Here is a 56,860-nt window from a genome sequence, read left to right as displayed (position 1 = left end):
GGCACGGATTGCGGATATTCAAATCACCGTAACCCGCAGCGAAACCGAGGCACTGCTACTTGAGCAAACCCTGATCAAGGAGCTTCGCCCGCCCTACAATATTTTATTACGGGATGATAAGTCCTACCCGTTTATCTTCGTCACCGACCGCCACAACTATCCCAGACTTGAATATAAACGCGCACGTCAACGGCGTGACGACGGCCGCTACTTGGGCCCCTATCCTAGCAGCGGCGCGGTACGCGAAAGTCTGTCACTCATGCAGAAAATCTTCCGCATTCGCAACTGCGAAGACAGCGTTTTTGCCCATCGCTCTCGTCCGTGCCTACAGCATCAAATCCAGCGCTGTAGCGCCCCTTGCGTAGACTACATTGCAAAAGAGGATTACCGCCGCGACGTTGAACACGCCGTTATGTGTCTGGAAGGCAAAAGTGAGCACGTAACCCAAGCGCTGACCGAGGCGATGGAAGCCGCCAGCCAAGACCTGGATTTTGAGGAGGCTGCCCGCTTCCGTGACCAGATACAGCAATTACGCCAGCTACAGCAGCGCCAATTTGTCGATAACCAGAACGGCGATGCCGATATTTTCGCGCTCGCCCAACGGCCAGGCGCGCTAGGCGTTTCGGTGTTAAGCGTTCGCGATGGACGCATGCTCGGCGCCCGCCACCATGCGCCCAAAAACGGTCTGGACCTTTCCCCAGAAGCCCTACTGACCGAGGTGGTGAGCCAGTACTATTTTGGCCAACCGCATAACGTGCCCAGTGAAGTCATTACCAGTCATGTGCTGGATGACAGCGACCTGATTGCCGAGGCGCTCACACAGCAAGCGGGCAAGCGTATTCGTGTGACAAGCCAGGTACGCGGGCATCGCGCCCAGTGGCAGCAGCTGGCGATGACCAATGCTGAGCAGCAGTTAGCGTCTCAATTGGCGAACCATACACAGCTCACCCAGCGCTTTGCAGCGCTTCAGAAAGCGCTGGGCCTTGAATCCATGCCCGAACGGCTTGAGTGTTTCGATATCAGCCATAGCCAGGGTGAAGCCACCGTGGCCTCCTGCGTGGTCTTTGACCATCAAGGGCCGCGCAAGAGCGACTATCGCCATTTCCGCATAGAAGGCGTGGCGGCGGGCGATGATTACGCCGCCATGCAGCAAGCGCTGACGCGAAGGCTGAAACGCGTAGAAAGCGGCGAAGCCATCGCTCCGGATATTGTGATTGTCGATGGCGGCAAAGGTCAGCTTAATATGGCCCGCGAGGTGCTCAACCAACTCGGCATTACCACGATCATTTTGCTAGGCGTTGCCAAAGGCACCACACGCAAAGCCGGGCTTGAGACACTTTTTTTGGAAACATCGGATAACCCACTTCCCTTGGACCCCGCTTCCCCTGCTCTGCACTTGATTCAGCATATTCGGGATGAATCGCACCGTTTTGCAATTGCAGGCCACCGAGCCCAGCGCGACAAGGCCAGGCGCACTTCTACGCTGCAAGACATTCCCGGCATTGGCCCTAAACGGCGCCGTGAGTTGTTACGTTTTTTTGGCGGATTGCAAGGTGTGCAGAAAGCGAGCCGCGCCGAGCTGGCAAGAGTCCCAGGCATTAGTGCCGCACTTGCAGAGAGTATTTATTTGGCCCTGAATGGATAAACCACCATTGGGCATAGATGCTAGTCGCTAAGGCGGATAGAATAGCCTTTACTACATTTCGAATTTAATGACTCTCCGGTAAGGATCGCCAGCCGCGATGAATATACCCAACGTACTTACACTGGCAAGAGTTGCCTTTATTCCCTTGCTCGTTGTGCTGTTCTACTTGCCTTTTAACTGGAGCATGCCGCTGGCGGCTGGCCTTTTTGCGCTAGCCTCGATGACCGATTGGCTAGATGGCTATTTGGCCCGCCGCTGGAATCAGTCAACACCCTTTGGCGCTTTCTTAGACCCAGTGGCCGACAAACTAATGGTCGTTGTGGCACTCGCGCTGTTGATTGAGCGCTACGATACACTCATTCTGACCTTGCCTGCGCTTGTCATTATTGGCCGTGAAATTGTGATATCGGCCCTACGCGAATGGATGGCAGAAATGGGCAAGCGGGGCCTGGTCGCGGTTTCCTGGATAGGCAAGCTTAAAACCACGCTCCAGATGGTGGCCCTGCTGATCCTTTTGGCGCTGCCGCCCACACATGAAATCGCCCTGCTGGGTGTGGTAGTGCTGTACGTCGCTGCGGCCTTAACGCTTTGGTCCATGATCCAATATTTAAAGGCTGCCTGGCCGCACCTTAGCCGCTCCATGTAAGCAGTTGATTCCTCGAAGGGGATGTTTGCATCATTGAGGATTGACAACCGCTCAACGATGCGTATAATTCGCCCTCGAGTCGAGCGGGAATAGCTCAGTGGTAGAGCATCGCCTTGCCAAGGCGAGGGTCGAGAGTTCGAATCTCTTTTCCCGCTCCAACTTGGATTGTGCGGCAAGCAGGTTAGGTCGAGAGCTGGAACGCCAGCCCGGTCGAATCTATCTTCCCGCTCCATCGACTCTTTAGGCTGGATGGCAGAGTGGTTATGCAGCGGACTGCAACTCCGTGTACGCCGGTTCGATTCCGACTCCAGCCTCCACTTTTGTGTTAAGTGCAACGATACACCAATTGCACTGCCCGGATGGCGAAATTGGTAGACGCAAGAGACTTAAAATCTCTCGGAGGTAACTCCGTGCCGGTTCAAGTCCGGCTCCGGGCACCATTGCTTTTATCTTCCCTTATGACTTTATTATCTGCGAGATCATTTTGATCGACGCGGATTTTTTTGCGTCTATACATCGTCAACGACTAATGACTACGCTATGCGCTTACCTTTTATGCGCCATAGCGCCAGATAGCAAAAACAAGGAGCGGGCCGCATGAGCACGCCAACAACGGATGTATTAATTATTGGCGGCGGCGTCGCCGGGTTAACCCTCGCCCTGGACATTGCCGACCACCTGTCGGTGACACTGGTAAATCCAGCCCACAATGATAAAGGCGCCAGCCGATGGGCCCAGGGTGGCATTGCAGCGGTGCTCTCCCCCGAAGACAACCTGGAAGCGCATATTCGTGACACACTTGTAGCCGGTGACGGGTTATGTGATGAGCAGGCTGTACGTTTTACCGTTACACACGGCCCGGCGGCCATCCAATGGTTAATTGATCGAGGGGTACACTTTACCCCGGACCCCGCCCCTGACGCTTGCTATCCGTATCACCTGACCCGTGAAGGCGGCCATAACGCCCGGCGTATTATTCATGCTGACGACGCCACGGGACGCGCTGTGGTAGATACCCTGCAAGACAAAGTCGCCGCGCATGCCAATATTACCCTGCGCCGCGATATCACTATTTTAGGGTTACTCCAAAACTGCCACGGGCACTGCACAGGTGCCTATGGCATCGATACAGAGCGACAACGGCAAACACTCACCGCGACTTACACCACGCTAGCCACCGGGGGCGCTAGCGGCCTTTATCGCCATACCACAACCCCTACCCCCGGTAGCGGCGAAGGCATGATGATGGCTGCGGAGCTTGGCGCGCGATTAATGAATCTGGAGTTTCAGCAGTTTCACCCGACCAGCCTGTATGATCCTGACGGCCCCGCGTTTTTAATTAGCGAAGCCGTACGTGGCGAAGGTGGTTACTTGCTCAATGAAGCCGGTGAGCGGTTTATGCCAGCCATTGATCCTCGCGCAGAACTTGCTCCCAGGGACGTTGTTGCGCGAGCCATCGATGCTCAAATTCAGCAAAGCACCCAAGGGCACGTATGGCTGGATATCCGCCACCTTGGTGAAAAAGCCATTCACCACCACTTCCCAACCATTTTGGCACACTGCGCCTCACGCGGGATTGATATCATCCAGCAACCCATCCCCGTCGTCCCCGCCGCCCACTATAGCTGCGGGGGCATTACCACCGATCATCAGGGCGCGACAGGCATACCGGGGCTTTATGCAGTCGGTGAAGCTGCCTGTACCGGCCTACATGGTGCCAACCGCATGGCCAGCAACTCACTATTGGAGTGCCTGGTGTATGCGCGTAGCTGTGCAAGCGCACTTCGAGAACAACATCTCAACGAATGGCACGCGCCGCCCATTACGCCCCTACCACCGTCCGCCCGGTTATTAAGCGTTGAAGAGCAGGACCTACTGGCTCAATGGCGCCACGAGCTACGTACCACGATGAGCCAACAGGTGTCGATTGTACGCAGCAACTCAGGATTGGCTGCCGCCCATGAGCAGTTGGCGTTATTGGATAAGCGTTTGGAACGCTTAGGAGCCGGCCAGTTTCAACCTGAGTACATGCAGTTACGTCAAGCAATCAGGCTGGCTCAACTAACCGTTATCGCTGCATCGAAACGGCATGAATCACGCGGGCTACATTACTCTATGGATTGGCCGTCTCACCTTCCCGCCCCTGCGATTTCTTGTTTAACGCTAGCGGATTTAATGCCCGGCACGGTGGTATAAGCGGCGCAACAAACGGTGATGATGACGAGAGAAACTATCGGGCCACAGCCAGAGCCGCTGTGGCCCCACCCACAAGCCCACCAACCAAGGCCCCAGGTAATCACAGCGAACCACCACTTCATCGCTCAGCTCTCCATAGGGCTTTCGCCAACGGCCATAAATAGCCGTATCACGCTTGCTTAGATAAAGCACGCCATGGACTTGCCTATGCAGAGTACGCCATAGCAAAAGGCTGATGACAAGGGTAATGCCGCTGCCTACCCAAAGCCCCAATACCCAGTAGCTCAACGAACAGAGCCCCATCGCCAAACCCGAGTGAAGCAGGCCTGCCGTTTTAGAGGGTACGATAGGCAGAATTATCGGTGTTTTCTGCATGCTCAACGATCATTTTCACCATATGCTTTAACGCTGGGTCTTCAGGCCATTCACGGTGCATGAGCCAAACAAACAAGTCCTGGTCTTCTTCTTCAATTAGGCGCTGATAAATCAACTGCTCCTCTTCGCTAAGTGTGTCAAAGCGTTTTTCTAAAAACGGGATCAGCAACAGATCAAGCTCCCACATACCGCGACGCGAATGCCAGTAGAGTCGCTTACGTAGCACGGCTGCTGGGGATGTATCGTCGTTCAAGGTCAGCCTCTTTCATTGGTAAAATGAAGCGTCAGTATACCTAAGCTAAAGGGTCGCGCCAGCGCCAAGCTTCGCCTATGCTGTTATTCAGTCTAGTACCTTGTTTTATCTGAATTGTTTAATATCAATTTGCACAGTATGCTGAATTCGAGGTTATCAAGGTCAGCCGCTATTATTAACGGCAGCCTTCACCGTTTACAGGGAGCCAACCGATGACAAAATCTGAACTAATCGAACAAATCGCGATGCGTCAACCGGAGCTATCCGCCAAAGAAGTCGAGACGGCGGTACGTATTATACTGGATGATATGGCGGACGCTCTTTCCAGCGGCGGTCGTGTGGAAATACGTGGCTTTGGCAGTTTCTCACTGCATTTCCGTGAGCCGCGTACTGGCCGTAACCCCAAAACGGGCGATCCGGTCGAGCTGGACGGTAAATATGTACCGCACTTTAAGCCCGGCAAAGAGCTGCGCGAACAGGTAGATGCCAGTCGTGCGCTGGGTTACTAACACAGAGCCCGAAGCCACCATACTTTGATAATCTGTGACTGTGGGATGACGTCGCGCCAAGACTCATACACAATAGGGTCATACTGCGAACGTCACTGACTAGGAAACTCTCATGCGTTGGATTAAAGGGCTGATTCTCGCCATTATTTTGCTGGTTGTTCTACTGGTAGGCATCTTGTTTGCCGTCAACAATCAGCAAACCATTGCCTTGAATCTGATCTGGGTTGAACTCCCCCCCATCACACTCTCGGTATGGCTGCTGGCGACATTAACGTTTGGCGTCATACTCGGCATGCTCGCAATGATGGGGGTATACGTACGGTTGAAAGCACGTCTTGCACGCAGCGAGCGCCATAACAAACAGCAGCGCAAAGAGCTTGATCGTTTACGCACCCAGGAGTTTAAGGAACTAGCGTAAATGCATGATGTCATGCTGCTAGGGCTACTATTGGTAGCGATTGCCATAGGCTTCGGGCTAGGCATTCGATACGCTGCCCAGCACCACCGGCGAGCGCCAACAGCGCCGCCTTCTCAACTGTCGCGCGAATATTTCGTTGGGTTAAATTACCTGCTGAATGAGCAACCCGATGAAGCCATTAACACATTTATCAGTGCACTTGATGTTAATAGCGATACGGTAGATACCCATATCGCGCTGGGTAAGCTCTTTCGCACGCGTGGCGAGGCAGACAAAGCCGTCAGTATTCACCAAAACCTGCTCGCACGCCCGGCCCTATCGCATGGCACCAACGAACGCATCCAGCTTGAGCTTGCGCGCGATTTTATAGCGCTAGGTGTTCATGACCGTGCCCAGAGACTGCTGCACTCGCTGCTTGAGCAATCCACCGACGATGATCGCCGCTATGCGGCCAAGCAGCTACTGGTGGATCTTCTGGAGCGCGAAAAGGAGTGGCAAACCGCTTTAGAGGTGATCCAGCCCCTGCTAAAGCAGCACCCAGGTATGCGGCGCCCAGCGTCACACTGGCTATGCGAGCTGGCCATAGAAGAGATCCAACAATCCAGCCGTGCGCTCGCGAAAAAGCATCTAAAAAAAGCCTTACTGCTGGATGAACGTTGCATTCGCGCCACACTACTGTTGGCGGATCTTGAGATGGATAACGGCCACTATGGCCGCGCGATAGAACGTCTTGACCATATTCCTGAACAGGATGCCGCGCATATCCCAACCATGCTGCCAACCCTTCAGCGGGCCTATGCGCGTAACGACGATATAGCAGGTCTGGAGAAGCACTTATACCGTCTACTGGGCCAGGCACCTTACACCAGCGTTATCGTGACGCTCGGCGAGCTTATTCACCAGCGGGATGGCGTGGATACCGCCATTGAGTTAACCGGAAACTGGCTACGTGATGCGCCGAGCCTTGGCGGGTTGGACTATCTGCTGGATCTGTATGTCGAAAGCCAGAAGCTAAGTGGAAGAACGGCGCCGGACACTCGCTTATCACTGCTTAAATACCACACGGATGCGCTTTTAAAAGATCGTCCACGCCATCAATGCAGGCGCTGTGGTTTTACAAGTGATGCCCTTGCCTGGCAGTGCCCCAGTTGCCGCCGCTGGGGCACTACCAAGCCGATTACCGGTGTAGAGGGCGAGTAGCCACATACATATCGTGCTACTGAAGCTCTGCTTCGATAGCCGCCAGCGCCGCCATGGGGTCAGACGCCTGAGTAACAGGCCGCCCTATCACCAAATGTGTACTCCCTGCCTGCATCGCTTCGCTCGGCGTCATAATACGCTGCTGATCGTTAACGGCGGCAAAACTCGGCCGAATACCGGGCGTTACTTTTAAAAACGACTCACCACACACAGCCTTTAAATGTGCCGCCTCTTGGGCTGAGCATACAACGCCGTGCAGGCCGCTTTGTTGGGTCAACAGCGCCAAGCGCTCCACCTGTTCGGCGGGCGAAACGTTTAACCCCACTTCGTAAAGGTCGCTTTCCTGGAGGCTGGTTAATACGGTAACAGCGATAAGGTGCGTGTCTAAACCTTGACTAACCAAACGCTCGGCGGCTGCCTCCATCATCTTGCGGCCACCGCTGGCGTGCACATTCACCATCCAGACGCCTTGCTCTGCTGCGGCCTGAACAGCCCCCGCCACCGTATTGGGAATATCATGAAACTTGAGGTCAAGGAACACGTCGAACCCGCGCCCATGCAGCGCTTCAAGGATAGCCGGGCCGCTGCGGGTATAAAGCTCTTTACCTACTTTTAAACGACACCGGGCGGGGTCTAGCTGGTCCGCCATGCACAAGGCGGCGTCAAGTGACGGGTAATCAAGCGCGATAATCAACGGGGATTCAGACACAACACTACTCCATACGCATTTTTAAGCATTATATCAGTCCAACACGACCCGCTTGTAAGCTATTTGCTAACCAGTACAAGCGAAAATCCTACAAACAGTGTCGTACATCACTGACAACAATCCAACAGCGAACGCGTTAAGTTAGTCAAGGCACCCGTTAATGCAGTGTTCGTTAGTACAGTGCCCGGTTGTGCTACTTTTCTTTATCGTCAAGAAGGAACAATACGCGTAATGAACATGACATTAAAAAGCTTGTTTGCCGCCCTGTTACTTAGTTTAAGTCTGGGATTATCCAGTAGCGCACTGGCTCAAGCCGTCGCGCCTATCAATGTCAATACCGCCAATGCCGAGCTGTTGAGCGAGCTTCCCGGCATTGGACCAAGCCGCGCTACCGCCATTATCGAAGAGCGTGATACCAATGGAGAATTTGCAAGTATTGATGATTTAACGCGCGTCAGCGGCATCGGCGCAGCAACCGTAGATCGCATGCGCGACCAAATCGCACTCGAAGACTAAGCCTTGCAGTAAGCCCTGCAACATAGCAGGATTACTATTGCCCGGCGGCAGCACAGCAGCTGTTTGCCGGGCAAGTGTTTATCACATACCCAATATTGAAAAGCTCACCTAACGACTCCTCTCTCTTTCGCATTACTGCCCGTGACCTCGTGACTAGGCAAACTTTTAAATCATCCAAAGTGACATGAATTGATCCACCGGCATTGCTTCAAGCGTCGCTTGATTGCCGCAGAGCTGGCTAATCTTTTCGCAGCGAAATGCAGGGAAACGGGTGGCGAGATGGCGCTCAAACTTATCAACCAATAGCGGCATTCCCTCTTCTCGACGACGCTGATGGCCTATCGGATACTCCACTGCAACTTTGTCTGTTGCACTACCATCACGGAAAAAGACCTGTACCGCATTCGCGATAGAGCGCTTTTGCGGGTCGTGGTAAGCCGCTGAATAGTCGCTATCCTCCTCGACCACCATTTTGTCGCGCAGTACATCAATTAGCGGATGAGCCGCATGAAAGCTGTCTTCATAGTGTTCGGCGGTAAGCGAGCCAAAGATAAGCGGCACGGCCGTCATGTATTGCAGGCAGTGATCGCGGTCAGCGGGGTTAGCCAACGCTCCGGTTTTGGAAATTATCCGAATCGCTGAATCATGTGTGGTAATCACAATGCGCTCAATATCAGCCAAGCGCTCTTTTACCTGAGCGTGCAGAAGCACGGACGCTTCGCAGGCGGTTTGGGCATGGAACTCCGCCGGGAAAGCAATTTTGAATAAAATGTTTTCCATAACATAGCACCCAAACTCACGCTGAAAACGCAGGCGCCGCTCTGCTTCAGGTTTAAGGCTCAGGTCTTTATTACTATGGCTAAAGGACACATCGTAAAACCCCCATTGCGGTGCACTGAGCGCGCTGGGGATGCCCATCTCACCGCGTAATGCCATATCTGCCAGACGAACGCCTCGGGAAGTGGCATCGCCAGCCGCCCAGCTTTTGCGCGGCCCGGCATTGGGTGCATGTCGGTAGGTGCGCAGGCTCTGGCCGTCTACCCACGCATGGGAAAGCGCAGCCAGCAACTGCTCGCGCGTAGCGCCCATTAGCTTGGCAACCACCGCCGTCGAAGCCACTTTCACCAACAGTACATGATCCAGCCCCACCCGGTTGAAGCTGTTTTCCAGGGCCAACACTCCCTGAATTTCATGCGCCATGATCATGGCATTCAACACATCACGCATCGTCAGAGGCGCATCCCCCTGGGCAACCCGCTTTTGCGACAGGTGATCGGCAACCGCCAGGATGCCACCCAGGTTGTCAGAGGGATGCCCCCACTCGGCGGCAAGCCAGGTATCGTTATAATCTAGCCAGCGGATAGTTGCGCCGATATCCCAGGCCGCTTTTACCGGGTCAAGGCGTAGCGAAGTGCCCGGCACACGCGCCCCAAATGGAACCTGGGTACCTTCTACCAGCGGGCCAAGATGCTTGGTGCACTCTGGAAAACGCAGCGCCAGAAGCCCACAGCCCAACGTATCCATTAAGCAGTAACGAGCCGTAGACAGTGCCGCCGACGAGGGAGTATCAAAGCTCAGCACATAATCAGCGATTAGCTGTAGCTCATCATCGTATTCTGGCCGCTCGTTTATCTCCGCTGTGACATTCATGGAGTCGCCTCCCGATCAATGCAGTGAGTTAAAAGCTGTCGCCCGGTACGCGTACCGCACCTTCCATTAGCACGCGCGCGCTGCGACTCATAATGGCCTGATCAATCTGCCAGTGCCCGTCAACCAGGTTGGCCTCTGCGCCAACGCGCAAACTGCCCGACGGGTGGCCAAACGTAACGGACTGGCGCTTTCCGCCTCCGGCCGCCAAATTAACCAGCGTACCGTCTATCGCAGCGGCAGCAGCAATTGCCACGGCGGCAGTGCCCATCATGGCGTGATGCAATTTACCCATGGAAAGCGCCCGCACCACCAGATCGATATCACCAGCGTTAACAGCCTGACCGCTTGAGGAAACATAATCAGCTGGCGGCCCAACAAACGCTACCTTGGGCGTATGTTGGCGGCTCGCAGCCTCACTGACATCCCCTATCAACCCCATACGTACAGCGCCATGGGCACGGATAGTCTCAAACATGCTTAATGCTTTACCGTCGCCATTGATGGCGTTTTGCAGCTCGGTACCGCGGTAACCAATATCAGCGGCATTAATAAACACCGTGGGGATACCTGCATTGATAAGGGTAGCTTTCAGAATACCCACACCCGGCACATTCAGGTCATCCACCAGGTTGCCGGTGGGAAAAATCGCCCCCTCGCCGTCAGCCGGGTCCATAAAAGCCACGGGAATCTCGGCGGCGGGAAAGGTCACGCCATCCAACTCGAAATCGCCGGTCTCCTGAACCTCCCCATTCACGATGGGCACCTGCGATACGATAGTTTTCTGGATATTGACCTGCCAGATTCTCACCTCGACCACACCGTTTTCAGGCAGACGTGCCGGATCAACCAGCCCGTTCGCTACGGCAAATGGGCCTACCGCCGCCGAAAGATTGCCGCAGTTGCCGCTCCAATCCACGTAGGGCTTATCGATGGATACTTGGCCAAACACATAATCCACATCGTGATCAGCCGAGTGGCTTTTGGAAAGAATGACCGTTTTACTGGTGCTTGAGGTCGCGCCGCCCATACCGTCAATCTGTTTTTCGTACGGGTCGGGGCTTCCAATCACACGCAGCAGCAGCTTGTCACGCGCCTCTCCCGCCACCTGAGCAGCCTGGGGTAAATCGCTTAATTTAAAAAACACGCCTTTGCTGGTGCCGCCACGCATATAGGTGGCGGGGATTTTTATTTGCGGCACATGGCGGGCGTTGGCGACATCAGTCATCTTGTTCACTCCGAAAAATAACCCGGCACTTACGCAGCCGTTGACTCGAGGAAGTCCTGGGCAAAGCGCTGCAGCACACCACCGGCGGCGTAAATTGATACTTCCTCGGCGGTATCCAGGCGGCATTTGACCGCTACGCGCTCGCTGCCCCCGTTTTGACGATGGATCACCAGCGTAAGCATCGCGCCTGGCGATACAGCCCCTTCAACATCAAAGGTTTCGGTGCCATCCAAGCCTAATGTCGTGCGCGTGGTTCCCGGCTCAAACTCTAGCGGCATTACGCCCATGCCAATCAGGTTAGTGCGATGAATACGCTCAAACCCTTCAGCAGCAATGGCTTCCACACCCGCGAGCGCCACCCCTTTGGCAGCCCAGTCTCTTGATGAGCCTTGGCCATAATCGGCGCCAGCAATAATGATCAGCGGCTGCTTACGCGCCATGTAGGTTTCGATAGCTTCCCACATGCGGGTCACTTCACCTTCTGGCTCGACCCGCGCCAGCGACCCCTGAATGACGTTGCCTTCTTCATCGCGGACCATTTCGTTAAACAGCTTGGGATTGGCAAAGGTAGCGCGCTGGGCGGTGAGGTGATCGCCGCGATGAGTCGCGTAGGAGTTGAAGTCCTCCTCCGGCAGGCCCATTTTCGCCAAATACTCACCCGCCGCGCTGTTAAGCTGAATGGCGTTGGAAGGCGATAGGTGATCGGTGGTGATATTGTCCGGCAAGATTGCCAGCGGGCGCATGCCTTTCAAGGTACGCTCTTTCGCCATATTGCCCTCCCAGTAAGGTGGGCGACGAATGTAGGTACTCTGGGGGCGCCAGTCATATAGCGGATTAACCTGGGCACGCGCGCTTTTATCAATATCGAACATGGGGATATAGGTCTGGCGGAACTGCTCGGGCTTCACCGAGGATTTCACAATAGCGTCGATCTCTTCATCCGCTGGCCAGATATCCTTCAAGGCAACGGGATTCCCCGCCTGGTCGATCCCCAGCACGTCTTTTTCAATATCAAAGCGAATAGTGCCTGCAATGGCGTAAGCAACCACTAATGGCGGCGAGGCCAAAAAGGCCTGCTGGGCGTAGGGGTGAATCCGCCCATCAAAGTTGCGGTTACCGGAAAGCACTGCCGTGGCGTAAAGGTCCCGGTCGATAATTTCCTGCTGAATAACAGGGTCAAGCGCACCCGACATGCCGTTACAGGTGGTGCACGCATAAGCCACCACGCCAAACCCCAGATCCTCCAGCTCATTCATCAAACCGGCTTCTTCCAGATACATCTTGACCGTTTTTGAACCAGGCGCCAGGGATGACTTTACCCAGGGTTTACGCAACAAGCCGAGCCGGTTGGCGTTGCGCGCAATTAACCCAGCCGCCACCATATTGCGCGGGTTGGACGTATTGGTGCAGCTGGTAATGGCGGCGATAATAACGGCGCCATCAGGCATTTTGCCCGCTTTCTCTTCTTCGCGCGCAGCATCGAGCCCTACCGCAATACCGCGCTGAGCCAGCTCGGAGGTCGGCAGGTGCGCATGTGGGTTGGAAGGCCCTGCCAACGTCCGCGCAACCGATGAAAGATCAAAGCTCAGCACCCGCTCGTACTCAACCTGCGTCAGGCTGTCCGCCCAGAGGCCGGTGTGCTTGGCATAGGTTTCTACCAGCGCCACCTGCTCATCTTCACGACCGGTGAGCTTCAAATAATCGATGGTTTGGCTGTCGATATAGAACATCGCCGCCGTCGCACCATACTCGGGCGTCATGTTCGAAATCGTGGCACGATCACCAACCGTCAGCGCATCGGCGCCTTCGCCGTAAAACTCCAGATAGGCACCGACCACGCGCTCTTTACGCAGAAACTCGGTGATCGCCAGCACCATATCGGTGCCCGTGATTCCTGGCTGCAGCTTCCCGGTCAGCTCTACCCCGACGATATCGGGCAAGCGCATCATGGAAGCGCGACCAAGCATGACGCTCTCAGCTTCCAGGCCACCCACGCCGACTGAAATAACGCCAAGCGCGTCCACCATGGGGGTATGGCTATCGGTACCCACGCAGGTATCGGGATAAGCAATGCCGTCCCGGTTCTGCACTACCGGCGACATTTTCTCCAGATTGATCTGGTGCATGATGCCGTTGCCAGGCGGGATAACATCAACGTTTTCAAAAGCCGTTTTGGTCCAGTTGATAAAGTGGAAGCGGTCATCGTTGCGCCGGTCTTCAATGGCGCGATTTTTTTCAAAAGCCCCCTCTTCAAAACCCGGATGCTCTACCGCCAACGAGTGGTCAACAATCAGTTGGGTGGGGACAACGGGATTGACCTTGGCCGGGTCACCGCCCTTCTCAGCGATGGCATCGCGCAGCCCGGCCAAATCAACCAGCGCCGTCTGGCCTAGAATATCGTGGCATACCACCCGCGCAGGATACCAAGGGAAGTCCAGGTCGCGTCGGCGTTCAATGAGCTGCTTAAGGGCATCGGTGAGAAGCTCAGGATCACAGCGGCGTACCAATTGCTCTGCCAGCACGCGCGATGTGTAAGGGAGCGTGGCGTAGGCTCCTGGTTGAATATCCTCAACGGCTTGGCGCGCATTAAAGTAATCAAGGCTGGTGCCTGGCAGTGGTTGACGATATTGGCTATTCATAGCAAGCAAACTCATGAAAAGGGAGCTAAAAAAACGCCCGGCAAGCAAGCTGCCGGGCCGCACGCTGATTAATCACGCGCCTCAATGGGGACCCATTCGCTTTTTTCAGGACCGATGTAGTCGGCGCTGGGACGGATAATCCGGTTATTGGCCCGCTGTTCAAAGACATGTGCGGCCCAGCCCGTTAGCCGGGACATGACAAAAATTGGTGTGAACAGCTTGGTGGGGATATCCATAAAGTGATAGGCGCTGGCATGGAAGAAGTCTGCGTTGCAGAACAGCTTTTTCTCACGCCACATCACTTCTTCGACCCTTTCAGATACGGGATAAAGCACCGTATCGCCTACGTCATCGGCAAGCTTTTTGGCCCACTGCTTGATGATCTCGTTGCGTGGATCAGACTCGCGATAAATCGCGTGGCCAAAGCCCATGATTTTGTCTTTGCGCTCAAGCATACCCATGATCTGGCTTTCGGCTTCTTCCGGCGATTGCCAGTTTTCGATCATCGCCATGGCCGCTTCATTGGCACCGCCATGCAGTGGGCCACGCAGCGAACCGATGGCGCCAGTGACGCAAGAGTGCATATCAGAAAGCGTTGAGGCACACACCCGGGCGGTAAAGGTAGAGGCGTTAAACTCATGCTCGGCATATAAAATAAGCGATACGTTCATCACTCGCGCATGGAGCTCAGAGGCCGGCTCGCCACGCAGTAGATGCAAGAAATGCCCGCCAACCGATGCAGCGTCGGTTTGGGTATCAATCCGCACTCCGTCATGAGAGTAGCGATACCAGTAGCAAATGATCGAAGGCAACACGGCCAGCAGCCGATCAGCAACGTCCTGCTGCTCGTCAAAACTCTCTTCGGTTTCCAGATTGCCCAGCATGGACGTGCCGGTCCGCATGACATCCATCGGGTGAGCATCTTTCGGAATTTTCTCAAGCACCGTTTTCAGCGCATCGGGCAACCCACGCAAGCCCTTTAATTTGCGGATGTAGTCGTCAAGCTCTGCCTGATTGGGCAATTTACCTTTCAAGAGCAGGTACGCTACTTCTTCAAATTTAGCCTTTTCAGCCAGCTCTTTGATATCAAAGCCACGGTACGTTAGGCCCGAGCCAGTCTTTCCAACAGTACACAAGGCGGTAGTTCCCGCACTTTGTCCACGCAGCCCTGCTCCCGCTAGCGGTTTATCAGCCATGACGAGTCTCCTGGTGTGCTTATCGTTGTACCTATCATTAATTGCAGATAACCGTGTTGTCGTGCGCGCCTCATTGCGGCTCTTCGCCCTTTTCGGCGAACAACGCATCCAGTTTCTGCTCGAAATCGTGATAGTTGAGGAAATCGTAGAGTTCATCGCGCGTCTGCATGGTGTTAACGACTTCTTTTTGATGGCCATTATCCAGAATGCTTTGATAGACATTCAGGGCAGCAGCGTTCATCGCTCGAAACGCAGAGAGCGGGTAAAGCACCATGCGACAACCAACCTCGCCAAGCTCGGCTTGAGTAAAGAGCGGCGTCGCACCAAACTCAGTGATATTGGCCAGAATCGGGGCATCCACTCGCTCGCAGAATGCCTGGTAATCAGAAAGGGTGTATACGGCTTCAGCAAAGATGGCATCCGCACCGGCTTCAACGCAGGCATTGGCGCGCTCAATAGCCGCGTCCAGGCCCTCTTTTTGAAAAGCATCGGTGCGTGCAATCAGATAAAAATCGGGATCTATTCGGGCATCGGCGGCCGCTTTAATGCGATCAACCATCTCAGCCTGGGAAACAATTGCCTTGTTGGGTCGATGACCACAACGTTTTTGCGCCACCTGGTCCTCCAGATGAACGGCGGCGACGCCAGCACGCTGCATCTCTTTCACTGTACGGGCAATATTGAACGCGCCGCCCCATCCGGTATCAATATCCACCAGCAACGGCAGGTCCGTTGCACCACAGATACGGCGCGCATCCTCGGCGACATCGTTCATGCTGGTCATCCCTAAATCAGGCAGGCCAAACGAGGCATTTGCCACCCCACCGCCGGAAAGGTAGATCGCCTGATGGCCGACACGTTCAGCCATCATCGCCGTATACGCGTTAATAGTGCCTAAAATGGCCAGCGGGCGCTGGGCGTCAAGGGCGGCTTTAAAACGGGCGCCTGGGGTGAGCGTTGACATTAGCGTGTCTCCTGAAGGGTAGTGGCCTGCCGTTCCTCGGCAGGCTCAGATGATTGCTGTTTAAGAATCGCGGCATAACGGTCGGCCACATTGGCACGCGAGGCACTGACGTGGCGGCGCATTAATAGCTCAGCAAGTTCGGCGTCGCCTGCTTCAATGGCGTCCACGATCCGGTGGTGCTCAACAAAGGCACGCTGCGGGCGCGTACCGCTGGCACTAAACTGTGTACGATAAAGGCGCACCAGGTAGTACAAGTCATTGCACAGCAGGCTCATTAGCATCTTGTTGTGGCTGCCTTGCACAATGCGGTAATGAAAGTCGAGATCACCCTCACGCTGATAGTAAGCTTCACCGCGCTGTAAATCGGCCTGCCCTTCGTGCAGTGCCAGCACATCACGAAGGCCTTGTATTTCCTCTGCCGACATGTGCTCCGCTGCTAGCCTTGCGGCCATGCTTTCCAACGCTTCGCGTACATCAAACAGCTCTATCAGCTCTTTCATAGAGAGCTTAACGACGCGTGCGCCGACGTGAGGTACGCGCTCAATCAAGCGATGAGACTCTAAACGCCGCATGGCTTCGCGAAGCGGACCACGAGAAATGCCGTACGTTTTTGAAAGCCCGGGCTCAGTGATTTTGCTGCCTGGCGCCAAGACGCCACGCACAATATCGCTTTGCAGTTGATGAAATACCCGCTCGGCTAGCGTGCGCACTTCAGGCGGCGCTATTTCAAGCGACGAATCAACAGAATAAGGGGCGCTAATAGATGAACTCATGGCGAATTGTCGACAATTAGGAAAGTGTTCAAACTTTAGCTGTGCGCCTTTCTAGCGTCAATCATAGAATAATGGCGATTTTATGCATCTTTGGTTGTAAGCAAAAAGTCTACCCCTCTCACTAGTGTCAACAATCTCGCTAAAACCGTTTGAAGCACATCGATTACATTGCTGGTGTCGGCCTTCAACGCCCTCTAAAATGAGCAGCCTTTTACCGGCGAGGCGTTTGCTCCATGACCACGGCATTGTCGATATTTACGCTGCCCTATTCTTCTGACCCGTTAGCGCTGTTTGATTCGCTTCGCCAACGCCCAGGTGCAGTACTTTTGGATAGTGGCCGCCCCGTCGCTCAAGGGCGCTACGATATTCTGAGCAGCGACCCCTTAGCGACGCTGGAAGTGGACGCCACAGGCAAGTCAGTGCTCACGAGTAAACAGCTCAATATAGCGGCTCTACCGCCAGGCGATTGCTTTGCTCAGCAGCAGTGGCTGTTAAATCAGCTACCGCACCAGGCTACAGAGGTTGATCAACACGCCTTACATAGCGAGCTGCCCTTTATGGGCGGGCTGATAGGCTACTGGGGCTATGACCTTGGGCGCTCGCTGGCGACCCACCAACAACCTCAGGTGACTCACCTACCTCAGGCGCGCCTGGGCCTTTATGACTGGTGCATCACCCTTGACCACGTAGCAAAGCGGGCGTGGCTGGTAGCCACCGCGCAGCGTCGAGAGCAGGTTCTAGAGTGGCTAGACCAGGCGCCGCCCAAACGCCCTCCTTTTGCCTTAACCGAACCCTTTCAAGCAGAGCTTAGCCAGAGCGATTACGCTGAACGCTTCAAAGCCGTTCAGCGCTATATTCTGGCGGGCGACTGTTATCAGATTAACCTCGCCCAGCGCTTTTCTGCTGCCTACCAGGGCGATGAATGGCAGGCCTATTTACGCTTACGCAACGCCACGCCCACACCGTTTTCAGGCTTCATGGCTTGGGGCCAACAGGCCGTCCTCTCTCTTTCACCCGAGCGGTTTATCAAAAGCAGTAATGGCGCGGTTGAGGCTCGTCCTATAAAAGGCACCCGTCCACGGGGCGCTACGGCTGGTGAGGATCTTGCTCTGGCCAATGATCTAACCAGCAGCCTTAAAGATCGTGCTGAAAACGTCATGATCGTTGATTTACTGCGCAATGACCTGGGCCGTGTATGTAAGCCGGGCAGTATCAATGTGCCCCAACTCTGCAAGCTGGAAAGCTACCCTAATGTGCATCATCTGGTGAGCGTAGTGCGCGGACAGCTCGCGTCCGGCGCCTCCCCTCTTGCCTTATTGGCGGCGGCCTTTCCCGGCGGGTCGATTACCGGCGCGCCCAAGGTTCGCGCCATGCAGATTATCGCCGAGCTTGAGCCGTGTCAGCGCAGCGTGTACTGCGGAAGCATGGGATACGTTGATATACGTGGCAGCATGGACACCTCTATTACTATTCGTACGTTAGCGGCGGATGCCGGGAGGCTTCACGTGTGGGGCGGCGGTGGGCTGGTTGCCGACTCAGCACTTGAGGAAGAGTACGTGGAGACACTGGATAAAATTCGCCATCTTATTAAGGCACTGGAATAACAGCCGCCGTACTTAAATCAAAAAGGAATATAAAAGCCAAACCAAACAGTATTGGGGGGAACGGCGGACAGTTTGATAGCCTAGCGGTATGGTTCATTAATATGACAAGGAGGCAGCATGTCCTCATCGCTAGATGCGATCAATCGTGATTTTTCCGAGAACGATTTTAGCAAGAACCCACAAGCACTTATTGAGTGGGCGTTAACACAAGGCGAAAGGGCGATCTGTACGACGAACTTTCGCCCTTTTGAAGCCGTTATTCTGCACATGGTGACACAGGTACGTCCTGACATGCCGATTGTCTGGATGGACAGTGGCTATAATACCGAAGCCACTTATCAATTCGCCGACGAGCTAATAACGCGCTTGAATCTGAACATGGTCAGCTATATACCCAAGCGGACGCGCGCGCACCGTGAAGCGCTCGAAGGCCCCATGCCGGGCATTGATGACCCACGCCATGCGGCCTTCACCCAAGAGGTCAAAATCGAGCCGTTTGAACGTGCATTAAGTGAGATGCGCCCTGACGTATGGTTTACAGCGCTTCGTGCAGAAGACACGCCCGAACGGGCCAAAATGCAGCCCGTCAGCCGTAACAGTGATGGGCTGGTTAAAGTGGCGCCGGTGTTGCATTGGAGTGCTAAAGAGATGTATCAATATTTACAGGCGCACGACCTGCCTAACAACTTCGATTACTTCGACCCCACCAAGGTGGAGGAAAAACGCGAGTGCGGCTTGCACCTACAGCATTAAGCCTTTCTCTGAAAACCTGTCATTGAAAAACCAGGTACTGAAAGACCAAGTACTGAGAAACCTGGCACCGAGGTTAGGCCACAAGCCAAACGTACGACTCACGTTGTTAGCGGCTTACCAGCGGTTTCGCTGGCATCATGCCCCCTAACAACGTGAGCGCTTAAAGCGTTAGTGTTTTCAATCCGTACTTGTAATAAGTGCTTGTGGTAAGTGCGTGTAACAAGCACTTGTCACACATCAATGCCACAAGCTATCAGTACTCGGGCAGCTCTATCCCTTCAAACAGCGCTTGTTCAAAGCGTGGGCCAGCAATGAGCGCCTCATCCACACGGTCTCGCGTCAAGTGTGGGGCAAAGCGCGCCAGGAAATCGTACATATAGCCACGCATAAACGTGCCCCGGCGAATGCCTATTTTAGTCGTTGAACTCGCAAACAGGTGGCTGGCATCCACCGCGACTAAATCCCCGTCCAACTTATCGTCTACCGCCATATGTGCCACGATCCCAACGCCCATGCCGAGCCGCACATAGGTTTTAATCACGTCGGCATCCGCTGCCGTTAGCACAACGTTAGGCGTCAACCCCTTCGCTTTAAACGCATCATCCAACTGGGAACGGCCAGTAAAACCAAAGACATACGTCACCAGCGGATGTTCTGCCAACGCTTCCAGCGTTAAAGGTCCACTCAGCGCTGCCAGTGGGTGGCCTTTAGGCACTAGGATACAGCGATTCCAGCGGTAACAAGGCAAGAGTACCAAGTCTGTAAACAGCTCCAGCGATTCAGTGGCAATCGCAAAATCGGCCTGCCCCTCACTCACCATTTGAGCAATTTGCTTAGGCGTACCCTGCTGCATATGTAGCGCGACTTCCGGATATTTCAGCGTAAATTCACTGATGATCGGCGGAAGTGCATAGCGTGCCTGGGTATGCGTGGTCGCAATAGATAAGCTTCCCCGCCGCTCATCGCTATGCTCCTGGGCCACCTGTTTAATATTTTCGGTAAGCTTGAGCACCTGGCCCGCCAGGTTAATAATGGACTGACCTGCTGGCGTTACCCGGGTTAGATGTTTTCCGCTACGCGCGAAAATCTCAACGCCCAACTCATCCTCCAACAGCCGTATTTGCTTGGAAATACCAGGCTGAGAGGTAAACAGGCTTTGAGCGGTCGCCGATACATTTAGGTTGTGTCGGTTAACTTCCCAAATATAGCGAAGTTGTTGTAGCTTCATATCATCACCTCATTATCTATACCGATAGCAGGCAGGTCATCTAACGCTGGCACCGCCTATCTTGCACTCGCCACAAAGCACTATTTGGCATAAAAAAACATTCTATAATTCACTTATATTATAAGAGATAATCTCTATTAGCATCTATTAATTTTGTAATTAAGCACAAAAATAAGCGCAGATATTTGCCAGCAAACGCCGCGCCCGCTAACATCTGCCGACTTGGCGTAATGAAAGTGCGCAGGTTTAACGCGTAATGACCGTTGCTCCATTTGAGGCAACGACACTGCAAGAGCAACGCAAACGGGAGAAGCAAATGGCTAATAATGTTGACGTCACTAACGCTAATTTTGAGCAAGAAGTCCTCAACGCCGACCAGCCTGTCCTGCTAAAATTTTGGGCACCCTGGTGTGGCCCGTGTAAAGTTATGGCACCGGTTGTCGATGAAGTGGCTGCCGAGCGCGGTGATAACTTAAAAGTGGTCAGCGTAAACGTTGACGATGCGCCTGAAATTGCCGCAGAACAAGGCGTACGCGGTGTACCGACCGTTATGCTGTTCAAGTCTGGTACCAAAGTCGCTTCACTGGTAGGCGCGCAATCCAAGTCTCAACTAACGCAATTCATCGACCAAAACGCTTGATGAAATTGGCCACCGCCGGCACAACCGGTGGTGGCCGTGCGGTCCCTCCTGTTAACTCTCCCCCTCTTTTAGATGCTCTTCGGGCGTAGCACTATTTTTACGTTTCCACGGTGCGCGACCTGCATCTTGCTGGCTAAGATAACGCCCCGTGCGGTGTCTCCCTGGCCCCAGAAAATGAGCAATCCAACGCGTCTGCGGATGGCTATCCAAGGCAATTTTTAGGGTCATGGTTAACACGACAGATAGCAGCATCCCCGCCGGTCCAAAAATCCACCCCCAAACAACCAGCGAAAGAAACGCCACAAACGTTGAAAGCCCTAGCGCTTGCCCCATGACACGCGGTTCAATCAGGTTACCCAGTACAAAGTTAATGACCAGATAAGCGGACGCCAGCAGCAGCGCCTGTAGCGCGCCACCGTCCTGGGACACCAGAAGCAGCAGCACTGGAGGAATAGCCGCAAGTGCTGAGCCAATGTTAGGGATAAAGTTAAGCCCAAACGCCAGAACGCCCCAAAGCAATGGGAAATCAACCCCGACAATCACACAGGAGAGCCAAATTAATACCGCTGTGGCCAGGCTAATCATTGTTTTTACGGCCAAGTAGCGCTTTAGCGTTAAGCTGAACTCGCTAAAGCGCTTTAAACTAGGCGCAGGGTTTTCCAAGGCACGCGAAACTTTTTGGCGAAGGTTCAGCGTTTCAAACAGCATAAAAATAACCAGCAACCCCACGATGATACTTTGCATCACCAGGTTGCCCAGTTCACCCAACAGCGTTGCCACCCAAGAAGAGCCTTCCTCATCCTCATTGAAAAAGACGGCGCTAAGCTCATCAGGGTCAATATTGAAGCCATGCATGGCGAGCGTATTAAGCAAATCCCAATAGTGCTCGTAAAGCCGCTCCTCAATATCAGGCAGCGCCGCCACAAAGGTGCTAAAACTGTTGACGACCAACACGCCAATCAGTGAAAGAAACCCCAACAACACCATCAGGGTTAAAAAAGCCGACACTCTCATGCTTAGGCCACAACGGTGTAGCCACTGCACCGGAGAGGTACACACTACCGCGATAAATACCGCCAGCAGCAAGGGTACAAGTAAATCTGCCCCCCCTTTCATTCCCGCAATAATTACCACTAATGCCGCTAGCGCCAACGTGGCATTTAAGGGGATACTTCGATAATCCTCATCCGATAATTTCGACATAGCCTTATCCTTAGCTCGTTACCCGTACATAATGGCGGTAATAAAGGTATTGCACAAACCGTGCAAATAATAAGCAACTGTTTTGCGTCACCTCTTTTACGCTGAACTTTCCCTGTAGTCGCTATTCCAAGCAAGCGTCTATACTTTTAATTGACGCGTACCCGGCTAGTCTTCTCTACCTCAAGGAGTTTCTCTATGAGCCCAGTATCGGCACGTTTACCGCGTTTTCGTTATGGAATTTTAAGTGGCGCTCTGTTGGCGCTTCTGAGCACTCCCCTCGCCTTTGCGGCCCCGCCTGCACCGCCCAGCTTAAATGTCCAGGCACAGTCTTGGGTTGAGGTTGAACCCGACCAGGCGACGTTCACAGCGCGCCTTTGGGAAAACACGCCTGCCGTTTCTTCACTGGAAGATACCGACAGCGAAGCGTTAGGAGAAGCCCGTGAACGCCTTGAGAATCGCGCCAGCGAACTGATCGAAGCCATTGAAGCCCTGGGAATTGAGCGACGCGCTATCAATGCCGGGTCGTTGAACGTTTATCCTGACCATGTCGCTGCGCCACGCAGCGAAAATGGCGACCAGGAGATGCTCCAACGCACGCGTCTTGAACGCCCGTTCAGCATAGAACTAACCGACCTTGATCAATTGGGCGATGTGCTCAACGCGCTGATCGGGGTGGGTGTGAATGCAATGGACGGCGTCCAATTTGATTTACAGGACAGAGAAGCCGCCACCGATGAAGCGCTGGTAAAAGCACTGGAGAAAGCTCGCCACAAAGCCAACCTGATGGCCAGCACGCTGGAAACCGAACTCGGCCACGTTCAGCGTATTGAAGAGACGCAAGCGCCTATGTTTCAGCCCCGCATGATGGCCATGCGGGCTGAGAGTGATATGGCCAGTAGCGGATCACAAAGCGATTACAGCCCCGGCACCATCCGTATTGATGCCGGGGTTAACGTCGAATGGACGCTTAAAGGGCCAGACGCTCCTGACCACCAAGATAGGGACGTAGCGGCTCAGGAATAACCACCGAGCCATCTGCCTGCTGGTGATTTTCAAGTATTGCCAGCAGGCAACGGCCAACGGCCAAGCCAGAACCATTTAACGTATGCAGGAGCTGTGGCTTTTTCACATCCGGTTGACGGAAGCGCGCCTGCATGCGCCGCGCCTGAAAGTCTTCGCAGTTGGAAACAGACGAAATTTCCCGATAAGTGCTCTGGCTGGGCAGCCAGACTTCCAGGTCGTAGGTCTTCGCCGCGCCAAAGCCCATATCGCCCGTGCAAAGAGTCACTACGCGGTACGGCAACTCTAACGCTTGTAAGATCGCCTCTGCATGACCACGCATTTCATCCAGCGCTTCATAGCTCTTCTCTGGTTCTACAATCTGCACCATTTCCACTTTATCAAACTGATGCTGACGGATCATGCCGCGAGTATCACGCCCGTGCGAACCGGCCTCGCTACGAAAACACGGCGTGTGCGCCGTAAGCTTCATCGGCAATGCCGCTTGATCCACAATCTCATCACGCACAAAGTTGGTGAGCGGCACCTCAGAAGTAGGAATCAAGTAGTACTCGCGCTCATCATCCAGCTTGAACAGGTCTTCGCCAAACTTCGGCAGCTGGCCGGTGCCGGTTAGTGAGTCGCGGTTCACCATATAGGGCACGTAGCACTCTTCATAGCCGTGCTTCTCGGTTTGGGTATCCAGCATAAATTGAGCCAGCGCACGGTGCAGACGAGCAATGGGCCCACGCATAACGGCAAAGCGGGCACCGGTCAGTTTAACGGCCAATTCAAAATCCAGATAACCGGATTTTTTGCCTAAATCGACATGATCGAGCACGTCAAAATCGAACTCACGTGGTGTACCCCAACGGTGCAGTTCAACGTTGTCTTCTTCTTTTTCACCTTCCGGCACGCTTTCATGGGGCAGGTTAGGAATACCGCTGACCGCGTCATCCCAGGCCGCTTGCACCTCGGCCAACTCACACTTGGCATTATCCAGACGATCGCCTAAATCGCTGACTTCATCCAACAGCGGCTGGATATCTTCGCCACTAGCTTTGGCCTTGCCAATGGCTTTTGAGCGCGTATTACGCTCGCTTTGCAGTTGCTCGGTCTGCGTTTGCAATTCACGGCGGCGCGACTCCAGCGTCTGAAGCCCCTCTTTATCCAGTACAAAGCCGCGACGAGCTAGTTGTTGCGCTAGCGCGTCCAGATCACCGCGCAGCAGTTTCGGATCGAGCATGAGTTATTCCTTGGCCTGTATTCAGTTAAACACGGCGCCAAACGCCAGTATCAAAGGCCCCTATTGTAGGCAAAAGCACGGCGGGGAGCTATGGGGCGTTATAGCAACGTGCCCGGCAACTCACGTCGTCGGGTAAATAACCAGAGGCTGCTTCGAAGCCGCGGCCGCCCGTAAGCGCTCACTTCGCCCATTACAAGCCCCCGCCCTTCTTACTAAAAAGTGATAAAGTGCGCGCCGAATCGTAATCCTGCTATTGATCAACCGTAAATAAAACTCCAAGGAGAGAGATCCGTGAGCACATCACAAGGCGCCTTCGGCTGGTGGAGAGGCATCGCCCTCTGGAAGAAAATTCTCGCAGGTTTAGCGCTAGGGATAGCGGCGGGCGCACTACTGGGTGAAAACGCCAGCATCTTTAAGCCGCTGGGCGATATTTTTATCAACGCGATCATGATGCTGATCGTACCGCTAGTGTTCTCAACACTAGTGGTCGGCATTACGTCGATGCGCGACCCGCAAAAAATGGGTCGCATTGGCGCCCGTACCATCGGCCTTTATCTTTTGACCACGGCCTTTGCTATCAGTATCGGGTTGTTGCTTTCGACACTGCTACAGCCTGGAGCAGGCGTTAACATCAGTTTTGATAGCAGCGTGAATGCAAGCGAGGCGCCTACCCTGGCATCCATTTTGATTAACCTGGTGCCCCGCAACCCCATTGATGCGCTGGCCAACGGCAACATTTTGCAAATTATTGTATTTGCGATTGGCTTGGGCATTTCACTGACTCTGATTGGTGAAAAGGGTGAAGCACTGGTCGTGGTGTTCGATAGCTTTGCCGAGGCAATGTACAAGCTCACGGGCATCGTCATGGCCTTTGCACCTTTTGGGGTGTTTGGCCTAATGGCGCATGTATCTGGCCAATACGGGCTGGAAATCCTGTTACCACTCGCCAAGCTGATTGGCGTGGTGTATTTGGCCTGTGCGCTGCATGTTCTGGTGATTTATTCAGGCTTTATTCGCCTATTGGGGCGGCTTAATCCAGTGCGTTATCTCCAGGGTAGCTTGGACGCCATGATGATAGCGTTCTCCTCCGCCTCTTCGGCAGGATCACTGCCGGTATCGATTCGCTGTGCACAGAAAAACCTGGGCGTATCTGAAGGCGTTTCAAGCTTTGTACTGCCGGTGGGCGCGACCATTAATATGGATGGTACAGCGCTTTACCAGGGCGTCGTCGTACTGTTTATTGCCCAAATGCTGGGTATTGAGCTGAGCCTGGTCGACTATGGCATGATTGTCGCCACCGGCACGCTTGCTTCCATTGGCACCGCGGGCGTACCCGGTGCGGGTCTTATCATGCTCTCTATCGTGATGGCTCAAATTGGCTTACCGCTTGAGGCCATCGCCGTCGTAGCAGGCATCGACCGTATTCTCGATATGGCGCGCACCAGCGTTAACGTGGCGGGCGACATTATGGTCACCACCCTGGTAGGTAAAAGCGAAGGCGAATTGAACCTCGACGTTTATAACGCCGATAATAAAGCCTGACCGCCCGCCCCACGCCAGAATACTCTGCGACGAGACCGTTGCAGAGTATCGCGACAGCTAACCAGGAGAGCATCATGCCCCACCGCCTTGAACAGGTATTAACTGCGCTGGACCAGCTTCACAGCGAAGACCCCAAAACGACCAACGTGGCCGATGAGCCGCTCCCCGCCGAGCTGCTTTACGCACAGCGCATGAGCAAATGGCTTGCTCACCTTAACCAGACACCCAGCGAGTGCTTACAGATTGCTGTCCGCGCCCAGCACTTGCAGCGCTGGCAGGTAGCGCGCGAAGCGTACCCTGAAGGTCGAGTAGGCTACTTAACCTGGCGACGCGACCAGGGTATCCGCGCGGGCGACACGGCCGCTCAATTAATGCGTGAAGCAGGCTATAGCGCAGAGGACGCCGAGCGAGTTATCACACTCATCACCAAAAAGGGCCTCGGACGTGATGCCGATGTACAGACACTTGAAGACTGCGCCTGTCTGGTATTTTTGGAAAACTATTTTGCCGATTTCTCGCGCAAGGTCGAACATGACCATATGGTGCGAATTATTCAAAAAACCTGGCGCAAGATGTCACCCCAAGCGCATGAATTAGCCCTGACACTGCCCATGTCACCTGCTTCTGCCGCCCTGGTAAAAGAAGCTTTGAGCTAGCATGTTTAGCGCAGGGTGCAGCCAGGCAGGCAGTGAGGTAAAGTAGCGCTCTCTTTTTTTGATGCCCCGGCACTGACGGCTTGAACGATTATGATTGCATCGCTGGACTCTCGGACCGCCCCGTTTGAACGCTTGGCCTCCCACTACCTGCGCTTTCTGGAAGCCCTTAAAACACGCGGCTTCGATGGTGAGATTGCCCCTGACTATGCCCACCGCACGGTGCTGGCAACCGACAACTCGATCTATCAGCGTCTGCCCCAGGCGGCGGTGTTTCCCCGCCATGCAGAAGACCTGGAATGCCTGGCCAAACTGGCCTCTGAAGTGCCTTACCGCGAGGTGGTGTTAACGCCAAGAGGCGGCGGCACCGGTACCAACGGTCAGTCGCTTACCGATGGCATCGTGGTGGATATCTCCAGGCACATGAATCAGGTGCTGGACATTGATGTCGAGAACCGTCGGGTACGCGTTCAAGCGGGAGTCGTGAAGGATCAGTTGAATGCCGCCTTAAAGCCCTACGGGCTGTTTTTTGCCCCAGAGCTTTCGACTTCCAATCGAGCGACCATCGGCGGCATGATCTCGACCGATGCCAGCGGTCAGGGTAGCTGTGCTTACGGAAAAACCCGTGACCACGTGCTGGAACTCGACACGGTACTGCTGGGTGGCCAGCATCTGCATAGCCGGGCACTCAGTGCCGATGAGGAACAGCAGGCCTGCCAGCAGGACGGTATTATTGGACAGGTGCACCGCACAGCGGCCAGCATTATTGATCAGCAGCGCGAACTGATTGAGGCGACCTTTCCGCCGCTTAACCGCTGCCTGACCGGTTACGACCTGGCCCACCTGCGCAACGACCAGCATGCACTTGATCTCAACAGCCTGCTGTGTGGCTCGGAAGGCTCGCTGGGGTTTCTGAACGAAGCCGTGTTGAACGTACTGCCCATCCCCCTGCACGCCACCCTGGTCAACGTACGCTATACAAGCTTTATGGATGCGCTGCGCGATGCCAAAACGCTGATGGCCAGCGCCAGGCCTGTGTCGATCGAAACCATCGACGATACGGTGCTCACGCTCGCCATGGCCGATTTTGTGTGGGACAGCGTGGCCGAGTTCTTCCCCGAGAGCGACATACCGATTCGGGGTATCAACCTGGTCGAGTTTAGCGACGACGACCCTGCGGCGCTGGCCGAGCAGGTAGAGGCCTTTACGCGTCACTTGAACCAGGATGCCACGGTCACGCGATTAGGCTATACCCTGGCCGAAGGCCGTGAGCAGATCAGCGCGGTTTACGGCATGCGCAAACGCTCGGTGGGCCTTTTGGGCAATGTGCAGGGTGAGAAGCGCCCTCTGCCGTTTGTTGAAGATACCGCGGTACCACCAGAACATCTGGCCGATTTTATTAGCGAGTTCCGCGCCGCGCTGGACGCGCGTGGGCTCGCTTACGGCATGTTTGGGCATGTCGATGCGGGCGTACTGCATGTGCGCCCCGCGCTGGACATGAAAGACCCGGCCCAGGAAGTGCTGATTCGGGACATCTCCGATGAAGTCGCCGCCCTGACCCAAAAATACGGCGGATTGTTGTGGGGTGAGCACGGCAAAGGGGTACGCTCCGAGTATGCACCCAAATTTTTTGGCGAGCTTTACCCCAGCCTGCAGCGGGTCAAGGCCGCGTTTGACCCGTTTAACCAGCTTAATCCTGGCAAGATCGCTTCACCGGCAGAGAACGGCGCGCTGATTGCCAAAGACAGCGACCCGGACCTGCTAAGCATCGACGCAGTGCCGATGCGCGGCCAGCTGGACCGCACCATTGATGAGCGCGCCTGGCAGGCCTATGACGCAGCGGTGTACTGCAACGGTAACGGCGCCTGCTACAACTACGATGTGGACGACCCCATGTGCCCCTCGTGGAAGGCGACCCGCAACCGTATTCACTCGCCCAAGGGGCGCGCCAGCCTGATGCGTGAATGGCTACGTCTGCAATCCCAGGCGGGCATTGACGTGGTCGAGGAGTCGCGCAAGAAAAAGGCGGAAGGCCGATGGGGCTTTGTTAAACACTTTCCAAAACGCCTGGCGAATACGTTCAGCCGCCGGCAGCATCATGACTACTCTCATCAGGTCTACGACGCCATGGCCGGCTGCTTGGCATGTAAATCCTGTGCGGGGCAATGCCCCATTAAGGTCAACGTGCCGCAGTTCCGTTCGCAGTTCTTGGAGGTGTATCACGGGCGCTATTTACGCCCCCTGCGCGACTACGTAATAGGCAGCACAGAGTTCATGCTGCCCACGCTTGCCAGGGCAGCGCCACTGTATAACGCCGTGATGGGCCAGCGCTGGGTGGAAACGCTGATGCGCCGTAGCGTGGGGATGAGCGACTCGCCGCAGCTCTCTCGCGCCAGTGTTAAAAAGCAGCTGCGTGCCTGGGGTGTAGCGGAAGCCACGCCCACCTCGCTTGCTCTGCTCACCGACCAGCAGCGCGCCAATAGCGTGATTGTGGTTCAGGATGCGTTCACCACGCACTTTGAAGCCAAACTGGTCATGGACGTGGTCGAACTGCTCTCACGGCTCAACTTGCGCGTGTTTGTGATGCCCTATAGCGCCAACGGCAAACCGCTACACGTCCAGGGCTTTTTGGGTGCGTTTGAGCGTACGGCCGAAAAGCAGGCGAAACGCCTGCGGGCGTTGCGCGAGTTTGAGGTGCCCATGGTGGGGATCGACCCGGCGATGACCCTGACCTACCGTCAGGAGTACGTGAAAGCGCTGGGACCCGACGCCGTGCCCGAGGTATTGATGCTGCAGGAGTGGCTGGCTATCCGACTGCCCACCCTGGCACCCCGACAGCTATCCCCCAATGCCCCTGGCTTTAAGCTGCTTTCGCACTGCACCGAAAAAACCAACGCCCCCGGAAGCCCGAAGGCGTGGCAGCAAGTATTTGCTGCATTTGGCCTGCCGTTGGAGCTGATCAATACCGGCTGCTGTGGAATGTCCGGCACCTACGGCCATGAAACGCGCAACGCCGAAACGTCCAAAACCATCTACGCCCAATCCTGGCAACCCCAGGTCGAGGCAGAGGAAAACACCGACAGGCTGCTGGCCACGGGGTATTCGTGCCGCAGCCAGGTGAAGCGTTTTTCAGAACAAACGCTTCACCACCCGCTGCAAGCCCTGCTTTATGCCTTACGCAGCGCGGGCGAACACCCCAGGGATTAACAAGGCTTAGAAGAACAGCTTTTTAAGCGCCAGGCCAGGGTCGGCTTGGCGCATAAAAGCCTCCCCAACCAAAAAACCATTAACGTGGTGATCCCGCATTAACTGAACATCCGCCTGAGTATGGATACCCGACTCAGTAATAACGGTTACGTTTTCAGGAATATGCGCCAGTAAATCCAGCGTCGTGTTGAGGCTGGTATCGAACGTGTGCAGGTTACGGTTGTTAATGCCTACCAACGCCAAATCAAGCTTAAGCGCACGCGTTAGCTCATCGGCATCATGGACTTCTACCAACACATCCATTCCCAGTTGATTGGCCTGCTGATGCAAGTCAAGCAGCCTGGCATCATCCAGTGCGGCGACAATCAGCAAAATACAGTCGGCTCCAATGGCGCGTGCTTCAGAGACCTGGTAACCGTGGGTAATAAAGTCTTTGCGAATAACCGGCAGCTCGCAGACGTCCCGCGAGACGATCAAATAGTCTTCATGCCCCTGGAAAAAGTCCGCATCGGTTAGTACGGACAAGCAGGCCGCACCGCCTTGAGCGTAGCTTTTGGCGATATCCGCCGGATGAAACTCTTCTCGAATGACGCCTTTGGAGGGCGACGCCTTTTTAACTTCGGCAATAATCGCCGGGTCACCGACCGCAATACGCTGATTAAGCGCGTTGATGAACCCGCGCGGATCACTCTGCTGCTTGGCAAGCGCGAGCAAATCCGTCTCGGATACCGCCTGCTGGCGCTCGGCGACTTCCTGATCCTTGCGGGCAAGAATTCGCGTCAAAATAGTGGGTGTTGCCTGTTGGTTCATAGCGGTCACTTACTCTTTGAAAACGCTGGTGAAGTGTGAAAGCTCTCTGAGCTTCTCAAGCGGCAGTTTAGACCCCTGAGCATCCTGAGCGATCAGAACGCCCTCTTTCAGGCTGTCAGCCACACCCGCACAGTAAAGGGCGGCACCTGCGTTCAAGGCCACCATGTCGGATGCGGGGCCTTCACCGCTCAATGCCGCCTTTACCAACCGCAGGCTATCTTCTGCGTTAGCGGCCTTCAGCGTTGCCAGGCTCTGGCGCTCAATGCCAAACGCTTCAGGGGAAACCGTGTACTGAGTAATCTCGCCCTCTTTAAGCTCCGCCACTTGCGTAGAAGCTGCCAGCGATATTTCGTCCAAACCATCTTCTGAATGAACCACCATGACATGGCGGCTGCCCAGCTTTTTAAGCACTTCAGCCATCAGCGGCACCAGTTCTGGCGAGTACACACCGACCACCTGATTGGGCGCCCCTGCAGGGTTAGTCAGCGGGCCCAGAATATTGAAGAGCGTGCGCACGCCCATCTCACGGCGCGGGCCAATGGCATAACGCATCGCCGGGTGGTGATTCGGCGCAAACATAAAGCCAACCCCCACCTGCTCAATACAACGGGCGACCTGCTGAGGCTTAAGATCAAGGTAAATACCGGCAATATCAAAAAGATCGGCGCTGCCGGAAGACGACGATACGCTGCGATTACCGTGCTTTGCGACATGCGCACCCGCCGCCGCAGCCACAAAGCTGGACGCGGTGGATACGTTAAATAGATTAGCGCCATCGCCGCCGGTACCCACGATATCCACGACGTTCTCAGCGTTTAGCTCAACACGACGCATTAAATCGCGCATGACCTGGGCGGCAGCGCTAATTTCCACCGCGCTCTCCCCTTTCATGGCAAGCCCGACCAATAAGCCGCCTACTTGAGCATCGGACGCTTCACCCGTCATTATCTGGCGCATCAGGGCATGCATAACGTCAAAAGGGAGGTCTTCACGGTGTATCACCGCATTAATTGCATCTCGCATTTGCATGAACAGAGGAGCCTCTAAAGCGTGTGAACCAGGCAATCAGCCACGTTTTAAAAAATTTGCCAATAGCTCATGGCCTTGGCGAGTCAGTATTGATTCAGGGTGAAATTGCACCCCTTCTACATCCAGTGTGCTATGGCGCAGTCCCATGATCAAACCAGGCGTCACATCATTGTCTGTTGTCCAGGCCGTTATTTCCAGGCAGTTGGGGAGCGTTTCCCTTTCCACCACTAACGAGTGATAACGGGTTACTTCGAGGGGGTTATCCAACCCGTCAAAAACGCCCTGATGGGTATGTAAAACAGCCGATGTTTTACCATGCATCACCTGGGGTGCACGGACCACCCGAGCACCGTATACCTGACCAATCGCCTGATGCCCCAAACAAACACCCAATATAGGCAGTTTACCGGCAAAGTGACGAATAGCGGCCATTGAAATCCCCGATTCGTTGGGCGTGCATGGCCCCGGGGAAATAACCAGATGCGTAGGCGCCAGGGCTTCAATCTGTTCAAGGGTAATGGCATCGTTTCGATGCGTTACCACCTCTGCACCCAATTCATTCAAGTATTGGACAATGTTAAAAGTGAAGCTGTCGTAATTGTCCAACATCAAGACTTTTTTCGGCATAGCCTATTGATTACCTTAATTATTGCATGGCAATCAGCGTATCGTTACCCAGACTATTAGCCAGGTATGCCATTGCTAGCGATTTTACGTAAGTGTGCTGGATTGTATCGCCAGACGAGGTTAATCGCCACGACAGTTGCGCGCAGTTACGTTTTCGTCGCACTGGGCTATGCTGGAAAATATGCAGGAAAGCATGCTGAAAAGTACGCTGAACAATATGCTCAACAGCATGTTCAACAAAAGTGCGATCAAAAGGAGTGCGCCATGGATAAGGCCATCATTGACGTTATTCGAGAAAATGAACAGCTACCCGACCACATGACCGATAGCGAGATCGCCAAGGAGTACAAAGGCACCTATACCGCAGCGAGAGCCGCTATCAGCCTGGACCATACACCGCTTGATCAGCAGCTCGCTGACGCCACGGCCAGGGTTCTCCCCTTTATGAAAAAAAAGAAGTAATACCAGGCACGGTATAACCTTATACAACAAGCCCCTAACAGCAAGCCTTTGGGCTTTCTGTTAGGGTACGAAACGATATTTCCTCAACCGTTAACCAAGTGAATTTTCATTGAGGCGCTTTGCCTCGCTCTCGGCTTCCTGGCGAGTAGCGTAGGAGACAACGGAGGTGTTATCGGCCTGAGAGTCATCGGGGCGTATATCAATGACATGAAATTCACCGTTGCGCTCCTGTACCTCATAAAACGTGCTCATTGCCTTTCTCCTTGGGTAAAACAGTCTCTAGGGTAGACCACATTCAGCCAACCTTCCCAATTGCTACTGTTAGCAACTTTCGCCGTTAAGGCTATATTTTGCTATTACAGCGCGAAAACGGTTGTAATGGTCAAGTAACACTGGCCAGCACTCTATTTTTAACGTTAGTTATCTAAAGACAGCCGCACCGCTAGCGACATTGCGTTTGCACAATGCATACGCCAAAAAGAACAACAACTTATATCCATTTTTTTTAGCCGGGAGGAACTAGCCACAGAGCGTAGCAGTCTTTATTATCTTGAGCCTTCAAACGAGTGGGAGCGTGAAATGCAAAAGCAAGTGAGCTGGGTAAGCACGCTCTTGCTAGGAATTTTGGTAAGTGTGTCACCGCTAGCAGGCGCTTCGACACTCAACGTTATCGCTTCTTTTTCCATACTTGAAGACCTGGTCAAGCGCATTGCCGGCGAAGATATTGACGTAAACGTTATCGTTCCCCCCGGTGAGGATGTCCATACGTGGGAACTGACGCCGCCCAATGTGCTGTCCATCGAAGAAGCCGACATCATGTTTTATAACGGCTTTGGGCTAGAGCCTTGGCTACGCCATGTAGAGGCCATCGCAAATGATTCGCTTACCCTAAAGGCCGTGGCTGAAAATGCTGACTTTGCGCCGCTCCCTATTATTACAGGGCAGTACCAAGGCACAAATGACCCGCATATGTGGATGGACCCGAAAGGTGCGGCCGCCTACATCAAGGTGATTGCTGAAACGCTGGCCGAGCACTACCCCGAAAAAGCGGAGGCGTTTTATGCCCGTGCGGAGGACACCTATCGCGCGCTGGATACGTTAGACCAGGCCATCAACGAGCGCCTGGAAGGTATCCCCAAAACGAACCGCTCCCTGGTAACCAGCGAGGCCGGATTTAGGTACTTTGCGCACGCCTATGGTTTTGAGTACGACGCTATTTGGGGGCTGAATAACGAAACACAGGGTAGCGCCCGGGCAATGGCCGAGATGAACGAACGCCTGGCCAAAACACGCCCCCCGGCACTATTTTATGAAAGCACTGTTTCCTGTATCCACATGGATGCGTTGTCACGCGCCACCGGCATCTCATTGGCTGGCCCACTCCATGTTGACTCATTTAGCTCACAAGACGATCAAGCCGATGACTACCCCACCATGCTGCACTATAACGCCGAGCTTATTCATGGTGCATTAGGTGGCGCTCGCCCGGAATAGTCTTTTTTCAGTCAGTCAATCTTAAGTGACAAGCGCCAGCAGCGACGCCATCACACAATCAGGCTGGCTGAGTTCAATAGGATCGCCATGGTTATAGCCATAAGGCAGTGCGAGGGTGGCAAACCCGGCAGCCTTGCCCGCGGCAATATCGTGACGAGAATCGCCGACCATTAGACACTCACTTGGCGAAAACTGGCACGCCTGCGCGGCATGTAAAAGGGGTAAGGGGGAAGGCTTCTTCTCCGCCAAGGTGTCTCCTCCTACCCATAGCGTAAACCAATGACGAATCCCGAAGTGATCAAGAATGGGCACAATAAACCGCTCTGGCTTATTGGTGATAAGCACCAGCGTAAAGCCCGCGCCATGCAGCCCTTCAAGTGCTGTTTTTACACCGGGATAGAGCGTCGTTAACGCATTCGGTGCCGCACCGTAATACGCCATAAAAGCATCAAAGGCGCGCGCTTGAAGCGCTTCCTCAGGAGACCGGCCCAACGCCCAGGTAAGTGCACGCTCCACCAGGATCGGCGCACCATTGCCCACCCAGTCGCGCACCTGAACACCATCAGGTGTGGGCAAATTAAGCTCACCTAACGTTTTCTGCACCGCAACGGCCAAGTCAGGTACGGAATCAACCAGCGTGCCGTCTAAATCGAACGCGACTAATCGTTTTCCCGCGAGTATTGAGTGCACTGCCCTGCTCCCTTAACGCTGACTTATGTAGGCATTGGCAATGACACGCCTACCATTTTCAATGTCTTAACCAGCCAAATTGCTCAGCATCTTACTGCGTCCATGGCGCTAGCGCATTAGTCAGAAGAGAGAGAAGCTTCTATGCTAAAGCCAGATTAGCCAAGGAGAAACCAATGGCCATACCCAGGATTGTTATTGTCGGTGGCGGCGCAGGCGGTTTAGCGCTTGCGACTCGGTTAGGACATACGTTAGGAAAACGCAAGCGCGCTGAAATTGTATTGCTTGACCGCAATGCAACCCATGTATGGAAACCGCTGCTTCATGAGTTAGCGACGGGGGTTTTAAACTCCAGCATGGATGAGGTGGATTATCGCGGGCATTCATCTGCGCATTTCTACCGCTACCAACGCGGCTCACTGCATGGCCTGGATCGCGAACAGAAAGTACTACACTTATCGCCTATTTATGATGAAGACGGCAATGAAGTGCTCCCCGAGCGCACGCTAAAATACGACTTCCTGGTGCTTGCCTTGGGCAGCGTTTCCAACGACTTTGGTACTCAAGGGGTGGCCGAGCACTGCCACTTCATCGACTCTCCCCAGCAGGCCAAGCTGTTTCAACGGGAGATGATCAATACGTTTTTGCGCTATACCGATCCCTCATTACGTCAGCATACCGTGCTGACCATCGGCATTGTGGGTGGAGGCGCCACAGGGGTTGAGCTTGCTGCCGAGCTTTTCGACGCTTCGCGCTTACTTAACGCTTACGGGGTAACCGCACTGGACCATCAGCAAATTAGCGTGCATATCCTTGAAGCGGCCCCTCGACTTCTGCCTGGCCTTTCCGAACGCATTAGCCAGACCGTGCAACAAGAACTGGAAAAAATGGGCGTAACGGTGCATATCGGCACGGCGATTAAAGAAGCCCACGCCAACCAACTCATTACAGCCGACGGCGACACCATTGAAACCGACTTAAACGTATGGGCGGCAGGCATTAAAGCCCCCGAGTTTTTAACCAAACTGGGGCTTTCAACCAACAAGAAAAATCAGATTAACGTTGAAAAAACACTGCAGAGTGTTGATGACCCCAGCATTTTTGCCTTGGGTGATTGCGCCAGCTGCCCGCAGGGTGAAGATGGCACCGTACCTCCACGCGCTCAAGCGGCTCATCAGCAGGCGAAACTGCTAGCCAAAAATATCAACCATTTGCTGGAAGGCAAAGCACTTAACGAATTTCACTACCGCGACCACGGCTCGCTTGTTTCGCTGGCACGCTACGACGCGGTGGGTAATCTGATGCGCAGCTCAGCGTCGCGCGGCCTCTTTTTAGAAGGCTGGTTTGCTCGCCAGTGCTACGCATCGCTTTATCGCATGCATCAAGTGTCGATCCATGGCGTCCCGAAAACCGGGCTTACGTTGCTAGTCGATAAGATTAACCGCTACCTCAGGCCTCGCATGAAGCTACATTAAGCGTCTTAAACCTTGGCCAGCGCCGCACGCATTTTCTTGATAACCGAGTCATAGCCGTGTGGGTCGCTGGCCTGATGCGCGTTAAAAATAGCGGAGCCCGCCACAAAGGTATCCGCCCCTGCCGCTGCGATCTCGGCAATATTGTCGGCTTTTACGCCGCCATCAATTTCCAAACGAATCGCTTTACCGGATGCATCAATACGAGCACGCGCCTCGCGCAATTTATCCAGTGTGCCAGGAATAAACGACTGGCCACCAAACCCTGGGTTAACGCTCATTAGAAGCACCATATCGACCTTATCCATCACATAATCAAGATAAGAGAGCGGCGTTGCCGGATTAAATACCAGCCCTGCTTTGCAACCACCATCACGAATCAACTGAAGCGAGCGGTCGACATGCTCAGACGCTTCTGGGTGAAACGTAATATAGCTGGCCCCTGCCTCAATAAAATCGCTAATCATGCGATCAACCGGCTTCACCATCAAATGGACATCAATAGGCGCCGTTACACCATGATGTCGCAATGCTTTACATACCATGGGACCAATCGTCAGGTTCGGCACGTAATGGTTGTCCATTACATCAAAGTGGACAATATCAGCGCCCGCGGCCAGCACGTTATCCACCTCCTCCCCCAGGCGTGCAAAATCAGCGGAGAGAATAGAAGGGGCAATTAAAAAATCATGCGCAGCGGTCATGGGCACTCCTGACTAGCCATTGAAATGAGGGATTACCAGGTGGCGCAGCGACAACCTGGTGAAGCCCCTGGAAAACGGGCATTTTAACAGAGCAATTGAACAAACGGCGCGGTTTTGGCTACCCATTGCAGTTAATCATTTCCAACCATGTGTCTGCCCCTTTATCAATCAAGCACACCGTTATTTCTAAAAAGAATAACAATCGCAATTGTAATTCCACAATGTCAGGTTTAATCTTATGCCAATTACGATCCATATCGTTTACCGCTTAAAGAAGGAGCTTGCCATGTCTCTACCACTCTTTTTCCGTCGCAGCCTGCTTGCCATTACACTAGGCGCTAGCATCGCTAGCCCTGCCATGGCACAAGAGCGCGAAATGCTTAACTCCTCCTACGATATTGGGCGCGAGCTATTTAGCGCGATCAACCCTGAGTTTATCGCTTGGTGGCAAGAACAGAATGACGAACAAATCAGCGTTAACCAGTCCCACGGCGGCTCTTCTGCTCAGGCGCGTGCCATCCTGCAGGGTCTGCGAGCAGACGTCGTCACATTTAACCAGGTAACCGACGTTCAGGTACTGGCGGATGCTGGCTTGGCGAATGAGGATTGGCAGAGCGCGTTGGATAACAATGCATCGCCTTACTACTCCACGACGGCCTTTCTGGTTCGCAAGGACAATCCCAAAGGCATTGAAAACTGGGATGACCTGGTAAAAGAAGATGTTCAAGTCGTCTTCCCTAACCCCAAAACGTCCGGTAATGCGCGCTACACCTATTTAGCGGCATGGGGATTCGCCGACAAGGAATTTGACGGTGATGAAGAGCAGATCCAAGACTTTATGCGCACGTTCTTGGGCAATGTGGCCGTTTTTGACACTGGTGGCCGCGGCGCGACCACCAGCTTTATAGAGCGCGGTATCGGTGATGTGCTGATCAGTTTTGAATCCGAAGTGAATAATATTCGCCAAGAGTATGGCAGCGACGACTACGAAGTGGTCGTTCCTCCCATGAGTGTTTTAGCCGAATTCCCCGTCGCGGTCGTTACTGAAAATGCTGAGCGCAACGGCAATACCGATTTAGCGCAGGGATACCTTGAGTATCTCTACACTGAAGATGCCCAGCGACAGCTGGCGAACTTTAACTATCGCGTACATAACGAAACCGTGGTTGAAGAGTTTTCCGACCACTTCCCGGAAACTGAGCTGTTCAGCGTAGAAGACGTATTTGGTAGCTGGGACGAAGTAATGGAAACACACTTCGAGGGTGGCGCGCTGCTCGATCAACTACAGCGCCGTTAACAGGACGTCAGTCGTTATCAAAACATTATGAATCAACGCGCTTTACGACTAACCGGCAGCACGCGAGTGCTGCCGGGTTTTGGCCTTTCAATGGGTATCAGCGTGCTGTTTATCTCGCTGGTGCTGGTACTACCTATCACTGGGCTTTTCGGGCAGCTTGCCGAACTAAGCCTTGCCCAATACTGGTCAATTATTACCGAAGGCCGAGTGGTCGCAAGCTATATGGTCACTATGGGCGCAGCGGCGGTGGCGGCATTAATTAATGCGGTCTTCGGTCTGCTACTCGCATGGGTATTGGTGCGCTACGAGTTTCCCGGCAAGCGACTGCTGGATGCTTTAATGGACCTGCCGTTTGCTCTCCCCACAGCGGTGGCGGGCATTACGCTGGCCACTCTCTATGCCAGCAGTGGCTGGATGGGGCGCCTGCTTGAGCCTTTGGGCCTTCAAGTGGCCTACACCTGGGTCGGTATCGCGCTGGCCATGGCATTTACCAGTATCCCGTTTGTGGTACGCACCGTGCAGCCCGTACTGGAAGACTTACCCGCTGAGGTTGACGAAGCCGCCATGTCACTGGGCGCAACCGACTGGGTGGCCTTTCGCCGGGTGATCATGCCGCACTTATGGCCCGCTCTGGTGACAGGAACAGGCCTTGCGTTTGTGCGCTCGCTTGGCGAATTTGGCGCGATTATCTTTATCGCAGGCAATATGCCCTACGAAACGGAAATTACCGCGTTAATGATTTTCGTCAAGCTGCAGGAGTATGACTACGCAGGCGCCTCCGCAGTGGCCTCCGTAGTGCTGTTTGTTTCGCTCGCGCTGCTGCTTGCCATCAACATTTGGCAAGGCCGTTTTGTCCGCCGCCTGCATGGAGGTAAGGGATAATGCGTAGAATTGGTGATGCACCGGGCGTCAAGCGCCTGCTAATTGGCGCGGCGTTAATCCTTTCGGCGCTGTTTTTATTGCTGCCGCTTGTCGCCATTTTCGCTCAGGCCTTTTCTCAGGGCGTTGCGACTTTCTGGGTCAATGTAAGCAATTACTTTACCCTGCATGCGATTGGTCTAACGCTGGTCATCGCCCTGCTCACCATTCCTATTTGCCTGGTGTTTGGCGTGGCCCTGGCGTGGCTTGTTACGCGGTTTAGCTTTCCAGGTCGACGCATTCTGCAAACCTTGATTGATATCCCCTTTGCCGTTTCCCCTGTTGTTGCCGGGCTTATTTACCTGCTGCTTTACGGCCGCAATGGGTGGATCGGCAGTTGGCTGGATGGCCATGATATTCAGCTGATGTTTGCCTGGCCTGGAATTTTGATGGTGACCGTGTTTGTTACCTGCCCCTTCGTTGCCCGCGAGCTGATTCCGCTGATGCAGGCGCAGGGCTCGCGTGAGGAAGAGGCAGCCGCCACGCTAGGAGCCAAAGGGTGGGTAACCTTTTGGCGGGTCACACTGCCGAATATCCGCTGGGCACTGCTTTACGGGATTATTTTAACCAACGCCCGCGCCGTCGGTGAATTTGGCGCAGTATCGGTAGTCTCAGGCGCGATACGTGGTCAAACCAATACACTTCCTCTTCACCTTGAACAGCTTTACCAGGACTACAATGCGGTTGGTGCATTTGCATGCGCGGCACTGTTAGCACTGATTGCCCTGCTTACCCTGGCGGCCAAGGCTAGCCTGGAATGGCGCGCATCGCGCCGGGAGGCGCTCTTATGAGCATTCGCTTAGAAAATATTGCAAAACACTTTGGCAACACGCAGGCCCTTGAACCTGTCAATCTGGATATCCATGAGGGCGAATTAGTCGGCCTTCTGGGGCCCTCGGGGTCGGGCAAGACCACGCTTTTGCGGATTATTGCTGGCCTTGAAAGTGCTGACCACGCTACCCAGTCGGCCAGAATCATGTTCGGCGAACGCGATGTCACAAATGTACATGTGCGCGACCGGCGTATCGGCTTCGTATTTCAGCACTATGCGCTGTTTCGTCATATGAGCGTTTACGATAACGTCGCGTTTGGCTTGACGGTGATGGCCAAAAAAGAGCGCCCTTCCAGCGGTGAAATTCGCGCACGCGTGTTTCGCCTGCTTGAAATGGTTCAGCTTGAACACCTGGCCAAGCGTTACCCCGCCCAGCTTTCAGGCGGCCAACAGCAGCGTGTTTCTCTCGCCCGTGCGTTAGCGGTAAAACCCGACGTACTGCTACTTGATGAACCGTTTGGCGCGCTGGATGCCAAGGTACGCCAGGACTTACGCCGCTGGCTTCGTCGCCTACACAGCGAGCTGAACTTTACCAGCGTTTTTGTTACCCATGACCAGGAAGAAGCACTGGAGCTTTCCGACCGAGTCGTGGTAATGAGCAATGGGCGCATTGAGCAAATTGATGCTCCGGACACACTCTATCATTCGCCAAAAAATCGCTTTGTCTTCGAGTTTTTGGGTGACGTCAACCACTTGGAAGGCAGCGTTCGTAACGGCATTTTGACCTGCGGCGATGCCTATTTGCACGTTGACCTACCCGAAGGTAGCGAAGAACTGCTTTTGCGCCCTCACGAGGTACGCCTGGCAGAACAGCCAAGCGACACCTGCCATCTACCGGTAGTGATAACGGCGATCTCCCCCGTAGGTGCCGAAGTGCGTGTTGAGCTGGAAGCTGACTGGCTGGAGAAGCCCTGGCTTGCGACCGTGCGTCATGCGGATTTTGAACGTTTAGCGATGAAGCGCGGGCAACGCCTTTATGCCCACCCGCGCCAGTGGCACCGTTTTAAAGACGGGGTAACGGACTCAGCAAAACAGGCACGAGCCGCTTAACTAGCCAACAGCGCCCACCCTTTATCCTGCTGGCGTTTTGCGCATAACAGCGGCATAGTTATTCAAAGAGCTCTATTTGAGACTAGCTCTTTGAAACAAGCGCTTTGAAACAAACTATCTGAAACAGGTTATTAGAACCAGTTCTTGGAACAAACCGTTACTGCGGGGAATAAAATATGCTTCGGCGCCAGTTTTTACGTCTTTCAGGAGTGCTGTTGGCAGGCCTCTGGTTAGCAGGCTGCTCAGGGCCTCAATACCTTCAGCTTAGCCCGGAGCGTAGTACGAACGTGCCGCAAGCCGGGTCAGGCCAACACGTCACGGTCGTCGCCGTTGATGCTCGAGAAAGCGAGGTTATTGGTACAAGGGCTGGCGGCAGCATGTCAACGGCTCAGATTACCGTTAGCAGCCATGAACTGATTCCCCAACTGCAAGCAGAAGCCGAGCGCGCGGTTCACGATATGGGCTTTAACCCCACCACCGAGCAGGCCCAAGGCCGACCTACCCTTACCCTGGAGCTTGTTAGCCTACAGTATGGGCGTGGCGACAGCGGTCAGCCTTTGGTAGACGAGGCGCGTATTGAGGGCGTTTTCCGGGCCATCGCCCAGAATAAAGGCACCACGTATACCGGCACCTACACCTCGCGCCGCACACAAGGCTATGCCGTTAGGCCGGGTGAAGATGCTAATACACGTATGCTGAATGATCTGCTCAGCGACGGCCTTAACCGGGCCTTCAACGACCCAGAGCTTGGTCAGCTACTCGCCCGCTGATATATATTGAGCGCGCCGGTACGCTATTTGTGTGGCCCGCGCCGCTCTAATGACCAGACAGACTCTGTTCGGCCCCGTTCATCGGGGCTTCCTTGCTCAAGCAGCGTGACGCGAAAATTGGGTGTGAACAGTTGAGTCACTTCCTGGTCAGGCACGCTATACGGCGGACCCGCGCCCTCATCCTCATGCGTTATGCTCACCAACAGCCCAGCGGCTCCGGGCGGAACCAGCTGGGCCAAGTGGAATGCATAGCGCTCGCGCGTGGCAGGCGGTAACGCAATCAGTGCTGCACGATCATAAAACGCGCCTACTTCGGCAGCTTGGCGTATGTGCAAATGAAAAAAATCCCCACACCAGAGTTCCACACTACCTTGACGTGATATTTCAAACCCTGCTTGGGTATAGCGCGATACAGGCGTCTGGCGTTGGGCCAGGAATTGCGCTATTGCCTCAGGCGCCAACTCAATGCCTAGCACCGGATGCCCCGCATCAGCCAGCCAACGCATGTCCAGGCTTTTACCACACAAGGGCACCAGCACTTTAGTGCCCTGCTCAACGCCCAATGTGGGCCAGTACTCAAGCAGCGCTGGATGCGGCTGAGACAGATGAAAACCAATCCGACCTTCTTGCCAGCGCTGCCGCCAGGAAGTGCTCATTAGACGCCCTTTTACCCTTGAATCCAGAACCTAAAAAACGGGTCCTGATGCTGAGAACCTGGAACTTAAAACCTGGAGTTTAAAACCTGGAGCTTAAAACCCGGAACCTAGAACCAGCGATCACGCTTTTTACGCCGACGCGGCAAGTGCGGAACGATAAGCCCCACTAACAACCCGGCACCCGCCACACCGCCGCCATACATGAAGTAGCGCATTAACAGGTCTTCTTCCTGGGTATCCAACCGAGCCTGAAGCGCGCGTACCTGCTGGCGCGACTGCTCGGCCTCGTTATCAAGCTCGTTATTGCGCGTTTCAAGGTCAGCAATGCGCTGCTCGCGCAGTTCAAGCGTCTCTGTCATCGAGGAGGTGCGCTGCTCCCAGGTATCGTTAATACCATCAAGCTCTGCGGTGAGCTCATCGACCCGGGCCTGGAGCACCGGCAACTGCTCGCGAGCACTAGGCGTTTCCTGGATTTCGTTCGTCAATACCCACACGGTGTCGCCGCTTTGGCCACGCACCCGGGTGTAATCACCGCTCTCTTCCAGTACCTCTACCTGCTCACCGGCATTTAAAGTGCCAATAATGCGGTATCCATCCGTAGGCCCGCTGCGCACGTAAGTGCTCAACTCATCGCTCACCCACGCTTGACCGTCGGTTTGTGCCATTGCTTGTGCGCTGGCCACACTTAATAAAACACCGGCCGCGATATAAGAGAAACGAAATTTATCTGCTTGCATAACGTCATGTCCTGATTAAAAAAACGCTGCATAGCGGACGAGGCCACCAGCGCTTACAGCGTCGCGCCTGTCTTGAGCGCTTATCCTTCGCTACGTGGTGGTAGGGGGAAGGGACGAGGAAACTCAGCAACGCGGGCATCGCTTTTTACTGCCTTCAAAGGGCCTTCACGCTCCACCTCATCAATACGCACAATCGCATTAAGAGGCAGGTAGCTACGTTTGACACCCTCGAAGGTTCGCTGCAATTTTTCAGTTGCAGGATCAACAACTACCCGTGACGCGTCGTCAAAGACAAACTCCTCGACTTCAATAAAGCCCCAGAGTTCGCTTTGAAATATTTCTCGAACGTATAAATCCCAAATTTCACCCTGTTGGTGAACCACTACTCGATAAATCGGCTTGGCCGCCATTTTGGCCTATCCCTCTTGCCCTATGAACATAAAATTTTCCGGCCTAGCGTACCATAACCCTATCAGCAGAGCCTTAGCTGACCTGACTCAATGCGTTAATAAACGCTAACTGCCCACTCTACGATCTACTCATTAGCCGATATAGCGGGCGTCGTGTAGGGTGAAGAGAGCGAACGGGAATACTCTCGCCCTACAGGAGTAACGGTCATGCAAAAGAAGAGGCCCACGATAAAGCAGGCCGCCTGGGGCACCCGTTATCCGCACCGCCTTTGGCACTCACTGGGGGCTGATTTATTTTAAAGGCGATGATGCTCATACCCTGCGTGACCTTCTAAAATGACAGGAAGACCTCGACTTCTATGTATAATCCCCCTGACCACCGGGACAAGGGGTCATTGTGACGCCTCATAATGGCGCTATTGTGAGTACCGCAGGTAACGAATGACGAGCTTGATAGCGTCAAACAGTCTTTATATCGCAGTTGGGGAGCCTCTCGCTTGCCCGGTACCGAGTTACAGGCCCTTGAAGGGTCTCACTCGCCACTTAACCCGTTATAGCCACGCGTTTAATTAACCATGTCATCAATGTTAAGACTCGATCAACTACTGGTCAGCCAAGGGTTAGCCAGTTCGCGTACACGTGCCCAGCGGCTTATTCGCCATGGGCGTGTGCGTTTAGAGGCGCCTTCGCGCGTGCTTACCAAACCCTCTGAAAAGTGGCCTGAGGATACACCGCTATTGGTCGACGACGACCCTGAGGAGCGTTATGTCTCTCGCGCCGGTTTAAAACTTGAAAGCGTATTAACGGTTTTAAATAAGCGCTTGGATGACCATGTCATTTTGGATGTAGGACAGTCCACGGGGGGCTTTACCGATTGCGCGTTGCACTTTGGCGCACGCCACGTGATTGGCGTAGAAGTTGGCCATAGCCAGCTCGCGGAATCGCTACGTACCCACCCGCGTGTTACGTGCCTCGAAGGCCTTAACGCCAGGCACATGAGTTCATCCGTAGCACTGCAAGAAGCGATTACCGCGACTCCTATTGATACCGCAGTGATGGACGTCTCCTTTATTTCTCAGACGCTGATTTTGCCGGAGATCGCCGCACTGCTGCCAACAGGAGGAGAGCTAATTTCGCTGGTTAAACCTCAGTTTGAACTCACCCCTGGAGCGCTGGATAAGCGGGGCATCGTTCGACGCGCGGCCGACTACCACACAGTGGAAGAAAAGATTTGCAAGGCCTGTGACGCTTGTGGGTTAGCGGTGCAGCACTGGCAAGAGAGCCCGATTACCGGAGGAGACGGTAATCGGGAGTTTCTTCTTCATGCCCTTAAGCCTGCCCCCCTGACATACGCCTAACTATGCGTAGACGGCGGTAACTTATTAATTGACTGCACTTTGACCGACTCCCCCCGGTCTCGGTGCAGCCATACATCCATCTGCTCAAACGCCACACGAACACCTGCTTTTTGAAACAGCTCATTTACCCGACAATTGATTTCATCCGTCGCAGGCAAGCGCTCCTTGATGTCATCAACAAAAATGCGCAACTCAAAATTGAAGCTATGGTTGCCATAGCTCAAACAGAACACCTGAGGCTCCGGGTCAATCAACACCCGCTCGTTTTCATCTGCCGCCTGGCGTAAAAGCTGATGCACTTTGGCCAGGTCCGAGTTATGCGCAACGCCATACGTCAGCACGACCCTGGTCACGTTATCTGAAAGAGACCAGTTAATAAGCTGATCCGTCACAAAGGTTTTATTGGGAATAATAATTTCTTTGCGATCGAAGTCAGTAACGGTTGTCGCTCGTATCCTTATGCGGTTCACGGTCCCGTGCAAGTTGCCCAGCGTAATCGTATCCCCAATGCGGATAGGCCGTTCGAACAGGATAATCAAACCTGAAATGAAGTTGGCAAAGATTTCCTGTAACCCAAAGCCCAGCCCCACACTGAGCGCCGCCACCAGCCACTGTAACTTGTCCCAGGAAACGCCCAGAGTGGCCAACGCAATCAGCATGCCCGTACCCACAATCGCATACGAGAGCAACGAACTGATGGCATAGGCACTGCCCTGTTTTAGCGCCAAGCGAGACAAGACCATTACCTCTAAAAGGCCAGGCAGGTTACGCGCCATAATAAAGGTGACCGCGACCACCAGCAGCGCGGTAATAACATCCGTGACAGACAGTTCACTGCCAATCAAATCTTCATCGCCAGAATCCCACAGGGAAACGTGATCCAGATATCCCACCACGGATAAAAGATCCGACCAGACAAGATATAAAAGTAAGCTGAAGCCGATTAATAAAATCAGCTTGGAGAGGCGTAGCGACTGAGTATTGATTTTCTCCATATCCAGCGGCGGCTCTTCCACCACCTCCACCCCCCCTTCAGCTTCCTCCTGCGCTTGAGCACGTCGGGCAAGCGCTCGTCGGTAAGCCAAGCGTCTGGCGGCCACAGCCAAACTACGCACTACCGTCGCCTCAACAACCACCCACAGCCCCAATAAATAAAGCGTGATCGCAAACCGCCCCGCCAAACGCAGTGCGGTGTATTCATACCCCCACACGATCAAGCCCACCAATACGAGCGGGATGGCAGCCATGGCGAGTCCCAACACCAAACGGAATAAGCGAAGCCCAAAAAAAGGAACATGTGCCAAAATCAGCTTCGTTAGCCACCAGCTCATGGCTAACAGCCCCGCGACCATCAGGCCCAGTGCAATAGGACGCAAGGCTAGAGGTGCTTGCACCTGCCCCGATATTGTCGCAATCGCTATCACCGGCACCAGCGCAAACCCCAGCCAACGTAATAGCTTACGAATCTGGGCGTTATAACGAGCAGGCCAGGTAAAGTGCCGTTCGGCAACGCCATCAGGTGCGAGCAAACGTCGCCCCCACGCGACCACCCCCCAGCTTAACGCGAGCTGCATTAACGCAGGCGCAATACTGTGGGTTAATGCATCGTCTGTTTCGCGAAGCCCTACTCCAACACCGGCTAGCATCAACGGCCCCGGAATAGCCAATAGCGCGTTTAACAGCACTGCTTTTGGTGTGTGTAACTGAGTATCGCTTTTTAAACGACCAATCTGAGAATGGATAGTCGCCAAGCGCTCTTTTATCCGCGCGCGTAACCCGATGAGCAACAGGCCAAGTAGCATCCATGGCAGCCCAAACACTATTTTCCAGGAAAGCGCCTGCCAGTGGTTTGAAAAAATGACTCGCCACTCGCCTTCTCGCCACTCCAGGCGAATGTTGTTGGGCAATTGGCGCAGCCAGTTAATATCCACAGGCTGACTGTTAGCGACCCAAAATAACTGCTCATAAATGGTGGTACGTAGCTCGCGTGTCGTGGTGAGCAGCTGCTTCTGATTAAGCTGTAGCTCAATCGCAGAACTTAAAAGGCTGCTGTAGGATTGCTCCAACTGCTCTACCAGCTCACGACGCTCTCTATAAATCTGGTTCAATGCGTCGATCACACTTGGGGTTGCCTCAAGGCCTGCCTCCTCCACGCGCTGAATGGCTAACCGTCTGCCGTGGCGCAACTGGTCACTCTGACGGGTTAAATCAAACTGTCTCAATCGAAGATCCGCAATTTCATCCTGCAAATGTCGATGCGGAACTGGCGTAGGCAATGATTGGCGCTGCTCATTTAAAATAAGTGATAACAAATGACTCCCACGCATGGCATCGATCTGTTCATTGAGGCTACGCTGCAATTGGAGTACATAGTCCAGATCACGCTGCGCCTCAAAATTTTCACGCAAGATAGTGTTGCTGCGGTCAGTTGCCTGCAGCAGTTCCTGGCTTATGCGTTGATTAACTTGCTGGGCATCAAGTATGACAGGGTTGCCCTCAGCCAAAAGCGAATTATCCACGATGGCTTCGGCCGCCACTTGCTCAGACTCAAGGGTACGCTGAAGATCAATGGCACTCTCAAGTAAACCCAAGCGCTTTTCCTGGTAATCAATTTGCAACGAAAAGAGGTCGCGCCGTTGTTGCGCGAGTTCACGCAATCGACTGTTAACACTTAACTCTCGTTGGTTATAAGCGGCATCTCGTTCCGCCAAGAGACGTGCCAAGCCAAGCTGTATGAGCTGCGCATCCTTTGAGAGTGAGAGCTGGCTATCCGTTAATAGCGCTTCGCGATCGTCGTACTCACGGCGTAGCGTTTCAGCACGTTGCAGGGCATTGGAGATTGCCTGCTGGGCTCGCTCGGGTAACGTAATCGAGGCCAGTAACTGCGAGTTCACATCGGTCAATTCCCCTTGCAGCTGCTGCAGTTCAAGGACAGCATCTGCCTGCTGTGACGTTAAATCGTCCAACGACATATCGGCGAATGTTTGGGCAGTTAACTGCTGAAAACTCTCCTCCACCTCACCCAACGCAAGCTCTAACTGGTACAACTGTTCAGGCGCCTCATCAACCCGCTGATTAAGTACCTTTAAACGTTCATCATTAGCATCCAAACGTTGGTAAATTTCCAGCGCGGCCCTTAAATTGGTCTGCTCGCTAACCTGCTGCGCGGTTAGCTCACCGTCTACTGAATCGAACGCTGCCAAGCGCTCCGCTATTGTCTCTTGTGAGGGTACTTGATCAACGTCAAAGGCGCCCTGAACGCTAACGCACACCGTCATCAAATAAAGCGCCAAGAGCACCTTCAAGGTATAATTACAGATACATCTAACCACGGTTGATATACCCTCAGAAAAAATTGATAGTGGTAAAAATTAAATACCAGACATTGTCAGGGGTTCCATTGACCTGCGCAACGAAGAGGTTGACTTACTCTCTTGGCATGTATAGAAACGACTCTGATAATTGATCCTTCCCCTTTATTATTTGCGAGTCGCTTCAATGGTCACCCGAAAAATGGTCACCCGAAAACTGCTGTATGCAAGCGTAATAGCCTTGCTAAGCACAGTAACGTACAGTAGCCCTGCCTTAGCCGACTCCCAGGAAGAAATTGAAGCGCGTATTCGTGAGCTCAAGAGTGAACTCTACCAGCTTCAACAACAACTAAATAACCAGACAGCACTTGGCGACACGCCTGCAAAAGTGACGGTAAAGCAACCACCCGAAGTCGCCGCTCGTGAAGATATCATCGAACGCCGGCTGCTTGAGCAAGAATCAACACGCAATCCCTTTTCGATCACCACACACCGCCTTAACTATTTGTTCCCTGTCAGCTATAACGCAAAACCGAATGCTGAGAATTTTCGGGAAATCACCACTGATTCAGACGCGGATCGCTACGAAATCAAGTTCCAATTAAGCGTTAAAGCCAACCTGGTAGAAGGTGTTTTCGGCGATGCAGGGGATCTCTATTTTGGCTATACCCAGCGCAGCTGGTGGCAGGCTTACAATACCGATGCCTCCTCCCCGTTTAGAGAAACCAATTACGAACCCGAGCTGTTTATCGACTTCGATAACGCCTGGGATGCGCTTGGCTGGGTAAATACACGCAATCGCGTTGCATTTAATCACCAATCGAATGGCCGCTCAGACCCTCTCTCGCGCAGTTGGAACCGCGTCTACCTGGAAAGCACATTCCAACGTGGCGATTGGGCAGTGACATTCGCTCCTTTTTGGCGCGTTCCTGAGTCTGCCAGTAATGATGATAATCCTGATATTGAACGTTATATGGGCTATGGCGATATCCATATTGCCAAGCGGCTCAATAACAATCATGAAATCAGCGCGTTATTTCGAGGCAACCCGGGCGCAGGTAACTACGGCACTCAAATTGACTACAGCTGGCCTACGTTTGGCAACCTGCGCGGGCACATCCAGTATTACTATGGCTATGGTGAAAGCATGATTGACTACGATGATCGTGTTAACCGTCTAAGCATTGGTTTTAGTTTAAATCCCCTGTTTAGTGCGACGGGTTTGAACCGCTAAAAAATGGCCTTGTCTATCATGTGTCGGCTGCTATGCTGATATAGATTAATTATTTCATTCATTCGTCAAAGGAAGACAAAATGGCTAAGCGTCAATTCGATACTGAGCACCGCGCTGACCAGTGGAAAGAAGATCTGCGCCACTTAAGCGACACCATAGAAGAACTGGTTAACGCAACGTCCAAGGATGCCAGCAGCGAAATGCACGACCTTCGCGCCCGTGCTGAAAGCCGCCTTAAAAATGCTCGTGAACGCCTGGAAGCTCGCGGCGAGCGAATTTATGATGAAACCCGTGAAACGCTTTCAAATCAAGTTGACTGCTGTGATCGTTATGTACGCGAAAACCCGTGGTCCAGCATCGGTATCGGCGCGGCCGTCGGTCTATTGGTAGGTATGCTGCTCGGACGCCGCTAATGTCTTTGGGGCCAACCCAACGCGTATTTTCTGCCGCCAAGCGCTTGGTAAGGTCACTGGTTGCTAACAGTGAAACCCGACTGCGTTTGGCGGTTTTAGAACTCGAAGAAGAGCGCGCTCGTTTAGTCACCCTGTTTCTTTTGACCGGCGCCAGCTTATTACTTTTATTGCTGGGTGTAATAACGCTTACCGCGCTAGTCATCGTGGTTTTTTGGGACTCTTACAGGCTGCTGGCGATTGGTGTCAGCGCGGGAGTCCTAATAGCAGCCAGTTTATTATTGGCAGCCATTGCTATTCGTCAGGCCAAACGGCATACGTTTTTAAAAGAAACGCTTAAACAACTAGCGGCTGATCGTGCTCTGCTTGAGGTGAAAGGCGATGAAGCAAACCAACAAGAGCGTTAAGCCGCCCAACCGCTCTAAGCGTATAAGCCGTGCTGAGCGCAAAGCAGCATTACTTGCACAGCTTGAGCAGCAGCGCATTGATATTCTGGTATGCAGCGACTATCTACAGCGTTCGGCCTCCCCACTTGATCAAAAGTGGCGCAGCATCAAGTTACCGCTTTACGCCGCTGGCGGTCTGCTCGCCTACAAATTTGTACGCAGACCGGGCGGAGTAATGGCAGCCGGTAGAAAAGCGCTTGCAGGCTATATGCTATTTCGCAAACTGAAGCTGCTTTCTAACGTTGTTACTTAATTGCCGGGCCGCACATGCGGCCTAGCAAGCTTGCCCACAAGCAACCCCACTCGCCCACGCCCACTGAAAGTTATACCCTCCAAGCTCACCAGTCACGTCCAGCACTTCTCCTATAAAGCGCAGTTGAGGCACATCTTTTACCTCAAACGATTTCGATGAGATAGCGTCTGTATTGACCCCGCCCATGGTTACCTCTGCCGTACGCCACCCTTCAGTGCCCGCTGGTTTAAGCTGCCATTGGTTAAGCCGATAGGCCCATTGATCTACTTCATCGTTACTGTATTGAGCAAGCGGCGCTGCCTGATTCGAGTCTGGGTACCACTCTAAAAGTGCCTGAGCAAAGCGTTTGGGAAAGCGCTCTCCCAACCAGGTGGATAGCTGACGTTTGGGCGTTGTTTGACGCGCCTCACGCAGTGACGCGGCGGTATCCTCGCCCGGCAATGTATCAATTTCTATGGATGAGCCGGGTTGCCATACGCTGGATATCTGTAGCATAGAGGGGCCCGACAAGCCCCGGTGCGTGAACAGCATCGGCTCAACAAACCGCCGCCCTGCACAGCTCACCGCGACAGGCAAGCTGAGTCCGGAAAGCGCAGCACTGCGCTCCTTCCAGAAATCACTCAGGGCAAAAGGCACTAGCCCAGGTCGAGTAGGTAACACGTCCAAGCCAAACTGGCGTGCCAGCTCATAACCAAACCCGGTGGCGCCCATCGTGGGAATCGACAAGCCACCGCTCGCCACCACTACAATCCCAGCATCAATGCTCCCCATGGATGTCATCAGGCGCATGGCGTCGCCTTGCCTGGCGACTTTATTGATCTGGGTGTTTAGCGCTATTTCCACACCCGCCCACTCGCACTCTGTCCATAGCACTCGCACAATCTCTTTAGCCGACGTTGCACAGAATAGCTGTCCAGGGGCTTTTTCCACGTACTCGACGCCATGCCGGTCAACCAGTTCTACAAAGTGTTCCGGCCGATAGCGCTTAAGCGCGGAAATACAAAAATACGGATTTTCAGAGTAAAAATGCTGAGGTGTGGTGCCAAGATTGGTAAAGTTGCAGCGGCCACCGCCGGACATCAGTATCTTCTTACCTGCCTTGTTGGCGTGGTCGAGTACCAGCACGCGTCGGCCTGCATAGCCAGCCTGTGCAGCGCACATTAGGCCTGCAGCACCGGCGCCGATAACCACGACATCATAAACCATAGAGAATTGCTCTTGGGGGGAGAAGACCCGCATTTTAACAGTTCAAGACCAAGAGAAAATGTTTCTTCACGTTTCATGACATCATATAAGAGTGCTAACCAGGGTTACCCCCACGCCTGATACCGAGAAACCTATGTCCGCGTATGCCCGACCGTATTTGCTTGTTTTGCTCTTTGTTTTACTCTCAAGCCCCGCCCAAGGGCAAACCGCAGCGCAGCCTGCACCTTCTGTAATTGGCAGCCGCGCAGAAATAATGACGTGGTCTGACCCACTGGAAGCCTTGGGCACCCTGCGTGCCGATGAGAGCGTTACGCTTTCTGCGACGGTTACCGATATTGTGGCCGAGATCAATTTTGAGGATGGCGCCCAGGTTGAACAGGGGCAAGTACTGATTCGCCTGGACGATGCCGAAGAGCAAGCCCAGTTGCGCTCAGCTCAAGCCATCAGTGACGAACGAAGTAACACGCTTGGTCGTACCATCCAGCTACAGGAACGCAACCTGGCCGCTCGGGCGGACCTGGAAGACTTTCAAGCACAGCTTCGCCAAGCGCAAGCCAATACACAGGTTATCGAAGCGCGGCTTACCAACTACCAAATCAAAGCGCCGTTCAGCGGCCGCGTGGGGTTGCGTAGCCTTAGTACCGGCACACTGGTAACGCCCGGCATGGAATTGGTAACGCTCGACAAGCTGGATGTGATGAAGCTTGATTTTAGCGTTCCTGAACGCTTTCTAAGCCGCCTTTCAATCGGGCTACCGCTCAGTGCTACGACAGCCGCCTACCCCGACGATAGTTTTACTGGCGACATTGCCAGTATCGATACACGCATTGACCCTATCTCGCGAAGCGTTAACGTGCGAGCCGTGCTTGAAAACCCCGATATGCGCCTTCGGCCGGGTATGTTGATGGAAGTGGTCGTTCAACAGCGCGTACGCGATGCCATCGTGCTGCCCGAAGCGGCACTCGAACCCAGTGGCGACCAACACTATGTCATGGTGATTGACCAAAGTGGCCCTACCCCGCGCCTTGAAAGGCACAGCGTAGTGATAGGTGAGCGGCGCTACGGGCAGGTAGAAATTCTTGAAGGCGTTGAAGCAGGCGACCTGGTGGTGGTTCACGGCTTGCAACTGGCAAGAGACGGGCTGGAAGTGCGTTTACTGGGCATCGTGGACGATGAAACGAGTATTCGCGCCTTATTGGAGGCCGATCGCTAATGCGTCTATCGGACATTTCCGTACAGCGACCCGTGCTTGCCATGGTCATCGCCGCGCTGATCATTGCCTTTGGCTTACTGGCGCTTAATCGGCTTCCTCTGCAAGAGTATCCCACCGTGGATCCTCCCATCGTCAGTATTGATACCCGCTACCCGGGTGCGTCCGCCGATGTCGTCGAAACGCGCATTACCCAAGTATTGGAAGACCGAATTGCAGGCGTCGAGGGCATTGAGTTAATTACTTCCCGTAGCGAAGATGGCCGATCGCGCATTGAAATTGAGTTTGGCATTGAAATGGATATCAACGCGGCGGCGAATGATATCCGTGACCGAATTTCGGGTGCCTTGCGTAACCTGCCCGACGATGCCGACGCTCCGGAAGTCACCAAGGCTGATAGCAGCGAAGAGATCGTGGTATGGCTAAGCCTCTCGGGCGCCGACTACTCAATTACCGAGCTTACGGATTACGCCAACCGCTTTCTGGTTGACAGCCTGTCTGTGCAACCGGGCGTTGCCCGCGTTCGTATCGGCGGTGGCCGGGATTACGCCATGCGTGTATGGCTGGACCGCAATGCGCTTGCCGCTCGCGGCCTGACCGTCGGCGATATTGAAGATGCCCTGCGCGCCGAAAACGTTGAGCTACCGGCAGGCTCCATCGAATCACAAGACCGCCAGTTTATCGTTCGCCTCCCGCGCAGCTTTGCAACCGCCGATGACTTTAAACGCCTGGCTCTAAATCAATATGATAATGGCTATCTAGTACGACTGGACGACGTTGCCCGGGTTGAGGTCGGCTCGGTTGAAGATCGCTCCGTATTTCGCGCCAATGGTATTCCGATGGTCGGGCTTGGCATCGTTATGCAGTCGACCGCCAATGTCGTTGAGCTTTCAAGTGCAGTGCGGCATGAGTTGGAACGTCTTCAAGAAACGCTACCCGAGGGCATGACGCTTGGCCTAACCCATGATGCCTCGGTCTTTGTTTCCGGTGCCATTAAACAAGTCGTGATGACCCTGTTTATTGCCATGGGCCTGGTCGTCGTAGTGATCTTTTTATTCCTCGGTAATCTGCGGACCACGCTGGTGCCTGCCGTTACCGTTCCTATTGCGGTCATTGGGGCTTTTACCGCGCTTGCCGTAATGAACTTTTCAATCAACTTGCTCACTCTGCTGGCGCTGGTGTTGGCGATTGGTTTGATTGTTGATGATGCCATTGTGGTACTGGAAAATATCAATCGCCGCATGCACGACTATGGTGAAACGCCGCTGGTAGCCGCTTTTAGAGGAACACGCCAGATCGCGTTTGCGGTTATTGCCACCACGCTGGTGTTGGTCGCGGTATTTGTTCCGTTAAGCATGCTGCAGGGCGACATTGGTCGGCTCTTTTCCGAGTTTGCCCTCACGATGGCGGCAGCCGTTGTTTTCTCGACACTCCTGGCGCTTACCTTAACCCCCATGATGGCGTCCAAGATTCTTAAACCCGGCATGCACGACAGCGCCGTGGGTAAAGGTGTCCAGTGGCTACTGGGTATTACTCAGCGACGTTACCAGCGTATCCTTGAGTGGCTACTTGCACGCAGTTGGATAGTTGTCGGGGTATTTGCGCTGTTGATCGCCATGACGGCATGGCTAACCACCGAGCTACCCAATGAGTACACCCCACAAGAGGATCGTGGCAACTTTATCGTATTGGTGAATGGCCCTGAAGGCGCTACCTTCGATTACATGATGGACTACATGGATGAAATCGAAGCACGACTGGCTCCCCTGATAGAAACGGGTGAGCTTGAACGTGTGGTCGTACGTGCGCCACGCGGCTTTGGCAATATCGAGAATTTTAACGGCGGTTTTGTCATCATCAATATGGCCGATTGGGGCAGCCGCCGCAGCGCATGGGAAGTAATGGATGACGTGCGAGCGCTGCTAAGGCCGCTGCCCGGCGTTCAGGCATTCCCCGTTATGCGCCAGGGCTTTGGCCAACGCACACAAAAGCCTGTGCAGTTTGTGATTGGCGGCGGTAATTACGCAGAACTCGCTCGCTGGCGCACCCTGCTGATGGACTATGTGCGGGAGGATAACCCACGCATTACGGCGCTTGAAAGCAACTATAACGAGACCCAGCCACAGCTCAGTGTCGAGATTAACTATGAGCGAGCAGCAGCATTGGGCGTAACGATTACCGAAATAGGCCGTACGCTTGAAGTGCTGTTAGGCGGTCGCAACGTTACCCGCTACGTGGATAACGGCGAAGAGTACGACGTGATTATCGAAGGTGATCGCGATCGGCAGAACAGCCCCCGCGCCCTGGATAATATACAGGTACGCTCGGCACGCTCTGGTGAACTAATCCCTCTCGCAAGCCTTGTGACGCTTACCGACGTTGCTGGCGCCAGCACGTTAAACCGCTTTGACCGTATTCGAGCCATTACCATCGAGGCCAACCTGGCTGACGGCTACCCGCTTGGGGAGGCGCTTGCATATCTACAAGCTACCGCCGACACGCTGTTGCCCGAAGAAGCACAAACCAACGTGGCAGGCCCTTCACGTGATTTTCAGCAGGCAAGTGGCGCGACCACCTTTCTGCTGATATTAGGCGCTATCGTGGTATTTCTAGTGCTAGCCGCACAGTTTGAAAGCCTTATCCACCCCTTGGTCATTATGTTGACCGTACCGCTCGCGATGAGCGGCGCCCTATTGGCGCTTTTGCTAAGCGGGCAGTCGCTTAACATTTATAGTCAGGTTGGCCTGGTACTATTGATTGGTCTAGCTGCTAAAAATGGTATTTTGATCGTCGAGTTTGCCAACCAGCTACGTGATGAGGGCAAAGCCTTTCGTACAGCGCTCATTCAAGCCTCCGTCACCCGGCTACGACCTATTTTGATGACCGCAATCACCACCATGGCCGGTGCCATACCACTGATTATTTCAAGCGGGCCAGGCGCTGAATCCCGCCTGGTGATTGGCACGGTGATAATGGCAGGCGTTGGTGCGGCGACACTGTTCACGCTGTTTGTAGTGCCGGTTGCATACGACCTTTTGGCACGCCATACCGGCTCCCCCGGTGCGGTTAAACGGCGTCTGGAAGAGGAAATTTCCGACTCCGCCGGTTAGCGACGTGTTGCTGCTTTTCTCTCTAGAGGTAAAGAAAGGCTATCGGTCAAAAAAAGGGCGCCTCTTCAAAAAGAGGCGCCCTTTTCAGGCATCAACGCAAGTGATTATTCACACTCACCTACACGCTGACCTTCAATAGCGGTATTCATGGTCAGCTCGCCCATTGGCGACTGAGTGAGAATATCAACGCTGCCGCTGATTTGCTCGCCCATAAAGCTCATATCGCCATCGATATTGGCTTCACCACCCTCTGCGCGACATACCATGCTGTAAGAGAGACCATCAGCACTCATTTCCTGGTTGAGAAGCTCGCAGCCATCTTCTTCTTCAATAAACCCAAACTCGGCGCCTTCAAGGTCATCCTGAGTAATACATTGA

At 54.0% G+C, this 56,860-nt stretch carries 53 protein-coding genes and 3 tRNA genes (2 of these 56 only partly in view); 32 read left to right on the top strand and 24 right to left on the bottom strand.

Annotated features, from left to right (window positions below):
* From uvrC to nadB, 6 genes are all read left to right on the top strand, one after another.
* Positions 1-1,645, top strand: partial view of an excinuclease ABC subunit UvrC gene (uvrC, locus tag ACT3TC_RS06315; protein ID WP_444639505.1) — the 3' portion only. It extends 170 nt beyond the left edge of the window; only the last 1,645 of its 1,815 coding nucleotides appear in the window; the start codon falls outside the window, past its left edge; it ends in the stop codon at positions 1,643-1,645.
* Positions 1,646-1,742: 97 nt separating this feature from the next.
* Positions 1,743-2,291, top strand: a complete 549-nt coding sequence (gene pgsA, locus ACT3TC_RS06310; RefSeq protein WP_087106661.1) for a CDP-diacylglycerol--glycerol-3-phosphate 3-phosphatidyltransferase — start codon at positions 1,743-1,745, stop codon at positions 2,289-2,291.
* An 83-nt stretch (positions 2,292-2,374) separates the two neighbouring features.
* Positions 2,375-2,449 (top strand) — tRNA-Gly (locus ACT3TC_RS06305).
* Between the two features lie 85 nt (positions 2,450-2,534).
* A tRNA-Cys gene (locus tag ACT3TC_RS06300) sits at positions 2,535-2,608 on the top strand.
* A 36-nt stretch (positions 2,609-2,644) separates the two neighbouring features.
* A tRNA-Leu gene (locus ACT3TC_RS06295) sits at positions 2,645-2,731 on the top strand.
* Positions 2,732-2,888: 157 nt separating this feature from the next.
* Positions 2,889-4,487, top strand: a complete 1,599-nt coding sequence (gene nadB / locus ACT3TC_RS06290; RefSeq protein ID WP_444639504.1) for an L-aspartate oxidase — start codon at positions 2,889-2,891, stop codon at positions 4,485-4,487.
* On the opposite strand, the gene ACT3TC_RS06285 is transcribed toward nadB, so the two are convergent.
* Positions 4,464-4,862, bottom strand: a complete 399-nt coding sequence (locus tag ACT3TC_RS06285; protein ID WP_444639503.1) for a hypothetical protein — start codon at positions 4,860-4,862, stop codon at positions 4,464-4,466. The genes nadB and ACT3TC_RS06285 overlap by 24 nt on opposite strands.
* A complete protein-coding gene (locus tag ACT3TC_RS06280; protein WP_441678765.1) occupies positions 4,822-5,115 on the bottom strand; it encodes an FAD assembly factor SdhE in 294 nt (97 codons plus the stop codon). The genes ACT3TC_RS06285 and ACT3TC_RS06280 overlap by 41 nt, the downstream gene beginning before the upstream one ends.
* 212 nt (positions 5,116-5,327) lie before the next feature.
* On the opposite strand from ACT3TC_RS06280, the gene ACT3TC_RS06275 reads away from it, so the two are divergent.
* The 3 genes from ACT3TC_RS06275 (at position 5,328) to lapB (ending at position 7,242) form a co-directional block, all read left to right on the top strand.
* The gene (locus tag ACT3TC_RS06275) at positions 5,328-5,624 is read left to right on the top strand and encodes an integration host factor subunit beta (protein ID WP_444639502.1); all 297 of its coding nucleotides are present in this window, start codon (positions 5,328-5,330) and stop codon (positions 5,622-5,624) included.
* A gap of 112 nt (positions 5,625-5,736) precedes the next feature.
* A complete protein-coding gene (locus ACT3TC_RS06270) occupies positions 5,737-6,042 on the top strand; it encodes a lipopolysaccharide assembly protein LapA domain-containing protein (protein ID WP_087106669.1) in 306 nt (101 codons plus the stop codon).
* A complete protein-coding gene (gene lapB, locus ACT3TC_RS06265) occupies positions 6,043-7,242 on the top strand; it encodes a lipopolysaccharide assembly protein LapB (protein ID WP_444639501.1) in 1,200 nt (399 codons plus the stop codon).
* A 16-nt stretch (positions 7,243-7,258) separates the two neighbouring features.
* Here lapB and pyrF read toward each other — a convergent pair whose 3' ends face one another.
* Positions 7,259-7,951 (bottom strand): orotidine-5'-phosphate decarboxylase, encoded by a 693-nt coding sequence (gene pyrF, locus ACT3TC_RS06260; protein ID WP_444639500.1) that lies wholly within the window; start codon positions 7,949-7,951, stop codon positions 7,259-7,261.
* Between the two features lie 231 nt (positions 7,952-8,182).
* On the opposite strand from pyrF, the gene ACT3TC_RS06255 reads away from it, so the two are divergent.
* The gene (locus ACT3TC_RS06255) at positions 8,183-8,467 is read left to right on the top strand and encodes a ComEA family DNA-binding protein (RefSeq protein WP_444639499.1); all 285 of its coding nucleotides are present in this window, start codon (positions 8,183-8,185) and stop codon (positions 8,465-8,467) included.
* A gap of 165 nt (positions 8,468-8,632) precedes the next feature.
* On the opposite strand, the gene prpD is transcribed toward ACT3TC_RS06255, so the two are convergent.
* From prpD to ACT3TC_RS06225, 6 genes are all read right to left on the bottom strand, one after another.
* Positions 8,633-10,117, bottom strand: a complete 1,485-nt coding sequence (gene prpD, locus ACT3TC_RS06250; RefSeq protein ID WP_444639498.1) for a 2-methylcitrate dehydratase — start codon at positions 10,115-10,117, stop codon at positions 8,633-8,635.
* Positions 10,118-10,145: 28 nt separating this feature from the next.
* Complete coding sequence (prpF, locus tag ACT3TC_RS06245) at positions 10,146-11,342, bottom strand: 2-methylaconitate cis-trans isomerase PrpF (protein ID WP_444639497.1); 1,197 nt, start codon at positions 11,340-11,342, stop codon at positions 10,146-10,148.
* Between the two features lie 29 nt (positions 11,343-11,371).
* Positions 11,372-13,981, bottom strand: coding sequence for a Fe/S-dependent 2-methylisocitrate dehydratase AcnD (acnD, locus tag ACT3TC_RS06240; RefSeq protein ID WP_444639496.1), 2,610 nt, complete (start codon positions 13,979-13,981; stop codon positions 11,372-11,374).
* A 68-nt stretch (positions 13,982-14,049) separates the two neighbouring features.
* Positions 14,050-15,177, bottom strand: coding sequence for a bifunctional 2-methylcitrate synthase/citrate synthase (gene prpC / locus ACT3TC_RS06235; RefSeq protein ID WP_444639495.1), 1,128 nt, complete (start codon positions 15,175-15,177; stop codon positions 14,050-14,052).
* Positions 15,178-15,247: 70 nt separating this feature from the next.
* On the bottom strand, positions 15,248-16,141 hold the full coding sequence (prpB, locus tag ACT3TC_RS06230; protein ID WP_087106685.1) for a methylisocitrate lyase: 894 nt from the start codon (positions 16,139-16,141) through the stop codon (positions 15,248-15,250).
* The gene (locus ACT3TC_RS06225; RefSeq protein ID WP_193057101.1) at positions 16,141-16,914 is read right to left on the bottom strand and encodes a GntR family transcriptional regulator; all 774 of its coding nucleotides are present in this window, start codon (positions 16,912-16,914) and stop codon (positions 16,141-16,143) included. Before ACT3TC_RS06225 ends, prpB begins: the two co-directional genes overlap by 1 nt.
* Positions 16,915-17,147: 233 nt before the next feature.
* Here ACT3TC_RS06225 and pabB point away from each other — a divergent pair, with 233 nt between their 5' ends.
* Together pabB and ACT3TC_RS06215 are read left to right on the top strand one after the other, a co-directional pair.
* Positions 17,148-18,518 (top strand): aminodeoxychorismate synthase component I, encoded by a 1,371-nt coding sequence (pabB, locus tag ACT3TC_RS06220; RefSeq protein ID WP_444639494.1) that lies wholly within the window; start codon positions 17,148-17,150, stop codon positions 18,516-18,518.
* 117 nt (positions 18,519-18,635) lie between these two features.
* Positions 18,636-19,271: a phosphoadenosine phosphosulfate reductase domain-containing protein gene (locus ACT3TC_RS06215; protein ID WP_193054878.1), complete on the top strand. Its 636-nt coding sequence runs from the start codon at positions 18,636-18,638 to the stop codon at positions 19,269-19,271.
* A 253-nt stretch (positions 19,272-19,524) separates the two neighbouring features.
* On the opposite strand, the gene cysB is transcribed toward ACT3TC_RS06215, so the two are convergent.
* Entirely contained in the window at positions 19,525-20,499 is a 975-nt protein-coding gene (cysB, locus tag ACT3TC_RS06210; protein WP_172117087.1) for an HTH-type transcriptional regulator CysB, read from the bottom strand.
* 256 nt (positions 20,500-20,755) lie between these two features.
* Here cysB and trxA point away from each other — a divergent pair, with 256 nt between their 5' ends.
* Positions 20,756-21,139, top strand: coding sequence for a thioredoxin (gene trxA / locus ACT3TC_RS06205; protein ID WP_140398967.1), 384 nt, complete (start codon positions 20,756-20,758; stop codon positions 21,137-21,139).
* A gap of 51 nt (positions 21,140-21,190) precedes the next feature.
* Here the strand turns inward: trxA and ACT3TC_RS06200 are convergent, their stop codons facing one another.
* The gene (locus ACT3TC_RS06200; RefSeq protein ID WP_444639493.1) at positions 21,191-22,342 is read right to left on the bottom strand and encodes an AI-2E family transporter; all 1,152 of its coding nucleotides are present in this window, start codon (positions 22,340-22,342) and stop codon (positions 21,191-21,193) included.
* Positions 22,343-22,537: 195 nt separating this feature from the next.
* Here ACT3TC_RS06200 and ACT3TC_RS06195 point away from each other — a divergent pair, with 195 nt between their 5' ends.
* Positions 22,538-23,365: an SIMPL domain-containing protein gene (locus ACT3TC_RS06195; protein ID WP_193057097.1), complete on the top strand. Its 828-nt coding sequence runs from the start codon at positions 22,538-22,540 to the stop codon at positions 23,363-23,365.
* Here ACT3TC_RS06195 and serS read toward each other — a convergent pair.
* The gene (gene serS / locus ACT3TC_RS06190; protein WP_444639492.1) at positions 23,310-24,587 is read right to left on the bottom strand and encodes a serine--tRNA ligase; all 1,278 of its coding nucleotides are present in this window, start codon (positions 24,585-24,587) and stop codon (positions 23,310-23,312) included. The two genes, ACT3TC_RS06195 and serS, sit on opposite strands and share 56 nt — an antisense overlap.
* 291 nt (positions 24,588-24,878) lie before the next feature.
* On the opposite strand from serS, the gene ACT3TC_RS06185 reads away from it, so the two are divergent.
* From ACT3TC_RS06185 to ydiJ, 3 genes are all read left to right on the top strand, one after another.
* Positions 24,879-26,129: a dicarboxylate/amino acid:cation symporter gene (locus ACT3TC_RS06185; protein WP_172117091.1), complete on the top strand. Its 1,251-nt coding sequence runs from the start codon at positions 24,879-24,881 to the stop codon at positions 26,127-26,129.
* Between the two features lie 74 nt (positions 26,130-26,203).
* On the top strand, positions 26,204-26,785 hold the full coding sequence (locus ACT3TC_RS06180) for a DUF4202 domain-containing protein (RefSeq protein ID WP_444639491.1): 582 nt from the start codon (positions 26,204-26,206) through the stop codon (positions 26,783-26,785).
* 90 nt (positions 26,786-26,875) lie between these two features.
* Positions 26,876-29,989, top strand: coding sequence for a D-2-hydroxyglutarate dehydrogenase YdiJ (gene ydiJ, locus ACT3TC_RS06175; RefSeq protein WP_444639490.1), 3,114 nt, complete (start codon positions 26,876-26,878; stop codon positions 29,987-29,989).
* A gap of 6 nt (positions 29,990-29,995) precedes the next feature.
* Here ydiJ and trpC read toward each other — a convergent pair whose 3' ends face one another.
* From trpC to ACT3TC_RS06160, 3 genes are read right to left on the bottom strand one after another with little or no spacing between them, the layout of a single operon-like run.
* Entirely contained in the window at positions 29,996-30,799 is an 804-nt protein-coding gene (trpC, locus tag ACT3TC_RS06170; RefSeq protein WP_444639489.1) for an indole-3-glycerol phosphate synthase TrpC, read from the bottom strand.
* Positions 30,800-30,808: 9 nt separating this feature from the next.
* Positions 30,809-31,828 (bottom strand): anthranilate phosphoribosyltransferase, encoded by a 1,020-nt coding sequence (trpD, locus tag ACT3TC_RS06165; RefSeq protein WP_172117095.1) that lies wholly within the window; start codon positions 31,826-31,828, stop codon positions 30,809-30,811.
* Positions 31,829-31,864: 36 nt separating this feature from the next.
* On the bottom strand, positions 31,865-32,455 hold the full coding sequence (locus ACT3TC_RS06160) for an anthranilate synthase component II (protein ID WP_444639488.1): 591 nt from the start codon (positions 32,453-32,455) through the stop codon (positions 31,865-31,867).
* Positions 32,456-32,719: 264 nt separating this feature from the next.
* Here ACT3TC_RS06160 and ACT3TC_RS06155 point away from each other — a divergent pair, with 264 nt between their 5' ends.
* Complete coding sequence (locus tag ACT3TC_RS06155; RefSeq protein ID WP_172117096.1) at positions 32,720-32,917, top strand: hypothetical protein; 198 nt, start codon at positions 32,720-32,722, stop codon at positions 32,915-32,917.
* Between the two features lie 90 nt (positions 32,918-33,007).
* On the opposite strand, the gene ACT3TC_RS06150 is transcribed toward ACT3TC_RS06155, so the two are convergent.
* The gene (locus tag ACT3TC_RS06150; RefSeq protein ID WP_444621920.1) at positions 33,008-33,169 is read right to left on the bottom strand and encodes a hypothetical protein; all 162 of its coding nucleotides are present in this window, start codon (positions 33,167-33,169) and stop codon (positions 33,008-33,010) included.
* Positions 33,170-33,496: 327 nt separating this feature from the next.
* On the opposite strand from ACT3TC_RS06150, the gene ACT3TC_RS06145 reads away from it, so the two are divergent.
* Positions 33,497-34,411, top strand: a complete 915-nt coding sequence (locus ACT3TC_RS06145) for a metal ABC transporter solute-binding protein, Zn/Mn family (RefSeq protein ID WP_444639487.1) — start codon at positions 33,497-33,499, stop codon at positions 34,409-34,411.
* A gap of 21 nt (positions 34,412-34,432) precedes the next feature.
* Here ACT3TC_RS06145 and ACT3TC_RS06140 read toward each other — a convergent pair whose 3' ends face one another.
* A complete protein-coding gene (locus tag ACT3TC_RS06140; RefSeq protein ID WP_444639486.1) occupies positions 34,433-35,101 on the bottom strand; it encodes a phosphoglycolate phosphatase in 669 nt (222 codons plus the stop codon).
* 173 nt (positions 35,102-35,274) lie between these two features.
* On the opposite strand from ACT3TC_RS06140, the gene ACT3TC_RS06135 reads away from it, so the two are divergent.
* Positions 35,275-36,573, top strand: a complete 1,299-nt coding sequence (locus ACT3TC_RS06135) for an NAD(P)/FAD-dependent oxidoreductase (protein WP_444639485.1) — start codon at positions 35,275-35,277, stop codon at positions 36,571-36,573.
* A 5-nt stretch (positions 36,574-36,578) separates the two neighbouring features.
* Here the strand turns inward: ACT3TC_RS06135 and rpe are convergent, their stop codons facing one another.
* Entirely contained in the window at positions 36,579-37,274 is a 696-nt protein-coding gene (gene rpe / locus ACT3TC_RS06130) for a ribulose-phosphate 3-epimerase (RefSeq protein WP_172117100.1), read from the bottom strand.
* 286 nt (positions 37,275-37,560) lie between these two features.
* Between rpe and cysP the strand changes: the two genes are divergently transcribed.
* The 5 genes from cysP to ACT3TC_RS06105 all read left to right on the top strand — a co-directional run bounded on the left by cysP (position 37,561) and on the right by ACT3TC_RS06105 (position 42,141).
* The gene (gene cysP / locus ACT3TC_RS06125; RefSeq protein WP_441678800.1) at positions 37,561-38,571 is read left to right on the top strand and encodes a thiosulfate ABC transporter substrate-binding protein CysP; all 1,011 of its coding nucleotides are present in this window, start codon (positions 37,561-37,563) and stop codon (positions 38,569-38,571) included.
* A gap of 27 nt (positions 38,572-38,598) precedes the next feature.
* A complete protein-coding gene (gene cysT / locus ACT3TC_RS06120) occupies positions 38,599-39,453 on the top strand; it encodes a sulfate ABC transporter permease subunit CysT (protein ID WP_087106725.1) in 855 nt (284 codons plus the stop codon).
* Positions 39,453-40,280, top strand: a complete 828-nt coding sequence (cysW, locus tag ACT3TC_RS06115; RefSeq protein WP_172117102.1) for a sulfate ABC transporter permease subunit CysW — start codon at positions 39,453-39,455, stop codon at positions 40,278-40,280. The genes cysT and cysW overlap by 1 nt, the downstream gene beginning before the upstream one ends.
* Positions 40,277-41,371: a sulfate/molybdate ABC transporter ATP-binding protein gene (locus tag ACT3TC_RS06110; RefSeq protein WP_193054950.1), complete on the top strand. Its 1,095-nt coding sequence runs from the start codon at positions 40,277-40,279 to the stop codon at positions 41,369-41,371. The genes cysW and ACT3TC_RS06110 overlap by 4 nt, the downstream gene beginning before the upstream one ends.
* A gap of 176 nt (positions 41,372-41,547) precedes the next feature.
* The gene (locus ACT3TC_RS06105; RefSeq protein WP_444639484.1) at positions 41,548-42,141 is read left to right on the top strand and encodes a YajG family lipoprotein; all 594 of its coding nucleotides are present in this window, start codon (positions 41,548-41,550) and stop codon (positions 42,139-42,141) included.
* 23 nt (positions 42,142-42,164) lie between these two features.
* Here ACT3TC_RS06105 and ACT3TC_RS06100 read toward each other — a convergent pair whose 3' ends face one another.
* From ACT3TC_RS06100 to ACT3TC_RS06090, 3 genes are all read right to left on the bottom strand, one after another.
* Positions 42,165-42,797 (bottom strand): thiopurine S-methyltransferase, encoded by a 633-nt coding sequence (locus tag ACT3TC_RS06100; RefSeq protein WP_193054952.1) that lies wholly within the window; start codon positions 42,795-42,797, stop codon positions 42,165-42,167.
* A gap of 107 nt (positions 42,798-42,904) precedes the next feature.
* Positions 42,905-43,534, bottom strand: coding sequence for a TIGR04211 family SH3 domain-containing protein (locus ACT3TC_RS06095; RefSeq protein ID WP_172117106.1), 630 nt, complete (start codon positions 43,532-43,534; stop codon positions 42,905-42,907).
* Positions 43,535-43,614: 80 nt separating this feature from the next.
* Positions 43,615-43,944, bottom strand: coding sequence for a DUF1820 family protein (locus ACT3TC_RS06090; RefSeq protein WP_018916745.1), 330 nt, complete (start codon positions 43,942-43,944; stop codon positions 43,615-43,617).
* Between the two features lie 584 nt (positions 43,945-44,528).
* Between ACT3TC_RS06090 and ACT3TC_RS06085 the strand changes: the two genes are divergently transcribed.
* Positions 44,529-45,302, top strand: a complete 774-nt coding sequence (locus ACT3TC_RS06085; RefSeq protein WP_444639483.1) for a TlyA family RNA methyltransferase — start codon at positions 44,529-44,531, stop codon at positions 45,300-45,302.
* Here ACT3TC_RS06085 and mscK read toward each other — a convergent pair.
* Positions 45,299-48,601 (bottom strand): mechanosensitive channel MscK, encoded by a 3,303-nt coding sequence (gene mscK, locus ACT3TC_RS06080; RefSeq protein WP_444639527.1) that lies wholly within the window; start codon positions 48,599-48,601, stop codon positions 45,299-45,301. The two genes, ACT3TC_RS06085 and mscK, sit on opposite strands and share 4 nt — an antisense overlap.
* A gap of 214 nt (positions 48,602-48,815) precedes the next feature.
* On the opposite strand from mscK, the gene ACT3TC_RS06075 reads away from it, so the two are divergent.
* The 4 genes from ACT3TC_RS06075 (at position 48,816) to ACT3TC_RS06060 (ending at position 50,956) form a co-directional block, all read left to right on the top strand.
* The gene (locus tag ACT3TC_RS06075) at positions 48,816-49,847 is read left to right on the top strand and encodes a phospholipase A (RefSeq protein WP_444639526.1); all 1,032 of its coding nucleotides are present in this window, start codon (positions 48,816-48,818) and stop codon (positions 49,845-49,847) included.
* 80 nt (positions 49,848-49,927) lie between these two features.
* Positions 49,928-50,260: a DUF883 family protein gene (locus tag ACT3TC_RS06070; protein ID WP_172117107.1), complete on the top strand. Its 333-nt coding sequence runs from the start codon at positions 49,928-49,930 to the stop codon at positions 50,258-50,260.
* Complete coding sequence (locus ACT3TC_RS06065; protein ID WP_087106740.1) at positions 50,260-50,664, top strand: phage holin family protein; 405 nt, start codon at positions 50,260-50,262, stop codon at positions 50,662-50,664. Before ACT3TC_RS06070 ends, ACT3TC_RS06065 begins: the two co-directional genes overlap by 1 nt.
* Positions 50,639-50,956 carry a YqjK family protein gene (locus ACT3TC_RS06060; RefSeq protein WP_172117109.1) on the top strand — a complete coding sequence of 106 codons (318 nt, stop codon included), beginning with the start codon at positions 50,639-50,641 and terminating at the stop codon, positions 50,954-50,956. Before ACT3TC_RS06065 ends, ACT3TC_RS06060 begins: the two co-directional genes overlap by 26 nt.
* A 21-nt stretch (positions 50,957-50,977) precedes the next feature.
* On the opposite strand, the gene ACT3TC_RS06055 is transcribed toward ACT3TC_RS06060, so the two are convergent.
* The gene (locus ACT3TC_RS06055; protein ID WP_444639482.1) at positions 50,978-52,162 is read right to left on the bottom strand and encodes an NAD(P)/FAD-dependent oxidoreductase; all 1,185 of its coding nucleotides are present in this window, start codon (positions 52,160-52,162) and stop codon (positions 50,978-50,980) included.
* 133 nt (positions 52,163-52,295) lie between these two features.
* Here ACT3TC_RS06055 and ACT3TC_RS06050 point away from each other — a divergent pair, with 133 nt between their 5' ends.
* Positions 52,296-53,375 (top strand): efflux RND transporter periplasmic adaptor subunit, encoded by a 1,080-nt coding sequence (locus tag ACT3TC_RS06050; protein ID WP_441678811.1) that lies wholly within the window; start codon positions 52,296-52,298, stop codon positions 53,373-53,375.
* Entirely contained in the window at positions 53,375-56,482 is a 3,108-nt protein-coding gene (locus ACT3TC_RS06045; RefSeq protein WP_444639481.1) for an efflux RND transporter permease subunit, read from the top strand. Before ACT3TC_RS06050 ends, ACT3TC_RS06045 begins: the two co-directional genes overlap by 1 nt.
* Before the next feature lie 104 nt (positions 56,483-56,586).
* Here ACT3TC_RS06045 and ACT3TC_RS06040 read toward each other — a convergent pair whose 3' ends face one another.
* Positions 56,587-56,860, bottom strand: the 3' portion of a protein-coding gene (locus ACT3TC_RS06040) for a DUF3617 domain-containing protein (protein WP_172117113.1). The gene runs 155 nt beyond the window's last position; the window shows 274 of its 429 coding nt (coding positions 156-429); its start codon lies off the right edge, out of view; its stop codon occupies positions 56,587-56,589.

This window comes from Halomonas sp. AOP27-A1-41, assembly GCF_052378605.1.
Taxonomy (GTDB): Bacteria; Pseudomonadota; Gammaproteobacteria; order Pseudomonadales; family Halomonadaceae; genus Vreelandella; species Vreelandella citrativorans.
Note: the sequence above shows the minus strand (reverse complement) of the source record. Positions and strands in the feature narration are given on the sequence as shown.

Coding starts and splice junctions, on each gene's coding strand:
- cysW (WP_172117102.1), top strand. CDS start 39,453: ATGCGTAGAATTGGTGATGCACCGGGCGTCAAGCGCCTGCTAATTGGC.
- ACT3TC_RS06105 (WP_444639484.1), top strand. CDS start 41,548: ATGCTTCGGCGCCAGTTTTTACGTCTTTCAGGAGTGCTGTTGGCAGGC.
- prpF (WP_444639497.1), bottom strand. CDS start 11,342: ATGACTGATGTCGCCAACGCCCGCCATGTGCCGCAAATAAAAATCCCC.
- trxA (WP_140398967.1), top strand. CDS start 20,756: ATGACCGTTGCTCCATTTGAGGCAACGACACTGCAAGAGCAACGCAAA.
- ACT3TC_RS06160 (WP_444639488.1), bottom strand. CDS start 32,455: ATGCCGAAAAAAGTCTTGATGTTGGACAATTACGACAGCTTCACTTTT.
- pabB (WP_444639494.1), top strand. CDS start 17,148: ATGACCACGGCATTGTCGATATTTACGCTGCCCTATTCTTCTGACCCG.
- ACT3TC_RS06100 (WP_193054952.1), bottom strand. CDS start 42,797: ATGAGCACTTCCTGGCGGCAGCGCTGGCAAGAAGGTCGGATTGGTTTT.
- ydiJ (WP_444639490.1), top strand. CDS start 26,876: ATGATTGCATCGCTGGACTCTCGGACCGCCCCGTTTGAACGCTTGGCC.
- ACT3TC_RS06215 (WP_193054878.1), top strand. CDS start 18,636: ATGTCCTCATCGCTAGATGCGATCAATCGTGATTTTTCCGAGAACGAT.
- ACT3TC_RS06060 (WP_172117109.1), top strand. CDS start 50,639: ATGAAGCAAACCAACAAGAGCGTTAAGCCGCCCAACCGCTCTAAGCGT.
- ACT3TC_RS06285 (WP_444639503.1), bottom strand. CDS start 4,862: ATGCAGAAAACACCGATAATTCTGCCTATCGTACCCTCTAAAACGGCA.
- ACT3TC_RS06085 (WP_444639483.1), top strand. CDS start 44,529: ATGTTAAGACTCGATCAACTACTGGTCAGCCAAGGGTTAGCCAGTTCG.
- ACT3TC_RS06050 (WP_441678811.1), top strand. CDS start 52,296: ATGTCCGCGTATGCCCGACCGTATTTGCTTGTTTTGCTCTTTGTTTTA.
- rpe (WP_172117100.1), bottom strand. CDS start 37,274: ATGACCGCTGCGCATGATTTTTTAATTGCCCCTTCTATTCTCTCCGCT.
- prpB (WP_087106685.1), bottom strand. CDS start 16,141: ATGTCAACGCTCACCCCAGGCGCCCGTTTTAAAGCCGCCCTTGACGCC.
- cysP (WP_441678800.1), top strand. CDS start 37,561: ATGTCTCTACCACTCTTTTTCCGTCGCAGCCTGCTTGCCATTACACTA.
- acnD (WP_444639496.1), bottom strand. CDS start 13,981: ATGAATAGCCAATATCGTCAACCACTGCCAGGCACCAGCCTTGATTAC.
- ACT3TC_RS06180 (WP_444639491.1), top strand. CDS start 26,204: ATGCCCCACCGCCTTGAACAGGTATTAACTGCGCTGGACCAGCTTCAC.
- ACT3TC_RS06095 (WP_172117106.1), bottom strand. CDS start 43,534: ATGCAAGCAGATAAATTTCGTTTCTCTTATATCGCGGCCGGTGTTTTA.
- ACT3TC_RS06225 (WP_193057101.1), bottom strand. CDS start 16,914: ATGAGTTCATCTATTAGCGCCCCTTATTCTGTTGATTCGTCGCTTGAA.
- ACT3TC_RS06255 (WP_444639499.1), top strand. CDS start 8,183: ATGAACATGACATTAAAAAGCTTGTTTGCCGCCCTGTTACTTAGTTTA.
- ACT3TC_RS06145 (WP_444639487.1), top strand. CDS start 33,497: ATGCAAAAGCAAGTGAGCTGGGTAAGCACGCTCTTGCTAGGAATTTTG.
- ACT3TC_RS06055 (WP_444639482.1), bottom strand. CDS start 52,162: ATGGTTTATGATGTCGTGGTTATCGGCGCCGGTGCTGCAGGCCTAATG.
- cysB (WP_172117087.1), bottom strand. CDS start 20,499: ATGAAGCTACAACAACTTCGCTATATTTGGGAAGTTAACCGACACAAC.
- ACT3TC_RS06110 (WP_193054950.1), top strand. CDS start 40,277: ATGAGCATTCGCTTAGAAAATATTGCAAAACACTTTGGCAACACGCAG.
- ACT3TC_RS06045 (WP_444639481.1), top strand. CDS start 53,375: ATGCGTCTATCGGACATTTCCGTACAGCGACCCGTGCTTGCCATGGTC.
- trpC (WP_444639489.1), bottom strand. CDS start 30,799: ATGAACCAACAGGCAACACCCACTATTTTGACGCGAATTCTTGCCCGC.
- pgsA (WP_087106661.1), top strand. CDS start 1,743: ATGAATATACCCAACGTACTTACACTGGCAAGAGTTGCCTTTATTCCC.
- ACT3TC_RS06065 (WP_087106740.1), top strand. CDS start 50,260: ATGTCTTTGGGGCCAACCCAACGCGTATTTTCTGCCGCCAAGCGCTTG.
- ACT3TC_RS06150 (WP_444621920.1), bottom strand. CDS start 33,169: ATGAGCACGTTTTATGAGGTACAGGAGCGCAACGGTGAATTTCATGTC.
- prpC (WP_444639495.1), bottom strand. CDS start 15,177: ATGGCTGATAAACCGCTAGCGGGAGCAGGGCTGCGTGGACAAAGTGCG.
- ACT3TC_RS06195 (WP_193057097.1), top strand. CDS start 22,538: ATGAGCCCAGTATCGGCACGTTTACCGCGTTTTCGTTATGGAATTTTA.
- ACT3TC_RS06090 (WP_018916745.1), bottom strand. CDS start 43,944: ATGGCGGCCAAGCCGATTTATCGAGTAGTGGTTCACCAACAGGGTGAA.
- ACT3TC_RS06070 (WP_172117107.1), top strand. CDS start 49,928: ATGGCTAAGCGTCAATTCGATACTGAGCACCGCGCTGACCAGTGGAAA.
- prpD (WP_444639498.1), bottom strand. CDS start 10,117: ATGAATGTCACAGCGGAGATAAACGAGCGGCCAGAATACGATGATGAG.
- ACT3TC_RS06200 (WP_444639493.1), bottom strand. CDS start 22,342: ATGTCGAAATTATCGGATGAGGATTATCGAAGTATCCCCTTAAATGCC.
- lapB (WP_444639501.1), top strand. CDS start 6,043: ATGCATGATGTCATGCTGCTAGGGCTACTATTGGTAGCGATTGCCATA.
- ACT3TC_RS06270 (WP_087106669.1), top strand. CDS start 5,737: ATGCGTTGGATTAAAGGGCTGATTCTCGCCATTATTTTGCTGGTTGTT.
- trpD (WP_172117095.1), bottom strand. CDS start 31,828: ATGCAAATGCGAGATGCAATTAATGCGGTGATACACCGTGAAGACCTC.
- serS (WP_444639492.1), bottom strand. CDS start 24,587: ATGCTCGATCCGAAACTGCTGCGCGGTGATCTGGACGCGCTAGCGCAA.
- ACT3TC_RS06155 (WP_172117096.1), top strand. CDS start 32,720: ATGGATAAGGCCATCATTGACGTTATTCGAGAAAATGAACAGCTACCC.
- ACT3TC_RS06275 (WP_444639502.1), top strand. CDS start 5,328: ATGACAAAATCTGAACTAATCGAACAAATCGCGATGCGTCAACCGGAG.
- ACT3TC_RS06135 (WP_444639485.1), top strand. CDS start 35,275: ATGGCCATACCCAGGATTGTTATTGTCGGTGGCGGCGCAGGCGGTTTA.
- cysT (WP_087106725.1), top strand. CDS start 38,599: ATGAATCAACGCGCTTTACGACTAACCGGCAGCACGCGAGTGCTGCCG.
- nadB (WP_444639504.1), top strand. CDS start 2,889: ATGAGCACGCCAACAACGGATGTATTAATTATTGGCGGCGGCGTCGCC.
- ACT3TC_RS06075 (WP_444639526.1), top strand. CDS start 48,816: ATGGTCACCCGAAAACTGCTGTATGCAAGCGTAATAGCCTTGCTAAGC.